The sequence below is a fragment of the Candidatus Methylomirabilota bacterium genome, from assembly GCA_027293415.1.
Classification (GTDB): Bacteria; Methylomirabilota; Methylomirabilia; order Methylomirabilales; family CSP1-5; genus CSP1-5.
This window is the reverse complement of sequence record JAPUFX010000075.1, coordinates 1-40919: the sequence shown is the minus strand read 5'-3', so window position 1 is coordinate 40919 and position 40919 is coordinate 1. Positions and strand designations below refer to the sequence as shown.

The 40919-nt window shown below is 59.4% G+C and carries 47 protein-coding genes; 29 read left to right on the top strand and 18 right to left on the bottom strand.

Going from position 1 to position 40919, the window contains the following annotated elements; all coding sequences use genetic code 11:
• On the top strand, window positions 1–374 hold a 374-nt coding region (locus O6929_05980; protein MCZ6479935.1), incomplete at its 5' end, for an aldo/keto reductase.
• A gap of 9 nt (window positions 375–383) precedes the next feature.
• Here O6929_05980 and O6929_05975 read toward each other — a convergent pair.
• From O6929_05975 to bioF, 6 genes are all read right to left on the bottom strand, one after another.
• Complete coding sequence (locus tag O6929_05975; protein ID MCZ6479934.1) at window positions 384–563, bottom strand: hypothetical protein; 180 nt, start codon at window positions 561–563, stop codon at window positions 384–386.
• 258 nt (window positions 564–821) lie between these two features.
• Window positions 822–2273 carry an ATP-binding protein gene (locus O6929_05970; GenBank protein MCZ6479933.1) on the bottom strand — a complete coding sequence of 484 codons (1452 nt, stop codon included), beginning with the start codon at window positions 2271–2273 and terminating at the stop codon, window positions 822–824.
• 362 nt (window positions 2274–2635) lie between these two features.
• Window positions 2636–2797, bottom strand: a complete 162-nt coding sequence (locus tag O6929_05965) for a hypothetical protein (protein MCZ6479932.1) — start codon at window positions 2795–2797, stop codon at window positions 2636–2638.
• Window positions 2798–3008: 211 nt separating this feature from the next.
• Window positions 3009–3413 (bottom strand): PIN domain-containing protein, encoded by a 405-nt coding sequence (locus tag O6929_05960; GenBank protein ID MCZ6479931.1) that lies wholly within the window; start codon window positions 3411–3413, stop codon window positions 3009–3011.
• Window position 3414: 1 nt separating this feature from the next.
• A complete protein-coding gene (locus tag O6929_05955) occupies window positions 3415–3618 on the bottom strand; it encodes a type II toxin-antitoxin system VapB family antitoxin (GenBank protein MCZ6479930.1) in 204 nt (67 codons plus the stop codon).
• A gap of 67 nt (window positions 3619–3685) precedes the next feature.
• The gene (bioF, locus tag O6929_05950) at window positions 3686–4861 is read right to left on the bottom strand and encodes an 8-amino-7-oxononanoate synthase (protein MCZ6479929.1); all 1176 of its coding nucleotides are present in this window, start codon (window positions 4859–4861) and stop codon (window positions 3686–3688) included.
• Between the two features lie 264 nt (window positions 4862–5125).
• Here bioF and O6929_05945 point away from each other — a divergent pair, with 264 nt between their 5' ends.
• The 4 genes from O6929_05945 to O6929_05930 are packed head-to-tail and all read left to right on the top strand — an operon-like array spanning window position 5126 to window position 8584.
• Window positions 5126–6049: a helix-turn-helix domain-containing protein gene (locus tag O6929_05945; protein ID MCZ6479928.1), complete on the top strand. Its 924-nt coding sequence runs from the start codon at window positions 5126–5128 to the stop codon at window positions 6047–6049.
• On the top strand, window positions 6046–6882 hold the full coding sequence (locus O6929_05940) for a substrate-binding domain-containing protein (protein ID MCZ6479927.1): 837 nt from the start codon (window positions 6046–6048) through the stop codon (window positions 6880–6882). The genes O6929_05945 and O6929_05940 overlap by 4 nt, the downstream gene beginning before the upstream one ends.
• 7 nt (window positions 6883–6889) lie before the next feature.
• Window positions 6890–7579 (top strand): ABC transporter permease, encoded by a 690-nt coding sequence (locus tag O6929_05935; GenBank protein ID MCZ6479926.1) that lies wholly within the window; start codon window positions 6890–6892, stop codon window positions 7577–7579.
• A 9-nt stretch (window positions 7580–7588) separates the two neighbouring features.
• On the top strand, window positions 7589–8584 hold the full coding sequence (locus O6929_05930) for an ATP-binding cassette domain-containing protein (protein ID MCZ6479925.1): 996 nt from the start codon (window positions 7589–7591) through the stop codon (window positions 8582–8584).
• A gap of 116 nt (window positions 8585–8700) precedes the next feature.
• On the opposite strand, the gene O6929_05925 is transcribed toward O6929_05930, so the two are convergent.
• A complete protein-coding gene (locus tag O6929_05925; GenBank protein MCZ6479924.1) occupies window positions 8701–9453 on the bottom strand; it encodes a CPBP family intramembrane metalloprotease in 753 nt (250 codons plus the stop codon).
• 385 nt (window positions 9454–9838) lie between these two features.
• On the opposite strand from O6929_05925, the gene O6929_05920 reads away from it, so the two are divergent.
• The 14 genes from O6929_05920 (at window position 9839) to O6929_05855 (ending at window position 23015) form a co-directional block, all read left to right on the top strand.
• A complete protein-coding gene (locus tag O6929_05920; GenBank protein ID MCZ6479923.1) occupies window positions 9839–10132 on the top strand; it encodes a YdcH family protein in 294 nt (97 codons plus the stop codon).
• On the top strand, window positions 10065–10553 hold the full coding sequence (gene moaC / locus O6929_05915; protein ID MCZ6479922.1) for a cyclic pyranopterin monophosphate synthase MoaC: 489 nt from the start codon (window positions 10065–10067) through the stop codon (window positions 10551–10553). The genes O6929_05920 and moaC overlap by 68 nt, the downstream gene beginning before the upstream one ends.
• Window positions 10554–10595: 42 nt before the next feature.
• Window positions 10596–11741: an acetoin utilization protein AcuC gene (locus tag O6929_05910; GenBank protein MCZ6479921.1), complete on the top strand. Its 1146-nt coding sequence runs from the start codon at window positions 10596–10598 to the stop codon at window positions 11739–11741.
• A gap of 87 nt (window positions 11742–11828) precedes the next feature.
• Window positions 11829–12131 (top strand): zinc-ribbon domain containing protein, encoded by a 303-nt coding sequence (locus tag O6929_05905; GenBank protein MCZ6479920.1) that lies wholly within the window; start codon window positions 11829–11831, stop codon window positions 12129–12131.
• A 137-nt stretch (window positions 12132–12268) separates the two neighbouring features.
• Entirely contained in the window at window positions 12269–13705 is a 1437-nt protein-coding gene (gene selA, locus O6929_05900; GenBank protein ID MCZ6479919.1) for an L-seryl-tRNA(Sec) selenium transferase, read from the top strand.
• A complete protein-coding gene (locus O6929_05895; GenBank protein ID MCZ6479918.1) occupies window positions 13702–14490 on the top strand; it encodes a hypothetical protein in 789 nt (262 codons plus the stop codon). The genes selA and O6929_05895 overlap by 4 nt, the downstream gene beginning before the upstream one ends.
• 2 nt (window positions 14491–14492) lie before the next feature.
• Window positions 14493–15161 (top strand): dTMP kinase, encoded by a 669-nt coding sequence (gene tmk / locus O6929_05890; protein ID MCZ6479917.1) that lies wholly within the window; start codon window positions 14493–14495, stop codon window positions 15159–15161.
• On the top strand, window positions 15161–16144 hold the full coding sequence (holB, locus tag O6929_05885) for a DNA polymerase III subunit delta' (GenBank protein MCZ6479916.1): 984 nt from the start codon (window positions 15161–15163) through the stop codon (window positions 16142–16144). Before tmk ends, holB begins: the two co-directional genes overlap by 1 nt.
• A gap of 11 nt (window positions 16145–16155) precedes the next feature.
• On the top strand, window positions 16156–17103 hold the full coding sequence (ricT, locus tag O6929_05880; protein ID MCZ6479915.1) for a regulatory iron-sulfur-containing complex subunit RicT: 948 nt from the start codon (window positions 16156–16158) through the stop codon (window positions 17101–17103).
• Window positions 17100–19001, top strand: coding sequence for a methionine--tRNA ligase (gene metG, locus O6929_05875; protein MCZ6479914.1), 1902 nt, complete (start codon window positions 17100–17102; stop codon window positions 18999–19001). Before ricT ends, metG begins: the two co-directional genes overlap by 4 nt.
• 747 nt (window positions 19002–19748) lie before the next feature.
• Window positions 19749–20507: an ABC transporter ATP-binding protein gene (locus O6929_05870; GenBank protein MCZ6479913.1), complete on the top strand. Its 759-nt coding sequence runs from the start codon at window positions 19749–19751 to the stop codon at window positions 20505–20507.
• Window positions 20504–21292 (top strand): iron export ABC transporter permease subunit FetB, encoded by a 789-nt coding sequence (gene fetB, locus O6929_05865; protein ID MCZ6479912.1) that lies wholly within the window; start codon window positions 20504–20506, stop codon window positions 21290–21292. The genes O6929_05870 and fetB overlap by 4 nt, the downstream gene beginning before the upstream one ends.
• 162 nt (window positions 21293–21454) lie before the next feature.
• The gene (locus O6929_05860) at window positions 21455–22045 is read left to right on the top strand and encodes a methyltransferase domain-containing protein (GenBank protein ID MCZ6479911.1); all 591 of its coding nucleotides are present in this window, start codon (window positions 21455–21457) and stop codon (window positions 22043–22045) included.
• Window positions 22046–22271: 226 nt separating this feature from the next.
• Entirely contained in the window at window positions 22272–23015 is a 744-nt protein-coding gene (locus tag O6929_05855) for an HAD family hydrolase (GenBank protein ID MCZ6479910.1), read from the top strand.
• 83 nt (window positions 23016–23098) lie between these two features.
• On the opposite strand, the gene O6929_05850 is transcribed toward O6929_05855, so the two are convergent.
• Entirely contained in the window at window positions 23099–24388 is a 1290-nt protein-coding gene (locus O6929_05850) for a citrate synthase (protein MCZ6479909.1), read from the bottom strand.
• A gap of 409 nt (window positions 24389–24797) precedes the next feature.
• On the opposite strand from O6929_05850, the gene O6929_05845 reads away from it, so the two are divergent.
• Together O6929_05845 and O6929_05840 are read left to right on the top strand one after the other, a co-directional pair.
• A complete protein-coding gene (locus tag O6929_05845) occupies window positions 24798–25091 on the top strand; it encodes a hypothetical protein (protein MCZ6479908.1) in 294 nt (97 codons plus the stop codon).
• A 168-nt stretch (window positions 25092–25259) separates the two neighbouring features.
• Window positions 25260–25688 (top strand): SDR family NAD(P)-dependent oxidoreductase, encoded by a 429-nt coding sequence (locus tag O6929_05840; protein ID MCZ6479907.1) that lies wholly within the window; start codon window positions 25260–25262, stop codon window positions 25686–25688.
• 35 nt (window positions 25689–25723) lie between these two features.
• Here O6929_05840 and O6929_05835 read toward each other — a convergent pair whose 3' ends face one another.
• The 5 genes from O6929_05835 to O6929_05815 all read right to left on the bottom strand — a co-directional run bounded on the left by O6929_05835 (window position 25724) and on the right by O6929_05815 (window position 29907).
• Window positions 25724–25903 (bottom strand): hypothetical protein, encoded by a 180-nt coding sequence (locus O6929_05835; protein MCZ6479906.1) that lies wholly within the window; start codon window positions 25901–25903, stop codon window positions 25724–25726.
• A 184-nt stretch (window positions 25904–26087) separates the two neighbouring features.
• Window positions 26088–26840, bottom strand: a complete 753-nt coding sequence (locus O6929_05830; GenBank protein MCZ6479905.1) for an NYN domain-containing protein — start codon at window positions 26838–26840, stop codon at window positions 26088–26090.
• A gap of 153 nt (window positions 26841–26993) precedes the next feature.
• A complete protein-coding gene (locus tag O6929_05825; GenBank protein MCZ6479904.1) occupies window positions 26994–27812 on the bottom strand; it encodes a cyclase family protein in 819 nt (272 codons plus the stop codon).
• Window positions 27813–28417: 605 nt separating this feature from the next.
• The gene (locus O6929_05820) at window positions 28418–29299 is read right to left on the bottom strand and encodes a DUF2275 domain-containing protein (GenBank protein MCZ6479903.1); all 882 of its coding nucleotides are present in this window, start codon (window positions 29297–29299) and stop codon (window positions 28418–28420) included.
• A complete protein-coding gene (locus O6929_05815; GenBank protein MCZ6479902.1) occupies window positions 29299–29907 on the bottom strand; it encodes a sigma-70 family RNA polymerase sigma factor in 609 nt (202 codons plus the stop codon). The genes O6929_05820 and O6929_05815 overlap by 1 nt, the downstream gene beginning before the upstream one ends.
• 286 nt (window positions 29908–30193) lie before the next feature.
• Here O6929_05815 and O6929_05810 point away from each other — a divergent pair, with 286 nt between their 5' ends.
• Window positions 30194–30688, top strand: coding sequence for a PaaI family thioesterase (locus O6929_05810; GenBank protein ID MCZ6479901.1), 495 nt, complete (start codon window positions 30194–30196; stop codon window positions 30686–30688).
• Window positions 30689–30943: 255 nt separating this feature from the next.
• Window positions 30944–31738, top strand: a complete 795-nt coding sequence (locus O6929_05805; GenBank protein MCZ6479900.1) for an MBL fold metallo-hydrolase — start codon at window positions 30944–30946, stop codon at window positions 31736–31738.
• A 7-nt stretch (window positions 31739–31745) separates the two neighbouring features.
• Here O6929_05805 and O6929_05800 read toward each other — a convergent pair whose 3' ends face one another.
• From O6929_05800 to O6929_05780, 5 genes are all read right to left on the bottom strand, one after another.
• A complete protein-coding gene (locus tag O6929_05800; GenBank protein ID MCZ6479899.1) occupies window positions 31746–32168 on the bottom strand; it encodes a hypothetical protein in 423 nt (140 codons plus the stop codon).
• Between the two features lie 193 nt (window positions 32169–32361).
• The gene (locus O6929_05795) at window positions 32362–32811 is read right to left on the bottom strand and encodes a hypothetical protein (GenBank protein MCZ6479898.1); all 450 of its coding nucleotides are present in this window, start codon (window positions 32809–32811) and stop codon (window positions 32362–32364) included.
• Window positions 32812–33012: 201 nt separating this feature from the next.
• Complete coding sequence (locus tag O6929_05790) at window positions 33013–33375, bottom strand: PDZ domain-containing protein (GenBank protein ID MCZ6479897.1); 363 nt, start codon at window positions 33373–33375, stop codon at window positions 33013–33015.
• The gene (locus O6929_05785) at window positions 33315–34880 is read right to left on the bottom strand and encodes a M28 family peptidase (protein MCZ6479896.1); all 1566 of its coding nucleotides are present in this window, start codon (window positions 34878–34880) and stop codon (window positions 33315–33317) included. Before O6929_05785 ends, O6929_05790 begins: the two co-directional genes overlap by 61 nt.
• Window positions 34877–35533, bottom strand: a complete 657-nt coding sequence (locus O6929_05780; GenBank protein MCZ6479895.1) for an endonuclease III — start codon at window positions 35531–35533, stop codon at window positions 34877–34879. The genes O6929_05785 and O6929_05780 overlap by 4 nt, the downstream gene beginning before the upstream one ends.
• Window positions 35534–35756: 223 nt before the next feature.
• Here O6929_05780 and O6929_05775 point away from each other — a divergent pair, with 223 nt between their 5' ends.
• From O6929_05775 to O6929_05750, 6 genes are all read left to right on the top strand, one after another.
• Window positions 35757–36686, top strand: a complete 930-nt coding sequence (locus O6929_05775; protein MCZ6479894.1) for an amidohydrolase family protein — start codon at window positions 35757–35759, stop codon at window positions 36684–36686.
• A 432-nt stretch (window positions 36687–37118) separates the two neighbouring features.
• Window positions 37119–38516 carry a sigma-54 dependent transcriptional regulator gene (locus tag O6929_05770; protein MCZ6479893.1) on the top strand — a complete coding sequence of 466 codons (1398 nt, stop codon included), beginning with the start codon at window positions 37119–37121 and terminating at the stop codon, window positions 38514–38516.
• Between the two features lie 334 nt (window positions 38517–38850).
• Window positions 38851–39483 carry a GspH/FimT family pseudopilin gene (locus O6929_05765; GenBank protein MCZ6479892.1) on the top strand — a complete coding sequence of 211 codons (633 nt, stop codon included), beginning with the start codon at window positions 38851–38853 and terminating at the stop codon, window positions 39481–39483.
• A 23-nt stretch (window positions 39484–39506) separates the two neighbouring features.
• A complete protein-coding gene (locus O6929_05760; protein ID MCZ6479891.1) occupies window positions 39507–39959 on the top strand; it encodes a prepilin-type N-terminal cleavage/methylation domain-containing protein in 453 nt (150 codons plus the stop codon).
• Window positions 39956–40690, top strand: a complete 735-nt coding sequence (locus tag O6929_05755) for a prepilin-type N-terminal cleavage/methylation domain-containing protein (protein MCZ6479890.1) — start codon at window positions 39956–39958, stop codon at window positions 40688–40690. The genes O6929_05760 and O6929_05755 overlap by 4 nt, the downstream gene beginning before the upstream one ends.
• Window positions 40691–40699: 9 nt before the next feature.
• On the top strand, window positions 40700–40919 hold a 220-nt coding region (locus tag O6929_05750), incomplete at its 3' end, for a hypothetical protein (GenBank protein ID MCZ6479889.1).

Below are 40919 nucleotides of genomic sequence, written 5' to 3'. Positions count from 1 at the left end.
AAGCATTCGACCTTATCTTACCTCTTGCTCGAGAGCGCCACATCGGTGTGATCGCCAAACGGCCCATCGCCAACGCCGTCTGGAAGTCGAAAAGGAAACCAGAGGACGACTACTACCACACCTATTGGGAACGATTTCGGGAACTCGACTACGATTTCCTGCGCGTTGACATGAAGAATGCCGTCGCGACGGCTCTGCGCTTCACGGTGAGCGTTTCCGGCGTACACACCGCAATTGTCGGCACAACGAAACCGGGCCGATGGGCTGAGAATGCCGCGATGCTGGCGGCTGGCCCACTGCCGGCGGAACAATTCCAGAAAATTCGCGCCCGCTGGGCCGAGGTCGCCGCTGCGACATGGGTAGGCCAAATTTGAGGGCGCCATTTATTTCGCTTTCCTTGCCACTTCAACCTCAATGGTTGCTTGGTGGCTTCGCCGGTTCGTTCCGTCGGTATCAACTGTCACAAGCGCCAGATTCTTCCCCGCGGTGCCATACACGGACGCCTTGGCAAGATAGAAACCGGTCCCTTCTCCCACCCAGCCGGGGTAGATCCTAGTCTGCAACCCGATTCCTTCACTGACCTTTGATGCCGCGTCGGAGGCAATCTTTGCGAGCGGCGATGCGGACAAAGTGGGCGTTATCAATGAGAATGAGGGGGTACCAAAGCAAGCGAAAATTACAGGCTTAGAGGAGGGCGAATTCGCGGAAGGTCTGCTCAATCGCTGCGAGGGCCTGGTCCAGATCGGCGCGGGTGTGCTCAGCGGTGACGGTGAAGCGGAGCCGGCAGGTCCCGGGAGGAACGGCGCACAGCCATTGGCCCTCTAGCTCTCAATGAAGGCATCCCGGAGCAGCTTGGATTGCCTCTCGAAGGCCTGGCGCGGGTGCCTCGGATCTTTCATCAGCGCCATCTCCTGGGTCAAGAGTCGGGCCAGATGCATGATGTGGGTATCCGCTTTTTTTGCCTCGCGCCGATACAAAGGGTGGTCCCGGTTGATGTACACGACAGTCCCTTCGCTGAAGGACTCGGGCCCGTCTTCCCCAAAATGGTCAAGGCAACATGACATTCCCGCGTGCCCCATCTTGAGGCGTCGCACGACGGCGTCCGGGGTCAGGCGCTTCACGCGGGGCTTCTTTCGGGATCGCCTGGTGCGAGACGCCGCAGCCTCGCCGGCCTGGATGGTCCGGCTAGCCCCTCGCCGACGCCCAGGCTGCACTGCGGCCCCACCCGGCCCACCGCTCCCCTCTCCCACGGGAAGAGCCCCGAACGGGGAAAAGTCCGGGTTCTTGAGGAGCGCGCGGGCGATCCGTTCAAGGGCGTCGTTCAGCGCCCGGGAGGCGGCTCGCCGCTCTCGCTGACCGGCCAGGCGGCCGAGCACCTGGCGGACCTCTCCCATGACCCTCTGCATCACGTGCGCGAAGGCCTGATACTCCGGAGAGTCCAGAACGAATCCGGAGCGGTCGCTGGTGACCGGAAGAAAGTCGGCATGCACTTCGCCGCGGAGGCGGGCCACGACCTTCCCCCACTGCTCGGCGCCGAACAGCTCCCGGCGGACGGTGACCTGCTTCACCTTGACTTCGATCCCCGGTCCGTCCCGAGAGGCAGCCGAGGCAGGGAGAATTGCCACTTCCCCGTGCACCGGCCCGAAGGGAGTGCCCTCAAGAATCGGGAGTCGATGGCCGACGAGGCTTTTTGGGCGAACCCGTGATCCATTGAGGAAGACAGCAAAATGGGGGGCCTTGAGCGGCACCCCCTCCATGAGCCGCCGTTCCACCTCGGCGGGGTCGAAGCGGCGCGTCAGGTGCTGAAGCCTTACGGTAGTCCCGTCACCCCGGGCCTGATCCGGAGGGGTTGTCTCCAGCGGGAGGCGCCACTCCCCCCCGGGACGCGTCCATTCCTCTTTGTCGAAGATCACGCGGGCGGCGAACTCTCCCTTCCGGGTGACTACCTCGAAGCGCTGGCAGGCTGACAGGGTGGCGAATTTCCCGATCCCGAACTGCCCGATCCGGTCCCGACCGAAGCGGGGCGACTTCGGGTTCTGGAGCTTCTCCTGCGAACCGATCAGGAAATACTGGCGCAGCCCCTCCAGGTCCATTCCGGTGCCGTTATCCTCGACCAGGATGGCCTCCTCGCTTACCGTGACCCAGACGTCGGTGGCGTCAGCATCGTAGGCGTTGTTGACCAGCTCCCGGATCAGCTCGATGCTCTCCGAGTAGAGGCGCTCGCCGATGGTAATGAGGTGACTTTTGTCTACTGCAACCGGAAGGAACTGCAAGGCGCTCTCCGTGGAATCCCGATGTATCTGAGGTTCAGACCAGCCCAGGAGAAAAAGGGGAGATCACGGACCACTCCTGTCTGGCGGCACCAGAGGACCTTCAATTAGCGATACGATACTGGGGATGCTCCCCCCACGTCAACCTCAGCCTCATCCGAACCTGATTCCCGCTCTACTAAATTAGACCGATTAACCTCGCGCACCTTTCTCCCACCCCTTTTGCCTCCCGCTCACGCTATAGAAACCGGCAACGGAGAAAAAGGGCCATGAACGATGCTTGCCGCCTCCGTACGGGCCTTCAAAGCCTAGAGCGCGAAATTTACGGATCAGCTCGCGGGGCGGGGTTTGTCTGGGGAGGGGCATCAGGCGGCAATAGAGCGGAGGTCAATCCCGGCCAACACGAGGATAACATCATCCCTGTCCTGAAGCTTCAAGGCCAGCCATTCCTTCAAGACTTCCCGTAGTTCCTCACGGCAGGCGTCCTGGGTATCGCTATTCGCCCACACGCCAGTAAAGCCTGGCATCTGTGCATACCAGGACCCTTCATCCAGCGTTCAAAACGGGCTGCTTCCAGAGCGGCCTTTTCGTAGCGGCTCAATATCTCTGGTGGAATTTGCCAAAGCTCCGTTTTCAATTATCCCCCATCATTTCCTCCAATGGTGCAAAACACCTCGCGGCCACCTAGCCAGTGTCTCCTTCACGGCCAGGCCGTTTGTCAAGACGAGAGGCGAGATCCTACAACGACTCGGCCTGAAGAGGGGTGCGAGCGGCGATGCGGGCAAAGTGGGCGTCCCGGTGCCAGACATGAGAGTCGTGTTGCAGGGCCACAGAGGCGATCAAAAGGTCGGTGGCGGGAACCGGCGTGCCACGTCGCTGGAGTTCGAAGCCCAAACGAGCTGCGTCCTGAACAGCCTGGGGGCTCGGTTCGAGCCAACGGAGGCCGGAAAAGTCGTCCCACAGGATACCATACGCCTCCTCGGTCCTGGCCCCCTGCAGAACCTCAACTACGATGATGCCTGTTGTAACCACCACGTCTCTAGCCAACGCTTCCCGAACTCGGTCCTGCAGGGCCTTCGGACCACGAGGGCGGTAATACTCTATCCACACCGAGCTATCAATGAGAATGTGGGGTCCGGGCACCCTATCCCTCAAGCCTGCGCTTGAGCAGCTCTTTTAGCGTCAGTCCCAGGTCTACCTTGCCGGCGTGCTCGATCATCCGTTCGCGGCTGGCGCGCCGGAGGAGCTCGCGGAGACCCATCTCGATAGCCTCGCGCTTTGTCTTCGCCCCGCTGACACGGATGGCCTTCTCAAGTAGCTGCTTTTCTACGGTGACGGACAATCGCATCTACACCACCTCCTTGCACCAAAAAGATACACCAATTGTATACACCAAACAAGCAAAAAATGGCGCCTCAGAGGAGGGCAACTTCGCGGAAGGCCTTCTCGATCGCCTCCAGTGCCTGGTCCAGATCGGCGCGGGTGTGCTCAGCGGTGACGGTGAAGCGCAGCCGGCAGGTCCCCGGAGGGACGGTGGGGGGACGGATCCCCTGACAGAAGATCCCAAGCTCGAGGAGTCGCTCGCACAATTCCATGGTTCGCTGCCTCTCGTACGTCATGACAGGCAAGATGTGGGTCACACTCGGCTCCGTCGAGAGGCCTAGGCGGTGGAGACTTTCTCGGAAATGGCGGACGTTTGCCCAGAGTCGCTGCCGATGACCCGGCTCTTGCTGCAAGACTTCCAGGGCAGCAATCGAGGCAGCCAAGGCTGAAGGGGCCAGCGCGCAGGTAAAGATGAAGCTCCGGGATCGATTGATAAGGTATTCCCGCAGATCCCGGCTGCCCACAACGTAGGCCCCAAAGCTCCCTAAAGCCTTCCCCAGGGTCCCGATCTCGATGTCTACCGCGTCAGGACCCTTCAGGCCGAAGTGTTCCGACGTCCCGCCTCCTTGCTCACCCAGGACTCCGGTCCCGTGCGCATCGTCCAGCATGAGCAGGGCATCGTAGCTCTTGGCGAGCTTTGTCAGATCCGGAAGTGGTGCGAGATCCCCCTCCATGCTGTAGACCCCATCCACCACGATAAGCTTCCGGCGGAAGCCTTTGTCCGACTTCAGCAAGTCCTCGAGGGCGTCGAGATCGTTATGGGGAAAGATCTTCACCGCCGCCCGACTCAAACGGCAACCGTCAATGGTGCTCGCGTGGCTTAGGGCGTCGGTATAAACGACATCTCCCTCTTCCACCAGTGCCGAGATCACACCCAAGTTGGCCATGTAGCCGGTACTATAGACCAGCGCCGCTCCGCGGCCCTTAAAGGCAGCCAGCCGCTCCTCGAGCATGCGATAGAGTTCATTATTGCCCGCGATGAGCCGAGAGGCCGCCGAGCAGACTCCGAGGCGGTCTGTAGCCTCAATGGCGGCGGTCTTGAGACGTGGGTGGTTGGCAAGGCCGAGGTAGTTGCTGCTACACAGCACAATCACCTCGCGACCATCCACCTGCATCCGGGGCCCGGTCGCCCCCTCCATCCCCCGAAGCCAGCGGTACGAGTCCTTGCGCTTGAGGCGCTCAATTTCTCGGCCAAAAAAATCGGCCATGAGCGATGTTTCTCCATGCAGCCATGCCCTCGGATTTTCTCACTGAATAGAGCAAACTCCGTATATCACATCCAACCCTATGCGACAACGCTCCCCGCCTGCCTTACCGCCTCATGAAGGGAGAATTTCACGCCGGGTCGTTACTTGCTCGGAGTTAGTAAAGACCTCATTTAGTCATATTTTAGAATTATTTGTAATTATTTGTGATTATACTTGACTTTATCATCAAATAACATTATTGATGGGATGACCGAGGAGGCGGAAATGGGCCAGCTGATGAACACCAAAGAGGTTGCGGAGTATCTCGGGATCCACGAGAAAAAGGTCTACTATCTGGCTAAGCGGCGAAAGATCCCATGCACCCGGGTGACCGGCAAATGGATCTTTCCAAGGAACCTCATAGACCAGTGGATCGAGGAGAGCGCCAGGGGACTTGGAAGAAAGCAAAGGCAGGACGAAAGGTCCTTTCTTTTGGCCGCCGGCAGTGACGACCCGAGTCTCGGCATCCTCCGGGAACTCTATACAGGCCGCCTGACCGCTACCTCTCTATTCCTCGCCACCACCGGGAGTACAGAGGGTATCAGGGCAATCCGGGACGGAGTGGCCGACGTCGCCTTGGCCCATTTGCTCGACCCGTTGACCGGCGAGTACAATCTGCCATACCTCCCCGAGCTTCTTCCCTCCGGAGCGGTCGCTGTCCTGCTGTTTTACCGCGAACTAGGCCTGGTCGTGAGGCCTGGAAACCCGCTGGGTATTCGGGCTGTGGCCGACCTCGCCCGACCCGGCCTCCGGATCATCAACCGGCAGCAAGGATCAGGGACACGCCTCTATCTCGATCAGGAGCTTGCACGGCTCGGGATCAATCCGCACCAGATCAATGGATACCAAACTCATGTCACGACCCACCTGGAGGTTGGCCTGAAGGTTCTTCAAAGGGAGACCGATGTCGGGGTCGCAACACAAACGGCCGCTCGGCTCCTCGGCCTCGACTATAGCCCTCTCATTCGTGAACGTTTCGACATTCTGATCGCCAAAGAGCGCTTCTTCTCCCGGCGTGTCCAGGCCCTCCTGGATGTTGTGGGTTCGCGAGAGTTCCGAACCCAGGTCGAAGCCCTCGGGGGATATGAAACCTCTGAATCCGGTCGGATCCTCGTGTCGGATCTCACCTTGCAAAAGGATGCCCCGTGACACGAACCCGGGCCCTGGCTTTTTCCGGACTCCTCATCGGCGTTCTACTACTCCTAGCCGTCGTGGAGGCGTCGGCGGCCGAAAAGCGACTCCGTCTCTCAACCACCACCAGCACGGAAAATTCTGGCCTCCTTGTTGCGCTGATTCCACCTTTTGAGGCTCGATTTGGGCTCCAAGTGGATGTGATTCCCGTGGGGACGGGCAAGGCCTTGAAGTTGGCCGAGGGGGGGGACGTGGATGTCACCTTAGTGCATGCTCCCGAACTCGAGGAACAGTTTATGAAGCAGGGTTTTGGGGTGAATCGCCGTTACGTCATGTATAACGACTTTGTCATCGTCGGCCCTCCGCATGATCCGGCCGGGATCAAGAACGCACCAGATGCCAAGAGCGCCTTCCAGAGGATTGCCCAGACCAAGAATCTGTTCATCTCGCGCGGCGACCGGTCCGGGACACACATCAAGGAGCTCAACCTTTGGGGAAAAACAGGTCTCAGCCCGTCACTCCCGTGGTACTTGGAGTCAGGGCGCGGAATGGGCGCGGTGCTTATCATCGCGGACCAGAAGCGGGCTTACACCCTTACCGACCGCGGAACCTTTCTGTCCTTTCGCCAGAAGCTCGACCTCGCGGTTCTCGTAGAGGGGGATCCTGCTCTGTTCAATCCCTATCACGTAATCGCAACAAACCCGGAAAGGCACCCGCACGTCAACTACCTCGGTGCCATGCTCCTCATCGGCTGGCTGACTTCTCCCGAGGGTCAGGAAGTTATCGCAATATTCGGCACGGAGGAATTCGGCCGACCGCTCTTTACTCCCGCGGCGATTCCGCATAGGTGAAACAGCCATGGATTATCTCTGGGAAGGTCTGGTGCAAGCGGGTATCCTCATTATCACCTTCAACCCCGAGGTCTACCAAATCACCTGGCTTACGCTGCAGATCTCCCTGGGGGCAACCCTCCTGGCTTCAGCGGCTGGGATACCTTTGGCGGTGCTGCTCACGGAGGGATCTTTCCCAGGCAAGGAGAGCGTGATCACCCTTGTGAACACCCTGATGGCTCTGCCCACCGTGGTGGTCGGCCTCTCGGTGTTTGCCTTCTTGTCCCGCCAAGGCCCGCTGGGGCGACTAGACTTGCTATTCACCCCGACCGCCATTGTTATCGGAGAGTTTATCCTCGCCACCCCCATTGTGGCGGCCCTGACCATCGCCGCCCTCAGAGGCGTGGATCCGAGAGTCCGAGAGACGGCACTCACATTGGGCGCATCCCGCTCAGGAGCCGCTCGCAGGGTCGTCCTAGAGGCCCGGTACGCGGTTGTAGCTGCGATCTTGGCAGGTTTCGCCCGCGTAGTTGCAGAAGTGGGATCCGCTCTCATTGTCGGAGGAAACATCCGCCGCTACTCGCGAACGTTGGCCACCGCGATTGCCCTGGAGACAGGCAAGGGAGAATTTGCCTTTGCCATCGCCCTCGGCTTGATTCTTATTCTGCTCTCCCTCATGACCAACATCAGCCTCCGAGTGCTGGTCCCGAAAGCTTAGGAGACACGGATGCCCTTCGTGCTTCAGGACGTGGACGTCAAGTTTGGGGACCGACACGTTCTAGCGATCGAGAGCCTCGCCATCAGGCCTGGTTCGATCACTGCCGTGATGGGTCCGAACGGGGCGGGCAAGACGACGCTCCTCAAGGTGCTCGCGGGACTGATAAACCCCGCGCACGGGAGTTTGGCCTACGGGGGTGCGCAGGTTACGCCCGAGAATGTCGCGCTGCTTCGTCATAAGGTCTGCCTCCTTCATCAGACCCCGCTGCTCTTTGATACGACAGTTTTCGAGAACGTCGCCTTCGGCCTCAAGGCGCGCCGTGTCCCCAAGGCGGACATCCTGCAAGCGGTGATGCAGGCTTTAACGGTCGTGGGCTGCCTTGATCTCATGAAGCGGAGGGCTCGAGAGCTCTCTGGCGGAGAGCTAAAGCGCGTGGCCATTGCCAGGGCGTTGGCCTTGAATCCGGAGGTTCTCCTCCTCGATGAACCCCTGGCTAATGTGGACCAGATGACCACCAAAGCCTTGGAAGAGGTATTCGGTGAAATCGAGAAAAGGGGGGGGACTTTGATCTTCAGCACGCACGACCCCCGCCTGGCCCACCGACTGGCCCACGAGATAGTAGTCCTGACAGACGGCCGCCTATCCCCATCCCCCTATGAAAACCTCTTTGCCGGCCGCCCGCTCACTGACAGGGAAACCTCATGGTTTGACACTGGCAGGATACGCATCGCCGTACCCCCGGGACTGTCCAACACCGGGCACATCTCTATCGGTTCCGATGAGATTCTGCTGTCACGACAGCCACTTCAGTCCAGCGCCCGCAATGTCTTTCAGGGACGCCTGACACGGATCGAGGAGCGCACGAAAGGGGTGCTCGACGTCGCGGTGGTGGCCGGGGAGTCATTCACTATCCGCCTGACCCACCAGTCTCTCCAGGAGCTTGGGCTCACCGTCGGTGACCCGGTCTACATCACCTTCAAAAGCACCTCCGTCAAGCCCCTCTAGCCGGATGTCTCGCGACCAGCACGCATCGGTTCCTTGACTCACTTCCAAAAGGGACTGATTTCGACGCATTTCGTTTCGAGTACGCCTATCGATCGACGGAAATCCTGAGGAGGGATTCACAAGACCGCGGCCTCGACGACCGCTATGAAGTTGATCATCGAATGCATCACAACGGCTGGATAAATTGACGCTGTTTTTAGCCGTGCGGTTCCCAGTAATAAGCCAATTGCCGAAGCCGTCGCCATCCCATAGGCGTCATACTGAAAATGGATGATGCCGAAAATGATGGAAGTCAAGATGACAGCGCCGATCGGCCCTGCCCAAGAACGTTGAAGTCCCTGGAATAAGAACCCACGGAAAAATACCTCTTCGAAGGCCGGAGCCGCTACAACGAGGGCAATCCACAGCAGCGGCAGAAATGAAGCCGTCTCATAGGCCCGAGCCACAAAGTCCGGAACGATCTCGCGTCCCATCAGCACAGTGAGAACGTCAGAGAAAGCTGCGAGCAAAAGCGCAAATCCCAGCCACTTGAGAAGAACCGCTCGTTCTATCCTTCTCAGGGCTAGATACTCTCGAACGGACCAGCCTCTTTTCATCCGTACGAACAATATTGTTAGGGCGATACAGACGGGCGAGGAGACGCATGTGGCAACAGCCAGGAAGAAACCGTTCGATCGGAGGTCCGAAACAATTGCTGCGACAGCCAGATCGGGGTTGCTGGACAGCGCGATCCCCGCGAACACGCCTAACACGAGAGCCTGAACGCCGAAGAAGGTCCCCCCGATGACGAGAGAAAAACCCGTGGTGGTCCAGAAGCCCCAAGGCGCTCCTTCCTTTTTGAGAGAATCTGAATCATCTTCGGGTTTCACCTTATCGCACCCTTTCCTACTCAATCTCATTCAAGGTAGTCTGCCTACTCTACGTGGCAAAGGTTGCAATACTCAAGCCTAAAGCGGGCGGCTCGCCGCTAGGCCTCTAGGGGCTCCAGGCCGGCCCAGGAGGGGCCTGAGATCCCGTGGCAAGCAGGGCCCCTCAAGTAAGGCGGGCAAGGATTTTTCTCCTTGACTTTCCAGGAAGGTTCGGCTAAGTTACTGTTTAATCTAGTTGCTATAGATTCCTTAGGGGATATGAGTCGGTTTGCATCTGTTTTCCCGCCGTTCCAGATTTCACCTACCCACGCGTGTTTCTCTACCCTCTGCCTCAAGCACTCGTTTTCACATTGGACTATTATTTCCAAAAGAAAGGGGGTGAAATATGAATGAAACGGAGGCGCACCTCTTTGCGCGGCTGAAGGAGGAAGATTCCGAATTCCGCCGCCTCGCCGAAAAACACCGCGACTTTGATCAGAAAATCATGGAGTTCGATCGGGTCTACTACCTGACCAGCGACCAGGAACGCAAGCGCAAAGAGCTGCAAAAGATGAAACTCAGCATCAAGGACGAAATGTACACCATCATGCGGCAACATATACAGGCCCAAAATGCAACCGTTATCCCATCTGGATCCTCTGGGCCGAGCCAGGATGGTGGATATCAGCGAAAAGGCTGATACCGACCGTGAGGCGATAGCCCGAGGCGCCATCCATCTGAAATCCCAAACCCTCCGGATGATTCTCGAGAAATCGATTCCCAAAGGAGATGTCTTGTCCGTAGCCCGCGTCGCCGGGATCATGGCTGCGAAAGGAGTCGATCGTCTCATCCCGCTTTGCCATCCCCTTCTCATCACGTCGGCAGAGGTCACCTTTAGCCCCCACGCGAAGCGCGGGATGATCGAGATTGAGTCCCGGGTGAAGGTGAATGGCAAGACCGGGGCCGAAATGGAGGCGCTCACCGCAGTCTCCGTCGCCGCCTTGACCATCTACGATATGTGCAAGGCGGTGGACAAAGGGATGACCATCGAGAACATTCGACTCGTCTCCAAGCGTGGAGGAAGGAGCGGCCAATACCGCCGCGCCGGCGAAAAGGCCTGACATCTTCTCACCGAGAAGCCCCATCCCCAAAGGCACCACGAGATGACCAGCTCGACTCAGGCGGTTTTTTTCTACACCCCAAAGTACGGGGAGTTTGATTACGGCCCAACCCACCCTATGAAGATTGGCCGCCTGAAGCTTACCCACGCCCTGGCCGACGCTTACGGCCTCTTTGAGCCTCCCCATGTCCGCCTGGCAGACGTGACGGCGGCCACTGAAGAAGACCTCCTCCGCTTCCATACAAAAGAGTATCTGGAGGCTCTACGGGTGGCGGATGAAGGGCTACCCCAACCCCACCTCTGGCGCTTCGGCCTCGGCACGTCAGATAACCCCATATTCCGGGGTCTATACACGTGGTCAGCACTTTCGGCCGGGGCCTCCGTGCACGCAGCCCGGCTCTTGGCCTCCGGGGAGACCGCGTGCGCGTTCAATATCGCCGGAGGTCTCCACCACGCGGCATCCAACCGCGCCTCCGGCTTTTGTTACATCGACGATGCCGCCGTGGCGATCAGCTATCTGGCCAGCCGCGGACTGCGAGTGGCCTACGTCGACATTGACGCCCACCATGGAGACGGGGTTCAAAACGCCTTCTATGATACGGATCAGGTTCTTACTGTCTCTATCCATGAAACGGGCCTCACCCTCTTCCCCGGCACCGGATTCCCGGAGGAAATCGGGACCGGAAAAGGGGAGGGATATTCGGTCAACGTCCCCCTCGCCCCAGAGACCGACGACGAGATCTTTATCTGGGCCTTCGAGGAGACGGTTCCTTCCGTCCTTGAGGCTTTTCGTCCCGATATTGTCGTCACCCAGTTGGGGATCGACGCCCATCGGGCCGATCCCCTGTCCAACCTCCGCTTGACGATGGGGGGGTTCCTCCGAGCAGCCACGTTGCTGAAGCAGATTGCTCCCCGGTGGCTTGCCCTGGGGGGCGGCGGGTACTCTCTCGCCAATGTCCCCCGAGCCTGGACCGCGGTCTGGGCTCTCATGACCGGGATCGAGATCCCACCAGAACTCCCAGCCGCTTTCCTTCCCGGATTTCGGAGCCACGGGTGCACAGAAACCTCCCTCACCGATCCGCCGTACCGCACTGAAGGGACGCGGAAAGAGGAAGCATGGCAGTACGCCCAAGCCCAGGTCAAGCGGGTACACGAACTCATCTTCCCCCGCGTCGGGGTGCCACGTTAACGAGAACAAGGAGGTGACCATGGGACCATGAAGATGCATTGCCGCTTACGACTCCCAGGGGCACGATCGTAAATCGAGGAGGGAATCATGGCCTTTCAGGATAAGATCTTGACATGCATAGATTGTGAGAAGCAGTTTGCCTTCACCGCGGGGGAACAGGAGTTTTTCGCCCAGAAGGGGTTCACCAACGAGCCCAAACGATGCAAGAGTTGTAAATCGATGAGGAGAGGGAGTGGGCTAGCCGCAGGACAGAGGGAGGTTTTCGAGACGGTCTGCTCCCAGTGCGGTCAACGGACCACCGTTCCGTTCAGACCCATGCCCGATCGGCCGGTCTATTGCCGTCCCTGTTACCAGGTCCGGCGCGCAGGAGCGGTGCGGGAATTGACGTAGTCGGCAGAGGCAACCCTAAACAAAAGCCACCCGAAGGTGGCTTTTGTTTTTCCAGTTCCCGCGGGAATTTGCGTTGCAAGGGGCCGAAAAATATGGTAATGGAAAGGCTGATCAATTTTCCTGCAAAGAGGCCGTATATGGCTACCCCTGAGCAGCAACCGGGTCTGCTCCTTCGACAGATTCCCTCGGTCGACGAAGTCCTCCACGAGCCCGTTGTCCAGCGGATCCTTGAAGCGCATCCCCGATGGCTAGTCGTCGAAGCGGTCCGTGAGACCCTGGAGGAATGCCGGCAGAAGCTCCTGGCCCTCCTACGTCAGGGGGTAGAGACCACCCCGCCAGATCTCTCAACCCTGCTCAGCGAAATATCCCTCAGGGTCCTGCACCGAGCCCGGCCAAGCTTACGCCGCGTGATCAATGCGACCGGGGTGATCCTGCATACCAACCTGGGCCGGGCCCCACTTTCTCCCGAGGCCCAGGCCCGAGTGCAAGAGGTTGCGCAGCATTACTCGACCCTAGAATTCGATCTCGGGCAGGGGACCAGGGGCTCGCGCCAGCTCCACGTGGAGGGGCTCTTCACCCGCCTCACCGGTACCGAAGCGGCCCTGACGGTCAACAACAACGCCGCTGCGGTCCTCTTGAGCATTAACACAATCGCCGAAGGTCGAGAGGTCATCGTCTCTCGGGGGGAGTTGATCGAGATCGGGGGTTCCTTTCGGGTCCCGGACGTGATGCGAAAAGCCGGCGGAACCCTCCGAGAGGTGGGGACCACCAACCGGACCCACCCCAAAGACTACGAAGAGGCCATTGGGGAAAGGACCGCCCTCCTCTTGAAGGTCCACCCCAGCAACTTTCACATCATCGGCTTCACCAGTGAGGTCTCCCTCTTGGAACTCGTGACGTTAGGTCGGCAGCGAGGTGTTCCGGTAATGATGGACATGGGGAGCGGTGCCCTCACTGATCTGACCCCGTTCGGTCTCACCGGGGAGCCAACCGTCCAAGAAGCTGTGAAGACGGGTGTGGACCTGATCACCTTCAGCGGGGACAAACTCCTCGGAGGACCCCAGGCAGGAATATGTGTGGGGAGAAAGACCCTGATCGAGCGCCTCCGGAAGAACCCGCTGGCCCGTGCCGTCCGCATTGATAAGCTCTCGCTCGCAGCCCTCGAGGCCACCCTCCGGGCGTATCTCGAAGGGGAGAAAGGGCTCGCCACCATTCCCACTCTTGCGATGATCACGTGCCCCCTCGAACAGATTCGCCAGCGGGCGGAGCGGGTGCGTGATGGCTTGCAAGCGCAGGCACATCCATCAGTCCGGGTGACGATGGAGGAGCAACGGTCGGAAGTTGGAGGGGGTGCGCTTCCCACCGCGAGCCTCCCGACTTACTGTGTTGCGCTTCAATCGACCCAGCACCCCCCGCACCGACTCGAAGCCGCCCTGCGGCGTACAGATCCGGCCGTGGTGGGGCGGATCAAGGAAGAGAAGGTCCTCCTCGATCTTCGGACCGTCCAGGATGAGGAGGTGAGGCTTTTAATCGGGACCGTCGGCCCGATCCTTGCAAACACGGTGGAGCTATGAGCGACTCCAATCCGACGCCCTCTACAGTATCCCGCGAAGAGGCCATCAGCCTCGCCCAATCGGAAAAGAGCGAGTCCAGGGTCCTCGAGAATCTGCCGGCTCAGTTTCCCGAAGACGAGGAGGTTTGGAAGCCCCTCCTGGCCAATCCCCAAACTCCCCTGGGCGCCATGATCTTCATGGCGGAGCGGGCGTCGTCTTCCCTGGCGGCCGAGCTTGCGGACGACCGAGTCTTTCTCCTCCATAATCCCGTCGTGGGCCATGCTCTCCTCAAGAATCCCGCCCTCAGCGAGACGGATCGGCGGAAAGTGAACGCGACCTTACACGAAAGCACAAAGGACGAGCGGGAGCGAAAGAAATCTCTCTTCCAGATGATCAAAGAGATGAGCGTCGGGCAGAAGTTGGCGCTGGCCAAGAAGGGGAATAAGGAAGCCCGCATGATCCTCATCAAGGACCAAAACGAGATGATTGGCTTGGAGGTGGTGAACAGTCCACGGACGACCGATGACGAGATCCTCATGATCGCTCAAATGCGGGATGTTTCCGATCAGGTCCTCCGGGCAATTGCCAACATGAGACGCGTCCGGGCGAACAAGCTCGCGATCTTGAGTCTCCTCCATAACCCCAAAACCCCGGTCGGCGTGTCGCTCGGGCTGGGCATTTCGAGTCTCACCGATCGAGACCTCCAGGGGATCACGAGAGATCGCAACATCCCTGCCGCGGTGTCCCGGGCAGCCAAACAGGTCATGGAAAGTCGATCGAAGGGCCCGAAGACAAAGGCGCACTAAGGATGCGCGGGCTGTTTTTCACCTTCGAAGGTGTGGAAGGGTCCGGAAAGACCACCCAGCTCCGACGGCTGTCTGCCACGTTGCGGCAAGCCGGACAGCGGGTTGCGGAGACCCGAGAGCCCGGAGGAACATCCCTCGGCGACGCAATCCGGTCGATTCTGCTCGCGACGCGCAATCTGGAGATGGTGGCCGAAACCGAACTCTTTCTCTATCTCGCCTCTCGCGCGCAGCTCTGCCGGGAGTGGATCGTCCCAGCCCTGAACGCGGAGACTATCGTCGTCTGCGATCGATTCGCCGATGCCACGGTCGCCTATCAAGGATACGGTCGAGGATTGGACCTGAAGCTCATCAGGACGATAAATCGAGTGGCCACGGGCGGCCTCACGCCGGATCTGACCATTCTGCTCGACCTCGACCCACGCGAGGGACTCCGCCGGGTAAGGGAACGAGGCCAGGTCCCACTTCCCGAGTCCTTGCTGGATCGCCTGGAGGCAGAGGCCTTGGAGTTTCACGACCGGGTTCGGAAGGGGTATCTCCAGCTCGCCCGAGAAGAACCACACCGATTCCAGATCATCGATGCGACACAGTCGGAGGAGGCGATCGCCGCCGAGATCTGGGCGCGGGTGGAGCCGTTAATCGGCAGCTGGACGGTTCAGGGAGGAAGGCGATAATGGGTTTCGCCGACATCCTCGGCCAGGGGTGGGCGATTTCACTCTTGCGGCGGGCGATTCAGACCGGTCGCATTCCGCATGCCCTCATGTTCACCGGTCCGAAAGGCGTCGGTCGATTCCTGACGGCGACCACAGTCGCCAAGGCCCTGAACTGCCTTGGAGACGTACAGGGGGATTGCTGCGACCGATGCCTTTCATGCACCAAGATCGCCAAAGGAGTCCACCCGGACGTGCATCTGCTAGCCCCCGAAGGGAGTAGCTTGAAAATCGATCAGGTCCGCGGCCTTAACCAGGAGGCAACCCTCAGACCCTACGAGGGCCTCCGAAACGTATTCATCCTCGATCAAGCTGAAACCATGACAGAGCAAGCCCAGAATGCCCTGCTGAAGACCCTAGAGGAACCCCCAGGAAGAGCGGTACTCGTCCTCATCGCTCCTGAGGTCTCGGCGCTTCTTCCCACACTCGCTTCCCGCTGCAGCCAGATCCGCTTTGGTCCACTGCCCGAGAATGTTATTGCCGCCCGGCTTCAGGAGGAAGGGTGTGATGACGCGGAGTCCCACTTTCTGGCCAGCCTGGCTAGCGGGAGCCTCGGTCGCGCGCAAGAGCTTCGAACGAGCCCCCTCCAGGAGATCCGGGGGCTGGTGGAACAGGCCGTCGCCCTCCCGGCCGGCAGGATCCTCCCCGTGCTCGATCTGGCAGAGCGGGTCGTCCGCCAGAAGGAGACCCTCTCTCTCTTCCTGGAGGCGCTCCTCGCCTGGTGTCGGGATCTCACGGTTTCCAAGGTGACACATCGAGAGACGCTCCTGGTCTATCGAAATAGCGGAGCGGCCCTGCGACGCCAAAGCGAACGGCTCGCACTCGCCCAGCTCTTGGCGATGTATCACACGGTGAAGCAAACCCTGGATGGACTCGGCCGATACGCGAACCCTCGGCTCAGCCTCGAAGTGATGTTTCTCAAACTCCGGGACCTTCAGGCAGCCTGAACACTTTTGCCATGGTAGTCAAAGTCTATATCGACGAGCGCGAGCGAGAGCAGTTTTACAAAGCAGACGAACTGTCCCTGGACCTAGGGGCCGAAGTGGTGGTGGAGTACGCCGAGCGGCTCCGCGTGGGCAAGGTGGTGGGGAAAGTACCCTACTTCCCTCTCCACAAGCTCAAACAGCCCCTGAAGCCGGTGATGCGCCTGGCGACCCCGGAAGACCTGGAGCGGTTCCGACGAATGACCGCACGAGAGGGAGAGGCACGCCAGCTCGGTGTGCGCCTCGCGGCAGGACGGCAGTGCCCCATGAAGATCGTGCACGTCCGCTCGAGCAGCGACGGAAACAAACTCACGGTCTTCTTCACGGCTGAGGAGCGAGTGGACTTCCGGGACCTGGTCCGGGATCTGTCCCATCGCCTCCGGGCCAAGATCGAGATGAAGCAGATCGGGGTGCGGGATGAGGCGGCCATCACCGGGGCCGGACTCGGATCATGCGGGCGGACGTTGTGCTGCAAGAGCTGGCTCCCGAGCTTCCATCCCGTGACCATGAAGATGGCCAAGGAGCAAAAGCTCTCTCTGAACTCCACCAAGATCACCGGGGTTTGCGGTCGTCTGAAGTGCTGTCTGGCGTATGAGTATCCCATCTACAGCGAACTGGTACGGCATCTGCCCAAGGTGGGCCAGCCGGTAGATACTCCTCAGGGACCAGGCACCGTGCAAGCGCAAGACATCCTGGCCGAGGCGGTAACGGTCCAACTCGACGCGGGGGTGTCGCTCCGCGTCACCTTGGAAGAGATCATGCAGATTGCAACCGCCAGATACCATGAGCGGGGGGGCGGCCACCAGTGCAACAAATGTGGCAACGGCGGTTGTGGCGGGGATGGATGCGGCAACGGCCGTTGTCGGGCCAACGCAACGACCCATGGGGAGAGCGGGGAGATGTCAGGGTTCGGGGAGCAATGAGTGAACGGACCTTCTACGTCACCACCCCAATCTATTACGTAAACGACGTTCCCCACCTCGGCCACGCCTACACCACCATCCTGGCAGATACCCTGGCCCGTTTCAAGCGATTCACCGGTCATCGTGTCTTCTTTCTCACCGGCACTGATGAGCACGGGAACAAGATTGCTCAGGCGGCGGCCAAGGCCGGCGAGGCCCCGAAAGCATACGCTGACCGGATCAGCGCCGTTTTCCGCGACACCTGGCAAGCCCTCAACATCACGCACAACGCCTTCATCCGAACCACCGACCCGCCCCACCGGCGCCTCGTTCAGTATCTCCTGCAACGGATCTACGACCGAGGGGATATCTACCTCGGCGAATACGGCGGGAAGTATTGCTTTGGCTGTGAGCGCTTTTATACCGAACGAGAGCTGGAGGATGGCAAGTGCCCCGATCATCAGGTCGAGCCCACCTTCATTAAGGAGCAGAACTACTTTTTCCGCATGAGTAAATACCAGGGACGGCTGGTCAAGCACCTGGAGGAAAAACCTGACTTCATCCGCCCCGAGCGGTACCGAAACGAGGTGCTGGCCTTTCTCCGGGACCCGTTAGAAGACCTCTGCATTTCGCGGCCGGTCAGCCGACTCTCCTGGGGGATTCCGCTCCCCTTCGATGCGAACTACGTCACCTACGTCTGGTTCGATGCCCTGATCAACTACCTGAGCGGCCTGGGCTATCCTGACAGTGAAGACTCGAGCACCTTCTGGCCCGCGGCGAATCACCTGATCGCCAAGGACATCGTAAAACCCCACGGGATTTACTGGCCCACCATGCTCTGGGCTGCCGAGATCCCCCTCTACCGCCATCTGCACGTGCACGGATACTGGAAGGTGGAATGGGGAAAGATGTCCAAGAGTCTGGGAAATGTGATTCGCCCCCTGGACCTGACACAAAAATACGGCCGAGACACCCTGCGCTATTTCCTCCTCAGGGAGATGGTCTTTGGGCTCGATGCGAGCTTCAGTGAAGAAGCCCTAATCAGCCGATTGAATTCTGGTCTGGCCAACGACCTGGGCAACTTGGTCAGCCGGGTCCTGACGATGATCGAAAAGTACCTGGGGGGCAGGATCCCCCAGCGTTCGAACCCTGATAGCCCGGACGATCAAGGACTTGTGCATATCGCCGAAGCGATTCGTGCGTCCCTCTCGAGAGCCGTGGATGACCTGGCATTCAACCGTGCCCTCGAATCCCTCTGGGAACTAGTCAGCGCGGCGAACAAATATATCGATACTAGCAAGCCCTGGGAGCTCAGCAAAAAGGATACCCAAGCTCTCGAGCGGGTTCTCTACCATGCCTGGGAGATCCTGCGGATCCTGGGTCTCTTGCTTTCCCCCTTCCTTCCCGACACCGGCCAGGCCATCACCGAACAATTAGGTATTGACGCACATGTTGAGCAGTCCCGGATCGAGCAAGCCGCGTGGGGAGAGGGTCCTACCTCCGGAAAGATCCGGAAGGGACCGCCTCTCTTTCCTCGCATCGAAGGAGGTTTTGCGGCCATCCGTGGCCAGGAGGAGGACCAGCCTGCCATGTCCGAGATCAGCCTCGCGGAGTTTCAGCGACTTGACCTGAGGGTGGGTGAGATCTTGATTGTCGAGCCGATCGCGGGTTCGAAAAATCTCCTCAAGCTCACCGTCCGCGTCGGTACCGAAGACCGAACCCTGGTTGCGGGACTACAGGGGCAGTACAATGCAGACGCGCTGATTGGCAAAAAGGTGGCTGTCGTGGCCAACCTCGCACCGGCGAAGCTCATGGGGGTTGAATCGCGGGGGATGGTCCTAGCCGCCGAAGATGCCGAGGGGCGCATCGTGCTGCTTAGCCCGGACAGGGATATCCCCCCCGGCTCCAAGATCCGCTGAAACTCGTTTTCCTATTACTATTGGTCAAGGAACAACCTGACCTATGAACGGGCACTATGCCCCGTATGGCAGGATGGTCAAACAAACCCCACCCCTCACGTCGACCACACATCTGAGCGGCAACCCCATAGGTCCTGACACGCCGCCTCCTGTTTTCTTTTTTGGGGAAGATGTGGAAGGAAGCAGGCTCGCATGTGAGGAGAGAGCGACCGCGCCCACGATCCTTGCAAAAACCCAAAATGTCGCTGCCGTTTAAGGCGTAAGAAGGGGCAATTTCGTGGGGAAACACAAGACTGTTCGAATGTTAGCGCTTGTCCAGGCTCAGGCAGCGGTGCGATCGGGGTTGGCGGGTTTTTGGTGGCAGCAAGGGCAGGCCTCGAAGACGCACAACTCACCACTCCATATGGACTCAATCCATTGGATCGGCTGGACCCATATTTTACACGAAGTGCAGTAAAACATCTTCGCGACCTCGCTTTCACCTTACAAACTAGCAACGAACGTGCCAACTGGCGAGGTCCCCTGTGCTAGTCCTATTTTGCAACGGTTAGAGATACACACCCCGCTTGTCCGTGCCCAAATTCTGACCGCCCGGGAAATACCTGCCCCATTCCTGCCTCACCCATAAACACCCTCGTGCATCTAGTCGCAGTCGCCGTCAAGCTCACATGGGGCTCATCTGCATCTGTCAACTTGCGAAACAAATCTCGCGCATGCTACCTTAACGACTGCCCAAGCGTAGCACACGTGGACGACGTGTTGCCTTTTGGCGGAAAACTTCCGTGGCAGGCCATGACTATCGAGGGGAAGCGTGAACCGATCCTCGCATGCCGCGAGGTCTCCGGCGGGTATACGCTGGATGCGCACCGCGAGGTCCTGAAAGCGGTCTCCTTTCAGGTGCAGGCGGGGGAATGTCTCAGCATCACCGGACCCTCCGGCTCCGGCAAATCTGCCCTCCTCCGCCTACTCAACCGTTTTGATGATCCCGTTCAAGGCGAGATCCTCTTCCGCGAAAGGCCCTTGCAATACTACGATCCGTTAGAGCTCAGGAGACGGATTGCCCTGGTCCTTCAGCATCCGGTAATGTTCCATGGAACGATCCGAGAGAATCTCCTCCGGCGCCCGAACGGAAGGCAGCTTTCGGAGTCCACGCTTGTTCAGGCCTTGGCAGACGTAGGCCTGAATCGATCATTTCTCCATCGCAACGCGATGGAACTCTCCGGCGGGGAGAAGCAGCGGCTCTCCATTGCACGATCCCTCCTGGGGGAACCAGAGATCCTCCTGTTGGACGAGCCCACCTCGGCCCTCGATGCGCGCAGCCTCCACCTCGTGGTTGACACGATCACCCAGCTCAACCGCGTCAAAGGGCTAACGCTGCTTGTCGCCACCCACCAAGCGGAACTGATTCTCCGCCTGGGCGGCCGGGTCCTGTTTCTTGAAGGGGGCCGGATCGTCCGTGAAGAAGGGGCGGAACAGGCGGCCAGGCTTCTGGAGGAGCATGGATGAAGCCGATCATCGATGTGGGAATCATCCATCTCTTCCTTGCCCTGATCCTGGTCCTGCTGGTGCTTGCCATCTCCTACCGGGAACGTCTTGGCCTCGAGCGCGATCTCATCATCGCGACCGCCCGGACCTTCCTCCAGCTCTTTCTCGTGGGCTACTTCCTCATCTATCTCTTCGCCTCGGATCGGTGGGAACTCGTCCTCCTGACCCTCATCGTGATGCTCTCTGCCGCGTCCTGGATCGCCGTCGGCAGATTAGAACATCCGTTGCCGGGCGCTCGCTGGATCGCGGTGGCGTCGCTGGTCGTCGGCAGCGCCATCACGCTCGGCTTCGTGACCCAAGTGGTGATTCAGGTCGAGCCGTGGTACGACCCCCGTTATCTCATCCCCATCGGCGGCATGATTCTCGGCAACGCCATGACCGGCGCGGCGTTGGCAGGGGAACGATTTCAAGGCGAGCTGCGAAGCCGGGTAGAGGAGGTGGAGACGCTCCTCGCCCTCGGATTCTCCGGAATGGAGGCAACCCGCGATCTCTACCGTTCAGCCCTCCGCGCGGCCATGATCCCGACGATCAACGCCATGTTGGCGGTCGGGATCGTCCAACTTCCCGGGATGATGACCGGGCAAATCCTCTCCGGCACCTCCCCCCTCATCGCAGTAAAGTATCAGGTCGTCGTCATGCTCATGATCACGTGCGCCGTAGCCTTGAGTTCCTTCCTCTTTCTCCACCTCGCGGTCAAGCGGTACTTCACTCCAGCCCATCAGCTCCGCCGCCAATTGATCCTTTAGGAAAGCCACAACACCTACAATCCTTTTACTTATGTATAGTTAGATTTCTCATTTGTTATTCCTATTGTCATAGTTGATATTATTGATTTGACCTATACAATCATCGGATCTATTTTCCTCATAAGGGCAGCGCGGCGTTCAGCGACAGGAGGATCGACTGACATGGACAGGCCACAGCAACTCCGGGATGGCGTTCGGCGGGCCTATTCTGCGGCTGCGGTAAGACCGCAGGATGAACATCCGTTTCCAATGGGGCGGCGTTTCGCGGAAAGCGTAGGCTACCCGCAGGATCTACTTACCCGTTTGCCATCCGCTTCTGTTGATGCTTTTTCCGGGGTGTCGAGTGTGGCCGTCTTTGCGGATATCCCGGTGGGTGCCACTGTCCTCGACCTGGGGTGCGGGGCAGGGCTCGATTCTTTGATTGCTGCGCGGCGGACAGGTCCGCAGGGAAAGACCATCGGTGTTGACTTCAGTGATGCCATGCTCGCGCGTGCCCGCCAAGCGGCAGCACAAGTTGGGATCGACAACGTGGAATACAACCAAGCCGATGCAGAGAAGCTACCCATTGAAGGTGGCTCGATTGATATTGCCTTGGTGAATGGCATCTTTAACCTGAATCCGGCGAGGTGTGAAATTTTCCACGAACTTGCACGAGTCGTGCGACAGGGTGGAGCTGTCTACACGGCCGAACTCATATTGCGTGAACCGCTTCCTCCAGAGATTCGGGACAGCGAGGCGAACTGGTTTGCCTGAATTGCGGGAGCCAAGGAAGGCGGTGCCTTCCTTGAAGAGTTTCGAGAGGTTGGATTTTCCGAAGCTATTATTCTGAGAACGACGCAGAATGCCCGGACGAAGAATCCGCGCGTGCTCGCCGCGGAGGTGTACGCTCGACGATAAGAGGTCCTACCCCCCTGTTGTCTTCCGGTGTTGATCTCGATTCCTAACTCCGCTAACATGGCTCATCTTCCATGGGGTCCTGATGAGTTACCGGTGCGTCATCTTCGATCTCTTCGAGACACTGGCGGACTTTAACCGGGATCACCTTCCCCTCATTCACATCAACGGAGAACCAATCCACTCGACCACCGCCGTGGTCTACCCCCTCTTCGTAGAACGGTACAGCCAAGTCTCTCTGAAGACCTTTTACTATGCCTTCCGGGAGAGCTTTGACGAGGCGGCCCGGCTTCGGGAACGGGAGGAGCGCGAGGTCTCAGCCTATGAGCGGTTCCACCTGTTCTTTCAGAAGCTTGAGATTCCGGTCACTCCGGACGTTGAGCCCTTCTTGGCCGCCCTCTTGGAAAAACATATGGCTTGTCTGGCCGAGGTGATCTACACTCCGCCAGAGCACTGCGAGCTGCTCGAGTGGCTGCGGCCCAAGTATCAACTTGGCCTCATCTCCAATTTCGATCACGGTCCGACTGCCCGCGCGATCTTGGCCCGTGCGGGGATCAACTCCCTCTTTGATCTGATCCTCATCTCCGACGAGGTAGGCTACCGGAAACCCCACCCGGCTATTTTTGAGGCCGCATGCCAGGCCCTCCGGATCACCCCGGTGGAGGCGATCTTCATCGGGGATAGCCCCACCGTCGATATTGCAGGAGCAAAAGGGGTCGGCATGGCAGCCATCTGGCTGAATCGCACGGGAGAATGCCTCGACGAGTCCATCCCGCGCCCGGAATACACCGTGAGACGTTTGGAAGAGATCAAGGAGATCTTGAGGTAAGGGGGACGCCCGGGGGCAAAAGCTACCGACCGTTCCTTCCGGCGAGGCCGGCCTTCCTTAACGGTCGCACTCGAGACGGAAATCTATCGGCGCTGCTCCATCGGGACGTAGTCGCGCTGTTCAGAACCGACATATAGCTGTCGGGGGCGGGCGATTTTTTGTTCGGGATCGAGGAGCATCTCCTGCCACTGGGCGATCCAGCCAGGGGTCCGGCCGATGGCGAAGAGGACCGGGTAAATCTCGACCGGAAAGCCCATCGCCTCGTAAACCATCCCCGTATAGTAGTCCACATTCGGGTACAGCCGCCGCTTCACGAAAAACTCATCCTCCAAGGCAATCCGTTCCAACTCGATGGCAATATCGAGAAGGGGATTCGTCCCGGTCACCTCGAAGATCTCATACGCCAGCTTCTTGATGGCCTTGGCCCGGGGGTCGTAACTCTTGTAGATCCGATGGCCAAAACCCATGAGCAGCGCCTCGCGCGTCTTGACTTTCTTGATGAACTCAGGAACCTTCTCCTTGGCGCCAATCTCCCGCAGCATCCGGAGGACCGCTTCATTGGCCCCCCCGTGCAGCGGCCCGTACAGCGCTGCACAGGCCGCCGCCACCGCAGAGTAGGGATCCACGTGGGAGCTGCCCACACTGCGCATGGCATTGGCGCTACAATTCTGCTCGTGATCCGCGTGAAGAATGAAGAGGACGTCCAGACCTTTCTCCATAACGCGATTGGGCGTGTATTTCGATTCAGTCATCCTAAAGAGCATGTTGAGGAAGTTGCCGCTGTACGAGAGGTCGTTATCCGGATAGGCAAAGGGCAGCCCCAGGCTGTGCCGGTACGCGAAGGCCGCTAGGGTGGGCATCTTGGCGATCAGGCGGTAAATCTGTTTCTGCCGATTGGCTGTGTCCAAGATACCCTTGGCGTCGGGGTAAAAGGTGGACAGGGCCGCCACCGTCCCGACCAGGATCCCCATCGGATGGGCGTCGTAGTGAAACCCATCTATAAACTTCTTGATGTTCTCGTGGATCATGGTGTGGTGGGTAATATTGTAGACCCACTCCTCCAGCTGCTTGCCGGTGGGTAGCTCACCATGGAGGACTAAATAGGTGGTCTCGAGGAACGTACTCCGTTCGGCCAGCTGCTCGATCGGGTAGCCACGATACCGCAGGATCCCCTTCTCCCCATCGATAAAGGTGATCGCGCTCTTGCACGAGGCCGTATTCATGAAGGCGGGATCGTAGCTCAGGAGCCCAACGTCGTCCTCGGACACCCTGATCTGTCGGAGATCGGTTGCCCGAATGGCCCCCTGGTCTATCTGGATCTCGTAGGTCTTGCCGGTGCGGTTATCCGTGACGGTCAACGTCTCCTTTGCCATCTCGCCGCTCCTTTTCGCCCGATTCTTCCACGCCCTTCGTTCGGGGATTGCAGGTCCATGCCTTCTAACTTGTATGGCAAACGCCGGCGTGACGCAACTAGATAAATTCCTACCCGGACCGGGAGGTGAACGGTCCTGCCGAACCGTCCGGCCAAGGTGTTCAGCGAATCACCCAGGTCCCAAGAGGCTGACGAGGCGCCCCCGGTTAAAGCCGACGATCGCCTCATTCTTCACCGCCCTCGTTTCTAGCAAAGTGCATTCCAGCTAGTCTATCCTGTCCTGCAGAAGTTGCCAACCCCCCGTTGGGCTGGTCCCCAAAGATGGGCCGATGGTCATCTGAAGGCGTACCGATCGGGCAATAATGTGGTATGATGCTGGGCATCCACTTCTGGAGGTGAGGAGGATCATGATGACGCATAAGGTCTACGGGGTCAATTTCCTGGTTCAGGTTCTCTCCGAGCCACCGGCAGGAATGACGATCCACTGCCCACGCGGTTCTCCCATCCGGTACGGCCGCGTGGTCGCCGCGGGGGATGGCTTCGACGCCGGGGCTAACGCCTTCCGAGAGATGCCTCAAGTTGGGGCCCTGGTTGCCTTCGAGGAGACCCCCGAGGGGGTCGAGGGGCATTATTTCTACGTACGACAGGAAGAGTACCGGGTCCTCCATTTAGATACCGTGATCATTGCCTACCCGCAGGAGTAGCGCCTCCCCGCTTTCCTTGTGGTGTTGAATAATCCGAAAAAGGGCTTCACGCCACCCTTCACTCCCCTATCCCGAGAAGATCAGGGGGAGGGGTAGGCAGGAGGCGTCCTGATCCCGTCAGGAGGGGGAACAGCACGACCCGGCGGTGTATCCGACGGGAGAGGAGTCATGGGTAAAGACCTCAGCGGGCAGGTGGTCATCGTGACCGGAGCGAGCAGCGGGATTGGGCGGGAGACGGCGCTGCTCTTCGCCCGTGAGCAGGCCCGAGTGGCTCTGGCCGCCCGTCGGGAACAACAGCTTCAGGCCCTGGAGAAAGAGATCCAAGAGCTCGGCACCGAGGTGCTCAGCCTCATCTGCCCGGTGGGGACCGCCACGGAGTTTTTCGATGCTGCCAAAAACACTCTGGGACGAAAACTAGCTCCCAAACCACCGGTCCAGCCTTCCGCCACTGTGGCAAAAGCCATCATCCGCTGTGCCAAATCCCCCCGCCCGGAGGTGATCGTCTTTCCCCCGGCCAGGCTCATGGTGGTCCTGAATGCCCTCTCCCCCCGACTGGGCGATTTTGTGATACGAAATATGGTCTCCCGGAAAGCGTAGGGGAGCGGGTATCTCATTTCGTGTTGTGTGTGTGGTTATTCGGGGGTAGGCCGATTGGCCGTCCGGGCATATTCCCGATACAGGAAGTCGGTCTGGAGTGGAGTAAGATTGAACTGCTGACTCGCCCGGTCAATGAGCAGGTTGACATTCGCCTCCGGATGATCCTGAAGCTCGCCATTGATCCACTCCATCGCATCTTTGATCCCCTGTTCCACCGCGCTCGCCTCCGGCGAGGTTGACCGCAAACCGATGACCGACGACCGTGGGGGAGTGGTTCATGGATTATGGTTCGTGGTTCATGGCTTAAGCACGGTAAGAGGGTATTTTCCCTGAACCATGAACTCTGAACCGTGAACGAGATAATCATCGTCGGTCATCGGTGTTCGGTCGTCGGTTCGTCTAGTGCCCTTCGCCCAACCCCACAATAATGTAGGTCCGACTCCGATCGTCCCGTTTCAGTTCCACAATCTTGTGCTTCGAGGCGTCCTCGAGGAGCTTCGAGAAGGTGCTGTAGCTGTAGTAGGATTCTGTGAAGTCGGGACGCTTGCGCATCATGGTCTGCTTGACCATTGAGGCCCAGAGGATGTCCTTATTCTCCCGCAACAACGCCAGGATGGAATCGACCAAAAGTTCAAAGACCTCGGCTTTCTTTTCGGGCAGCTTCTCCATCCGGGGCTTCTTGATCCCCCGGACCAAATCATCGTAATAGATGAACTCGTCGCAATTGGCGATCAGAAGTTCCGAGGAGGAGTTCTTGACGCCTAACCCAATGACAAACTTATTGTTTTCCCTGAGCTTGGAGACCAGTGGGGAAAAGTCGCTGTCCCCCGACGCGATGACAAAGGTGTCGATGTGCTCCTTGGAGAACGAAAGGTCCATGGCGTCCACCACCATGCGGATGTCGGCAGAGTTCTTCCCACTGTACGCACGGCGAGGAATTTCAATGAGTTCGATGGCGGCTTGGTGGAAAGGCCTCTTATACTCCGAATACTTCTCCCAGTCGGCGTAGGCTCGCTTCACCATGATCTTCCCCTTCTCGACGAGCCGTTCCAAGACGAGGCCAATCTCGAACGATTTATACTTGGCCTCCCGGGCGCCCAGGGCGATGTTTTCAAAATCAATATAGACGGCCAGCTTACGTTCGTCGTTCATCTTTCACTCCCATTCCGTGATGGAAAAGAAAAACCCCGTCGGCTCCTCACCGCGCGGGGCCTCAGTCTTTTTCAGATTTGAGCGGTTCCCATTTCGCTTACAGCATACCACGAAATCAGGGGTGGGTCAACGCGCCCGGCATCCTGTCCGAGCCTACCAAACGGCCAGAACCCTGGCGGGTCCTCCGGATGCCCCCTTCACTCGTGGGAGGCCGACGAAGAGGGTCGCACCCTTGGGAGGGAGCTTTCCCAGATTCGCCAGGTTCTCGATCCCCCACCTGTTAGCCGGCAGGACCGCAAAGTGCGCTCCAAAGTCTGTCGAGGGGCCATAGTCCAAACTAAGAGTGTCCACGCCGATCCCGCCGACCGCCCGTTCATTCACCAAAAATTCCGCCGCCTCTCGACTGAACCCGGGGAAGTGCATGACCCCTTTGCTGTCCATATTCCGGTACGCCGTCTGGTCGCTGGCCCTATCCTCCCATCCGCTCCACATCAGCACCGCCGCGCCCCGCCGAACTCGCCCATGCTTTCTCTCCCAGGCCTTGATATCGTCCACTCGCGCCTGTGCGTCAGGATCCCGCCGCGCGCGCGCCCGAATGTCGATGATGACCGCTGGGGCGATGAGGGCTTCCTCAGGAATTTCGGCGGCCGACCACCCCTTCCCGCTGAAGTGGAGGGGAGCATCGACATGGGTCCCGCTATGCTCATGGACATGCCACGCATTGGCAAAGAACCCATGCTGCGCAATGTTGTGGGTGTTTAGAATCTCGAGGGAGGGGTATCCGGGCCAGCTCGGAAAATCCGGGGTGAGGATCTGGGTCAGGTCAACCACGTGAGACACCTTCAACGGCCGTACCGTACGCCTGGCGGGTGATCGGCCAGCCACGGCCGCAAAGCCCATGCCTATCCAGCTCAGGGTATCAGGGGACGAAAGGAGAGATCGAAACATCTCCAAGGCAGCCGGCACGCACATGACCCCCTCCTCATTCTCCTTCCAGTATTGCTCCTGGCGGATCTGAGTCCTGTCGCTGTCCCTTCGGCATCGATCTCTCTGGTTTCTTCCGGTGCGGTTGCCTGTTGGCCTTTCCAGGCTAGCCGTGGCTCCCCGGGAAAGTCAAGTCCCCTGAAAAGAATAGGCAGCACCTGAGCCCCTCACTCCAGGCCTCCGATTCGTTCACCGTTGACCCATGACCGAAATGTCTGCAAGGGGGCGAGGGGGGATGGGCTTGGAGCCCGGCGGAACCTGGCCTGCGTCCGGCCAGGGGGTCCCGCCCGCCGGAGCGAAGCGCAAGCGGGGGATGGCCGTCCTGCTGCCGGTTAAAACCGTTCGGCGCGGAAGTTAGGGCTTTCGCTAGACCGACCCGTGGAATGTTCCGCCGGGGAAGGTCCACTCCCCGAGCCCCTCCCGGCTCGACCGCCGTCGGGGCCCCGCCGCTGTCGGCAATGTTACTCGGGGCCTGCAGATGCTGCCTAGACATCTCCCCTTACGACCTACTGAGCACTGGAATATTCCGCTGACGAGCGGGACGACCCTCCCAAGGCTGAAAGCCGTTGGCCGAAATGTTCCAGGGGAGCCGATTAGCGTACGAGGCGAAGATGGAGCATCAGGGTTCCCTGTGGTGTGGAGGGTTTCGCCTCTCTGGCCTCTTCGGGAACATCCACCGGCGCGCCAAGTTCCCGGACAGCTATCAAAAACTTGGGGTATTCCTGTGCGGGAATCGTGAGGATAAGCTGCTGGTTGTCTCTCACCTCCAAGAGCTTTCCCCCCAAGGTCGCGGCGATCTCAGCGATGCGAGACGCCGCCTGTGAAAAATTTTCCGTCTTGAGGATCAATTCCCGGACCAGTGGAGCCACGTTCGAGGATGAGGGGGCTTCTTTCCGCATGACACCGAAGCGACGCAGTCCAACATCCCTTTCCTTCAGGGACTTGGGTTCTGCTTCCTCGAAAGCCTCTCGTTCTGCTTGATCGTTGAGGCTCGCCTCGGTCTTTACGGCCGATTGCTTGAGCGCAGTCGTCTCGTCCAGATCTTGCCGCGCTCCCGCGACTTGAGCAGCGCCTCGACCTCGAGGGGCCCTTTCGGTCACGGCAAGGGGCCGGGGTGCCTGTCCCATCTCCGGCGCGGAACGGTAGATATACACGGCACCCAGGGCAACCAAGATAAGGGCCACGGCCTCCAAGGGAAGCTTTATGTGGAGAGGAAAAAAGAGGCGCGAGGTGAGGTTCCGCCACCAGGAGCTGCCCTGGGCCTCAACGCCGGCCTGGATCGACGCCGTAAGCCGGGGTGGTACTTCAATCTCCTCGAGAGACGTGAGAGCCGAGACGGTCCGCCGAAGAAGCTCGAGCTCGTGACGGCAACGGACACATTCCGGCAAATGTTCCTCTATCGCCCGACGCTCTCCTGGCTCGACTTCATCTTCAAGATAGGCCGAGAGATGACCTTGAATCTCTTCACACCGCATCATGTCTCCAAATAGGTCCGCAGCTTCTCTTTCAACTCCATCCTCGCCCGATGAAGCCGAGATCGTACCGTCCCCCCTTCGATGTCGAGGGCCGAGGCGATCTCATCGTACGAGAGCCCCTGGATATCTCGAAGGACGACGACGGCCCGGTGGTCCGGCGTGAGTTCACCCAGCTTCTCCTGGATGACATCCCGAAGCTCTCGCTGTTCCAATCGCTCGCTGGCAGAGATAGACGGGTCGGGGACACTCGCGACTCGGTTGGGGTTCGAGGGGCCTTTCGCTAGGGCGGTTTCCGACATTTCCCGTCCCCTTCCCTTGAGGGCATTGAGGCAATGGTTGTGGGCGATGCGGAACAGCCAGGTAGAAAAGGTCGCCTCCTTCCGAAACCGGGGCAAGGAAACGTAGGCCTTTAAAAAGACCTCTTGGGTGAGATCCTCCGCAGCCCCTCGCTCTCCAACCATCCGATACATGAAGTTGAGCACCGTGCGCTGGTGCCTCCGCAAGAGGTGGGCAAACGCCTCCCGGTCCCCGGCCAAGACTCGATCGACCAGCTCGTGATCCCGATCCTGGGTCTCGAGCATCATGCTATGGAAGGAGCGTGCGGCCATCACTAGAAATTTAGACAGCCCCGCCCGTGAAAAGTTCCCTGAGTATTTTCATCGCGGCCCGACTGAATGTGCCCCCGTGTGGGCATTTGTCATGCGCGCCTACCCTAGCACCCGTTACTTTGCCAGGTCAAGGATCACTCAGATGGCGGGTCAATCCTTGACACGGTCCTCTCCTTGCTCTACAGTTCGACAACACGGATCGCTTCAATCGGGTGGGAATGTCCATGATTACCCACCAGAGGTAAGTAGAGGGAAATTCGCCGTGGGGATTTGAAAGGAGTCACGGGTGGACCTGACAGCCGAGGAAAAACATTTGTTGGAACATTTTCGATCCCTCGGGGAAGAGGGAAGGGCCGAAGTGTCATCTCTGGCAAAGAGGCTGGCGGCTCCAGGAAAGAAGACCAAACCTCCTCACTACCGAGACCTCATCGGACAGGAGGTGGTACGAGTCGAGGGCGGCCAGACGGAGGTTCTGATCCGGGTGACACCCTTTCTGCTGAACCGCGCCCAGGTCGTTCACGGCGGAGTGATCTGTACCTTGATGGATGAAGCAATTGGCTGGGCGGTATACAACAATCTCGAAGAAGGAAGCAGGGCGGTCACCGCCGAGATCAAGATCAACTTTCTGGCCGCGGCGACGAGTGGGACCATCACCGGTCGGGGCCGGGTGATCCGGCAAGGGAAAAACCTCGTCACCGGGGAAGGAGATATTTTCGATCAAGAGGGGAACCATTTAGCCCGCGGCCTCGGCACCTGGATGATTATTCAGCCGCAGGCCTGAAAGAGCGATGGCTCACTGCAGCCTCGCCCACATTATTCACGAAGACACTCCGTTCGTGAATAATGCGCCTGCTGGTGCGGCCTCGGCCGTACCGGCAGGTTTCGATCCCGCCGCAGCGGCGGGACTCAAGGCTAGCCCTGAGCGACGCCCCGCACACGCGGGGCGGAGTCGAAGCCCGGAGGGCAGATTATTCACTTCTATGTGATTAATCCGGGCTAGCGAGGCAAGCCGCCGGAAAGCTGAGAAGAACAAGGAATGATGTCCGCCAAGAGGACCTGGTCAGCCGGCCAAGACGAGGTACCCGAAGGACGGGCAGAGGTCATCGTCCTCGGGGCGGGGGATGCCTTTGGCAGTGGCGGGCGGAATCAACCGGCCTTCCTCGTCAACCTACCTTCTTGGTCCTTTCTCCTGGACTGCGGGGCCACGACCCTGGTGGCTCTCAAGCGGCTTGGCCTGGACCCAGATGCCATCGAAGCCATCCTTCTCAGCCACTTCCACGGGGATCACACCGCAGGCATCCCGTTTCTATTCCTCGAGTATCAGTTTCTTGCTGAGCGGCAACGCCCCCTTATCATCGCAGGCACTCCGGGAATCGAAGAGCGGGTAGAAGGCCTCTGGCGGCTGATGTATGAAGAGACCGGGAGGACGATACAACGGCGATTTCCCATCCAGTACCTTGAGCTGACGCCAAAGAGCTGGACCCGGATGGGGCCCGTAGAGGTCCTGCCCGTAGAGGTCGTGCATCACCGCCGAGAGGTCGCCTACGGGTATAAGGTGAAGGCGGCAGGGAAGGTTCTCGGCTACAGCGGTGACACCGAGTGGACGGATGAACTCATTCAGCTCTCAGACGGGTGCGATCTCTTCATCTGCGAGTCCACCCAATATGATGGGGATCTCCGGTTTCACATGAGCTATTCGCAGATCCAAGCACACCGCTTAGCCCTCAAGTGCAAGCGCCTGCTCCTCACCCACCTTGATGCCGATGCGCTGGCCCGCATGCAGGACCTCTCAGACGAGGTCGCTTACGACGGTATGCGCATCGTTCTCTAATGCCCGTCTAGCCGCTAATGTCCTTGATCACATCCACGACCACCTGGGTGCGGGTGTTCATGAGGACCACATCTGTTCCTATCCGGAACCGGATGTAGCCTGTAGGCAGGGGTGAGAGCTTGACTTCCAGCTCGTTTGGCAGGCGGTCTCTGCGGAGTCCCGGTGGAAGCTGTCCACGCTGCTTGACCTGCTTTTGCAACCCAGGTGGCAGGGAGGACCGCTTGGCCAGACCAGGGGGAAGGTGATGGCGGTAATACTTACGAATCAGGCTGCGGTCTCGAACGCTGAATGCAATTCTCACGTGCGTATTCTTGTCGTGAACGACAACCTTCCCTGAAATGGTAGGATACGTGGCACACCCACCACCGGATGCAATAAGGAAAACCCCCAACAGCCCGATCATGTTCAATAAACCCCGTTTCTCCCGCATGTTGACCCCCATCACGTCCGTTCCCCGCTTCCTATCGACAGGAAGGGAACCAAATAAAGTTGCAACCTTCGCTTCGCCGGGCAGAATTAATTGCAATCCCGATGCCAGCCTTGGACTGCGTCGGAGGGGAGGAGAAAGAGGGGTGGATCTGGGATCTTTGCGGTACTTTGGTACCGGAGGGCCTCGATGATCGCTAGGCGCGAGATAAGAGCAGCCAGCCTAGCGAGAAACACAGCCCTGATGCACCGAAAAACGCATAGAACGGTATCGCCTCCGGGTAGGCAAACGCACATTCGAACATGGCGTTCGGAAGGGCGAGAAGCGAAATCCCGAAGAACCCAGCGCAAAGGGCAAAGCCCGTGGGAAGAATTGTCACAAGTACGGCCGTTGCTGGAAAGATGAAAAGGAGAAATAGACGTCTGAAACCGAAAACAAAAGGCCGCGCGCGTTTGATCATCCAAAACGCGAGAAGATAGAGCGGGATAGCAACGAGCAGATAGGCGAGTCCTCCCCAGAAAATGACCGCCTCAGCCTCCCCACCTGTTATCTTCTCGTGCCATACCGCACGGAGAACACCGACGTAGGCCCCCAGACCAACGAAATAGGCCAGAACAGCAACAACAACCTTCACGAAGTATCTCATCTTTACCCTTGTGGATCAGGTCCCCAGTCACAAAGAGTTGCCTGAAGAACAAGAGAACGCTATGCGCCCGGAAGGGGGGGGTAGTGCAAAAATGAGGCCGCCGGTGGGTCGCGGACGGCACGGTGGTATGTACGGAAATCAAGCTCGTGGGGACGAGGGGAACCCGGCGGGACGGGCGAATGTAAAGAACGCCTATCATGGTTAGCGGCGGCGCCCAAGGGTAGTGGTTTTCCGGATCTCTTTGCCGTTGCGTATAAAGACCACCTCGATTGTGTCACCGGTCCGCTTGGATCGGAGGACATAGACCAGGTCGTAAAGATTCTTGATACGGACCCCGGCCATCCTCACGATGAGATCACCCTCGTATAAGCCGGCCTTCTCTGCCGGGCTTCCAGGCCGGACTCCGGTGAGCAGGACCCCGGTCTCTTCCTCAAACCCGAAGTCGGGGATCGAGCCAAAGTAGGCCCCGTAGCCTCGACCTCTCCCTGCCGGTGGAGGTTCTTTTACCTTGACGTAGGTGATTGCCTGGGCGCGATTGGCCAAATACTCGACGACCCGATACACGAAGCGAGACACCTCGGCCAGTCCTTCCCCGTTGACCTTGTCTGCGGTGTCCGAAGGTCGGTGGTAGTCGGTATGCGGGCCGGTGAAGAAGAAGAGGACGGCACCCCTCGGGCGTAGAAACTGGTGTGATCCGAAGGGCCGTACCCGTCCCCGCCGAGTGTGAGCGTGAGCCCGGGGTTCTGATTCACTTCCCCAAGGAGGTCGGCGAACTCCTTCCCTGTCTTGACACCGAAGGCGTAGAGGGTCCGATTCTTGAGGCGGCCGATCATGTCCAGATTGACCATGGCCACGGTCTGTTGAAGCGGAAACCAGGGATTTTTGGCGTAATGGGAGGAACCCACGATCCCTAACTCCTCGGCAGAGAAGGCGGCAAAAATCAGGGTTCGCTTGGCTCCGCCGCTCTGGGCAAAGGCTCTGGCTAGGAGGATCAAACCCGCCGTCCCTGACGCATTGTCATCGGCACCAGGGTGAATCTCGCCGTACCGAGAGGGGGCGAGAGAGTATTCTCCTCCGAGGCCCAGGTGGTCGTAGTGGGCGCCCACGACGATAGCGGTCTCCCGGAGGACCGGATCCGATCCGAGGAGGACACCGATGATATTGGCGGTGGTTCCGCGCTCTTCAATCAGCTCAACCCGGATTGCCACCCGAGCCCTCGGGATCGGCAGGCTCTGTGGCTTGAGAGCCCGATCGATTGCTTGCTGTAACCGAACCAAGGTCTTTCCGGTGGATCTGAGGAGACTCTCGGCGACGCTCCGTTTGGCATTCACGGCGACGATCCCGGCTCGGCGACCTCCCGCCACGCCCCGGATGGCAAAGAGGTCCTCGTGCTCTCCCTCATGACTCAGCGGATCTTCCACGATGATGATGGCCTTGGCCCCATGTTCCCTCGCATTGATGGTTTTATACCGAACCTCCGTGTACCGGTACGCCTCCGGATCCCGGAAAGGGCTTTTTTCATCTTTCTCCCGTGGCTCATGGGTCATGACGAGGACGACCTTGTCAGTTACGTCGACCTCAGCATAGTCATCGTACTCCAGCTCGGGTGCAGTAATCCCATATCCCGCAAAAACAACTTCTGCTTCTACTGCTCCGTCCTCAGAGAAACCAAAGGGGGCAAAAAGTTGTTCAGAAAGGGCAGCTGACCGCTGCTGATCGTGCCCCCAGCTTATGAGGCGCATTCGGGTCTTTCGTCCCACCTTCACCCCGGTAATCACCGAAAGCGGTTGGTGGAACCTGTGGGTTCCTCCCGGTTTCAGGCCCGCCATCTGAAACTCCCGGGCGATGTGATCCGCCGCCCTATCAATCCCCGGGGTACCGACTCCGCGACCCGTCATGGCTGGTGACGCCAGGATCCCCACCTGCTCGAGCAGCGCGGACGGAGTGATAATCCCCTCCCCCCGTAGCGCCGATGCAGCCACGAGCAGCGGAAGGAAAACGATCCAGGCCCCGAGATATCCTCTCCTCCCTGAACTCTGAACCCTCAACTCTGAACCTCTGCCTTTCATCGACTCCTCGTGACCCTCACCTTGGCGCAGTATCGCTCCACAGGGCATCGGCTACACAGCGGTGAGATCGGCTTACAGACGTTTTGGCCGAAGCTGACCAGCAGATCGTTGAACACAATCCAGTGCCGCCGGGGGAGCTTGCGCCGCAGAGCCTGTTCCGTCTCCTCGGGCGTCCGTGTCTTTACATAGCCCCAGCGATTCGAGATCCGGTGGACATGGGTATCGACGCAGATCCCCGGTTTGCCATAGCCGACAGAAACCACTAAATTCGCCGTTTTCCGGCCCACTCCTTTTAATTTCAGGAGTTCATCGATATCATCTGGAACCCGGCCCTCGTACTCTTCGATCAGGCTCCGGCAGACCCCACGGATTACCTTGGCCTTGGTCCGGTAGAAACCAACCGGGTAGATCAGCCGCGCGATCGTCCTCTCCCGGAGCTGAAGCATCGTCGCCGGGGTGTCGGCCAGACGAAAGAGGCGCGCAGACGCCCCGCCGGTCACCTCGTCCTTGGTCCGCAGGCTCAGAAGACAGGAGATGAGGATGCGAAAGGGGTCGTGGGAGTCCTCGGCGACCTGTCCAACGGCGGTCGGACCCCATCGCTCCACCTCTCGTTTGAGCGTGCGAACAATTGCGGTAATGTCAGCATCCTTCATCGGCAATCATGATAACCGAGCGGAAAAAGAAGCACAACGGCACCTTTGAGGGGGCGGGGGAGATGGAACACCGCGCAACATGAAGGGTTTCCGCTCAATTGACCTGTGCAATGTTCCGCCGGCGAAGGCTCACTCCCCGAGCCCTTTGCGGGCGGGCCAGATTCGTTGCAAAGCGACAGGGCAACGGATATAATCCGGGAGCACTCACGCTTGGGAGGATCCAATGCAGACGCCCTTCGGCGAGATGCCGGTCATTGACGCGCACGCCCATTTCTTCTCCTACCGGTTCTTCGCCACCTTGGCAGCAGAGCTGCCCGAACCACCTTCCGAGGTAGAACTTTACCCCACTCTGCGAAAAAGAATCCCCTGGGAATTTCCCGAGGCGGACCCGGTAGACCTCGGCAAGCAGTGGGTGGCCGAGATGAATCGACACGGGATTAGCCGGATGGTCTTGATCGCGAGCGTCCCAAGGGACGAGGAATCGGTCGCAGCAGCAGCCCAGGCCTACCCTGACCGGATCATCGCCTACTTCTTGCTGAATCCCATATCCGATGATGCACCCGCTCGGATCACGCGGGCCTTTGCCGAGCTGGGGGTGAGAGGGGTGTGCCTCTTTCCCGCCATGCACCGCTTCCACCTGTGGGACCAACGCCTCCTGCCGATCTACGAAACTGCTGCCGCACATGGCGGCATCGTTTTTGTCCACTGCGGCTACCTGAAGGTGGGCATCCGCGAGAAGCTGGGTCTCCCTAGCCGGTTCGAAATGCGGTTCGCCAACCCGGTGGATCTCCACGGCGTGGCTAAGGCATTTCCCAACCTGCCCTTTGTCATCCCGCACTTTGGGTGTGGTTACTTTCGGGAGCTTCTTTTGCTCGCCGATCAGTGCTCGAACATCTATACCGATACGTCGAGCTCCAACGACTGGGTGCATCTCATGCCCTATCCCCTCGACTTGAAGACCCTCTTCGCCAAGAGCCTTCAGGTCTTGGGCCCAGAACGGATTCTCTTTGGAACGGATTCCAGTTTCTTTCCTCGGGGCTGGCGGAAGGATATCTTCGATGCCCAGGTAGAGGTCCTCGAGGCGTTGCAGGTCCCGGCCCCACAGGTTACCCAGATGTTCAGCGGGAATATTGCCCGCCTCCTAGCACGGTAGTTGCCCACAGCTCCCCAGTTTTGGCCTCCACAGTTTTCCACCCATGCCACCGATAACTCCCTCACCGCTCGGATCGTCACCGGAGAGGGGTGCTGCTCATCCGAGGTTTCAAGGTGCAATTTCCTGAGATCATCCACGCCCCCGCCAAAATCAGCAAACAGCGTGCTGACGCGGAGATTGCGCTTTGGTCCGATCCTTGCAACCAATTTCAAGATGCGAGTTTTTTAGGTCTGCGCCGACAAAATCAAGCCCCTTGTTCCCGTGGCGCTCGATCCGGACTTGAGGAGGGGGAGCATATCACAAGCCGGCCGCTGTGCAGCGGCTCATTCCGAGAGCAACTGAACCCGGTACCGTCACCAAGGGAGAAGCTGGGTTAGCTACGGAACTTGGTCGGCGGGCCGCTGGGTTGCCTGTTGGTACCTGGAGGCAAGAGTGAAGATCGATCCCAAGAAGATTAAGGTCCTTGCAGTGGACGACGATCCCGGGTCCCGGGAGTTGCTCCAGACGATCCTGGAGTCCCACGGCTATCAGGTGGTCACCGCAACCACCGGCAAGGAGGGACTCAACATCGTCCAAGGAGCGCCAGTCGATCTGGTGATGACCGACCTTCGGATGCCGGGCATGGACGGCCTAGCCTTTCTCAAGGCGATTCACGAATCCCTCCCTGCGCTGTCGGTGATCATCACGACCGCGTACGCCTCAATCGACTCGGCCGTCGAAGCCACCAAGCTCGGGGCCTACGGCTACATCACCAAGCCGGTCACCAGCGAGCGAGTCCTGCACCTGGTGCGGCGGGCGATCGAGGAGCAACAGCTACGCCAGGAGAATCTCTATCTGCGGCGCCAGCTCGAGGAGCGGCACCAGTTCGCCAACATCATCGGCAAGGCCCCCCGCATGCAAGAGATTTTCCGGCTGGTTGAAGACCTCGAGAAAAGCGAGTCAACGGTGCTCATCCAGGGAACGACGGGGACCGGCAAGGAGCTGATCGCCAAGGCGTTGCACTTCCATAGCCCCCGGAGGGACCGCTCCTTTGTGGCCGTGAACTGCGGGGGACTCACGGAAACCCTGCTCGAAAGCGAGCTGTTCGGACACCTCCGGGGCGCCTTCACCGGAGCCATCTCCAGCAAGCGCGGGCTCTTCCGGGAGGCGGACGGCGGGACCCTCTTCCTGGACGAGATCAGTGAAACCAGCCCTACCATGCAGGTCAAGCTCCTCCGAGCGATCCAAGAGGGAGAGGTCAAGCCGGTGGGTGGGGAGCAGTCGATGAAGGTGGATGTCCGGATCATTGCCGCCACCAACCAGGATCTGAGCCAAGCGATGGCAGCAGGGAGGTTTCGGCCCGATCTCTACTATCGCCTCAACGTCATTGTGGTCGGGCTTCCCGACCTGAAGGATCGGCGGGAGGACATTCCCCTGCTGACCAATCACTTCCTGGGGATCTATAACCAACGTCAGAAGAAGGAGATCCGCGATATTGCCCCCGAGGCCCTCGCCCTACTCCTCGACTACGAGTGGCCAGGCAATGTGCGCGAGCTGGAGAACTGCATCGAACGGGCGGTGGTGTTGGCCCGGGGCGAGATGATCCAGGCCGAAAACCTCCCCCGGGGGCTGCGGCAGCCGGCCACCGAGCGGTCCATTACATTCAACGTCGGGACCCCCTTGGATTTGCTCGAGCGCCGGGCTCTCCTGGCTACGCTCCAGGATGTGAACGGGAACAAAACCACCGCTGCTCGGCTCCTGGGGATTTCACAGCGCACCTTGTATCGGAAGATCAAGGGATACGGGCTGGACCGCCTCCTGCACGAAAATAAGATGCCCGAGTCCGCGTGAATCGTCGTGCGCGGTGCCATTCCCAAATATCCTGACACTTCCCAAGCATAACTCCCTAACTATAAAAGGATAAATCCATTTACGGACTGCTCTCAATCCCTCAGCGGACCCTCTCCGGGGCAAACGCCACGCCCTGGACGGTTTGCTGTGTGACATAATGTCCGGATCCGACCCCCCTCTGGACAGCATGACAGATCTTTCCATCTCCACCGGCCTTTAGCTCCATCCCTCCACACGGTATTTACCCTTACATATCAAATAGTTGCGTTAAATGAGGTACCTGGTACAGGTCCTGCTTGTACCGGGTACGAGACCAGAGGAACCGGAGGAAGCCATGCGAACACGGGATTTCAACGTCAAGGACAACGAACTGGCAACCGCCAGAAAAAGGACGGGTGTGACAGAGTGGATCCGCCAACTGGGAAGCCAGGGTGTCACGCTTATCGAACTGGTAGGGGCAGCCGCCCTGACCGCTATCGTGGCGGGGGCCGCCCTCCCGATGATGATGACCAGCGTGGACAATGCCCGGTTTAACGCGGCAGTGCAGCAGATCGCGGGGGACATGCGCCTGGCCAGGTCCAAGGCAGTGAGCAGCGGATGGGAGTACCGAATCAGCGGCTGGGACCGGCGGGGCGGAGTCAATGCCAACCAGTACCGTATAGAGGGCCGCCGGACCACGGCGATCGCCTGGCCGGCCGCCATAGATCCAGTGGGGCAAACGGCTGATCAGTACGTGGGGCCGTGGATCCGGATCGGCGCGAGCTTTCCCGGCATCCAGCTGGACAACAGCGCGGCCGGGGCAAACCCTCCAATGTATGCCGGGTTCAACTCCTCCGGAAGGCTCTGTACTACTCCCCTCACCCAGTGCTTCGATGGGGTGAGTCCGCTGACGATCACGAAGGATAGTATAGGGCAGACGCGGCAAGTCTGGATTTCCCCGGCGACCGGCCACGTGCGAATCCAGTAGCAAACGAGGAACGGGAGGAAGGGATGGGGCGTAGGGCAAGTGGATTCAGCCTACTCGAGGTGATGATCGCGTCGGTGATCCTCAGCGTGGCCCTCCTGGGCCTCGCTAGCCTTTTCCCGACCGGCTATCAGAACATCGTCTACAGCGGCGGCATGACCACGGCGGCCAGCCTTGGACAACAAAAGATTGAAGCGCTGCGGAACTTTCCCTTCGACCTTGGAGCGGCCTGCACAGTTCCACCCACCGATCTGGTCTGCTTGAACGCGGCGGGGGTGCCCCCAGCTGGCGCGCCTTCGGAAACTGAGGCGATCGCCCCCCCCGTAGTAAGAGACGGCTACAATTTCACCCGGAGGACGTGGGTGCAGCTTCAGGGAACTGCTCCCTACCGGTTTGCGGAGATCACCGTCATTTTGGACTGGACCGAGGGGAATTTCGGCGCCAAAACCTTCCAGCTCGACGCCCGGGTGGCTGAATGAGTGCGAAGCGCCCGCAAGATAAGCGGAGAAGGGGAGCAGGCGGCTTCACCTTGCTCGAGGTCCTGATTGCCACGGTGATCTCAACCATCGTGCTGATCGGGCTCTACCAGATGTACAACGCCAATCGGAGGACCTATGCCAAAGGGGAGGTCAAGATCAACATCCAGCAGAATGCCCGCGCGGCGGTTGATCTCGTCTCCCGGGAGCTCCGGATGATCGGCTATGACCCGAGCCATACCTTGCCCCTCCTGGGGGCTGGGACGAACCCCGCCACGACGCAGCGGGCGATCCAGAGTGCGACCGCAACCAGCATCCGTTTCGTCGCCGATGTCAACGCCCCTGCGGGCATCGGTCCCGATGGCTGGGGAGACATGCTCGAGTACACCTACGATCCGGTCTGTATGCAGGTCCGGCGCAAGCTCTGGATCTGGAACCCGGCGGCCGTCCCGGCCGACTTCGTGGCGCCGCCGGCCGACAACGGGTGCGTCGAGCCGCCGCCCATTGCTGAGCAGCTCGACCCGACCCTCACGACGGTCTTCCGCTATTTCTACTATGACGCGACCGAGCTCAATCCGGTCCTGAAGTTCAAAGAACTGGCCTCTCCGGTCGCGGCCGCGGACCTGACACGGATCGAGCGGATCACTATCCAGGTGTTGACCGAGGGTGTAGCGCCAATGGGGGGAACACATGCGTTCCCGCTGACCTCGGACGTTCGGCTCCGGAATATCTGAGGAGAAGGAATGAGGGCATCCATGAAGAACAACAACGGTTTCGTGCTGATCGTAGCCCTCCTGTGCATGGTCGTTCTGTTTATCCTCGGGCCGATTTTCATGACCCTCTCCATGACCGAGACCCAGATTGCCTTTAACGACAAGAACGCCACCCGTGCCCTCTACGTGGCCGAAATGGCCGTGGAACGGGCCCGCCGTGACATCAAGTACGACGCCGACTTTGACCTCG

Bases quoted from the DNA above. Each gene is read 5' to 3' on its own strand.
- O6929_05965 (MCZ6479932.1), bottom strand. From the start codon at position 2,797: ATGCCAGGCTTTACTGGCGTGTGGGCGAATAGCGATACCCAGGACGCC.
- O6929_05955 (MCZ6479930.1), bottom strand. From the start codon at position 3,618: ATGCGATTGTCCGTCACCGTAGAAAAGCAGCTACTTGAGAAGGCCATC.
- bioF (MCZ6479929.1), bottom strand. From the start codon at position 4,861: ATGGCCGATTTTTTTGGCCGAGAAATTGAGCGCCTCAAGCGCAAGGAC.
- O6929_05945 (MCZ6479928.1), top strand. From the start codon at position 5,126: ATGGGCCAGCTGATGAACACCAAAGAGGTTGCGGAGTATCTCGGGATC.
- O6929_05935 (MCZ6479926.1), top strand. From the start codon at position 6,890: ATGGATTATCTCTGGGAAGGTCTGGTGCAAGCGGGTATCCTCATTATC.
- O6929_05930 (MCZ6479925.1), top strand. From the start codon at position 7,589: ATGCCCTTCGTGCTTCAGGACGTGGACGTCAAGTTTGGGGACCGACAC.
- O6929_05920 (MCZ6479923.1), top strand. From the start codon at position 9,839: ATGAATGAAACGGAGGCGCACCTCTTTGCGCGGCTGAAGGAGGAAGAT.
- moaC (MCZ6479922.1), top strand. From the start codon at position 10,065: ATGCAACCGTTATCCCATCTGGATCCTCTGGGCCGAGCCAGGATGGTG.
- O6929_05910 (MCZ6479921.1), top strand. From the start codon at position 10,596: ATGACCAGCTCGACTCAGGCGGTTTTTTTCTACACCCCAAAGTACGGG.
- O6929_05905 (MCZ6479920.1), top strand. From the start codon at position 11,829: ATGGCCTTTCAGGATAAGATCTTGACATGCATAGATTGTGAGAAGCAG.
- selA (MCZ6479919.1), top strand. From the start codon at position 12,269: ATGGCTACCCCTGAGCAGCAACCGGGTCTGCTCCTTCGACAGATTCCC.
- O6929_05895 (MCZ6479918.1), top strand. From the start codon at position 13,702: ATGAGCGACTCCAATCCGACGCCCTCTACAGTATCCCGCGAAGAGGCC.
- tmk (MCZ6479917.1), top strand. From the start codon at position 14,493: ATGCGCGGGCTGTTTTTCACCTTCGAAGGTGTGGAAGGGTCCGGAAAG.
- holB (MCZ6479916.1), top strand. From the start codon at position 15,161: ATGGGTTTCGCCGACATCCTCGGCCAGGGGTGGGCGATTTCACTCTTG.
- ricT (MCZ6479915.1), top strand. From the start codon at position 16,156: ATGGTAGTCAAAGTCTATATCGACGAGCGCGAGCGAGAGCAGTTTTAC.
- metG (MCZ6479914.1), top strand. From the start codon at position 17,100: ATGAGTGAACGGACCTTCTACGTCACCACCCCAATCTATTACGTAAAC.
- fetB (MCZ6479912.1), top strand. From the start codon at position 20,504: ATGAAGCCGATCATCGATGTGGGAATCATCCATCTCTTCCTTGCCCTG.
- O6929_05860 (MCZ6479911.1), top strand. From the start codon at position 21,455: ATGGACAGGCCACAGCAACTCCGGGATGGCGTTCGGCGGGCCTATTCT.
- O6929_05855 (MCZ6479910.1), top strand. From the start codon at position 22,272: ATGAGTTACCGGTGCGTCATCTTCGATCTCTTCGAGACACTGGCGGAC.
- O6929_05850 (MCZ6479909.1), bottom strand. From the start codon at position 24,388: ATGGCAAAGGAGACGTTGACCGTCACGGATAACCGCACCGGCAAGACC.
- O6929_05845 (MCZ6479908.1), top strand. From the start codon at position 24,798: ATGACGCATAAGGTCTACGGGGTCAATTTCCTGGTTCAGGTTCTCTCC.
- O6929_05840 (MCZ6479907.1), top strand. From the start codon at position 25,260: ATGGGTAAAGACCTCAGCGGGCAGGTGGTCATCGTGACCGGAGCGAGC.
- O6929_05830 (MCZ6479905.1), bottom strand. From the start codon at position 26,840: ATGAACGACGAACGTAAGCTGGCCGTCTATATTGATTTTGAAAACATC.
- O6929_05825 (MCZ6479904.1), bottom strand. From the start codon at position 27,812: ATGTGCGTGCCGGCTGCCTTGGAGATGTTTCGATCTCTCCTTTCGTCC.
- O6929_05820 (MCZ6479903.1), bottom strand. From the start codon at position 29,299: ATGCGGTGTGAAGAGATTCAAGGTCATCTCTCGGCCTATCTTGAAGAT.
- O6929_05815 (MCZ6479902.1), bottom strand. From the start codon at position 29,907: ATGGCCGCACGCTCCTTCCATAGCATGATGCTCGAGACCCAGGATCGG.
- O6929_05805 (MCZ6479900.1), top strand. From the start codon at position 30,944: ATGATGTCCGCCAAGAGGACCTGGTCAGCCGGCCAAGACGAGGTACCC.
- O6929_05800 (MCZ6479899.1), bottom strand. From the start codon at position 32,168: ATGCGGGAGAAACGGGGTTTATTGAACATGATCGGGCTGTTGGGGGTT.
- O6929_05795 (MCZ6479898.1), bottom strand. From the start codon at position 32,811: ATGAGATACTTCGTGAAGGTTGTTGTTGCTGTTCTGGCCTATTTCGTT.
- O6929_05785 (MCZ6479896.1), bottom strand. From the start codon at position 34,880: ATGAAAGGCAGAGGTTCAGAGTTGAGGGTTCAGAGTTCAGGGAGGAGA.
- O6929_05780 (MCZ6479895.1), bottom strand. From the start codon at position 35,533: ATGAAGGATGCTGACATTACCGCAATTGTTCGCACGCTCAAACGAGAG.
- O6929_05775 (MCZ6479894.1), top strand. From the start codon at position 35,757: ATGCAGACGCCCTTCGGCGAGATGCCGGTCATTGACGCGCACGCCCAT.
- O6929_05765 (MCZ6479892.1), top strand. From the start codon at position 38,851: ATGCGAACACGGGATTTCAACGTCAAGGACAACGAACTGGCAACCGCC.
- O6929_05760 (MCZ6479891.1), top strand. From the start codon at position 39,507: ATGGGGCGTAGGGCAAGTGGATTCAGCCTACTCGAGGTGATGATCGCG.
- O6929_05755 (MCZ6479890.1), top strand. From the start codon at position 39,956: ATGAGTGCGAAGCGCCCGCAAGATAAGCGGAGAAGGGGAGCAGGCGGC.